This is a genomic window from Paenibacillus sp. FSL R5-0701 (assembly GCF_037973995.1).
GTDB lineage: Bacteria > Bacillota > Bacilli > Paenibacillales > Paenibacillaceae > Paenibacillus.
On the sequence record NZ_CP150230.1, the window covers coordinates 5303550 to 5361220 of the forward strand.

The window sequence follows — 57671 nt, forward strand, 5'->3', positions numbered from 1 at the left end:
CCACTCTACATCAATGATATGAAATAATGTTTCTAATATGTTGCCTACTCCGCCTGTGCGAGGCCGAAGCAATTCTTCAAGCGATACATCTTCACACCACGCATACCATTGCTCACGTACCATCCAGTTATAACGAAAGAATGTTTCCATTGGTATATTCCCCTTTATCGGCTATGTTTTTCAGAGAGCTTTGATCAATTCTGTATTGGCAAAGGTTTCATCAGAATGTTCAAGATCACCATAAATTCCGCTGACCTGATTGAATCCGGATTTGATCCAAAAACGTAAAGCATGCCAATTTTTGAGCGCTACGTTGATTCGAATTTCCTTGTAACCAAGTTTGGAAAATTGACGCGTCAACGCCTGAATTAATTCTTGTCCATATCCCTGCTTCTGGATCTCGCTATGGATATATAAAAATTCGAGATAGATCGAATCCTCGGAGGGATACCCATGGTACACACTTAACAAACCAATATAGCGGTCATCCTCATTCGTGCGAATGGATTGAATTCGATAATTCTCCAGCCTGCCTCCTGGCGGAAGGTGGCCTTCTTCAAAACATTCTTTCACATAGTTCCGATCATGCTCTTGTCCATCCCATTGATGCAAGTACCGACTGGTCTCATATATGGACTCAAGTTCAGGAATATCAGATTCTTCCACATTCGAGACAATAAGTCGGTCTGACTTCCATTCTACTGGAAGTTGTTTCATCGTAATCACTCCATCTTTATATTCTATATAAAGTTGCACTATTGAATATTTACACTTACCACTCCGATGACAGAACAACCTTCCGATCGCTGTTATCCCCAGATTTTTTTGATTCCTTTTATAAAGTTAAAATCCGGGGATAAAGGCGAACACTCCGCTTCTTCAGGTCCTTTCTGTCCTCTCCGTTTTGTGTAAATATTCAGTTCAATTTATTTAGTTAATTTCTTTTTTATATACAAGATTACATGAATTCCTGCATAAATAAACAGGACATTGAACAAATATAGAAGTACATTTAAATAGATGCCAGATATAAACCAGATTGTTCCCTCAGAATTAGCATAATGATAATCCGTAAAGAATCGGATCGGGAAACCATACTCTGTTCGGAGCGGTCCATCTTCAGTATGTAAAGTTCCAGGAATACATAGGATGGCTAATACAGCAAGCCAGGCTGATAGATTCATTATTCTTTTGTTAATCGTCAATACCTCTCCTCCTTATTCAACACTAACGGTATCTTCACCAAAATACGTCCCTTCCAACTTTTGATCCATAAAGTCTCTTAAGTCCTTTTGATCAAGTTTATATTTCGTATCTCTATTAAATCTGCTTTTTGTGGATACTATAATCTGTTTCCGATTGTATTGAATTGTAACTTCAGCGTTATGTTTTAATTTTAAAGCAATTCCTGCACTCATGCTTCCTGTGACATCATCTACTGGTATTTTGGCTGATTCCGGGGCTGCATTCAGCCAGCCGACTATACGGCTAATGTCTTCTTTACTTAACGTAACATTGTCAATGCTAACGTGTGCTCCACCGTCGCCTGTCCTGGTGTACACAACTATGCTCATCTCTGTGCTTATCACTTGATTTCTCGAAATCGGCTTATTTGGATCTGGATTACTCGTGATTAGAAAATACAGAAACATAATTGCCGCACCTATGAAAAACCAGAATCGCCTACGTATTCCTAGCATTACAGCGCATTCTCCGTATCCACCACGTTGGCAAACAGTCTCAGTACCGTATTGTGATGTGCAATAATCTGCTCTGCTTGAAGCGTCTTTGAATTCCATGTGCTGTGCGCATCTTGAACCAGATTGACCGTGTATCCCAGACTGTAGGCTCTGCGGCAAGTCGTGTCTACACATACCTCGGTCTGCATTCCCGCGAGTATCAACTCCGTCACGCCGTTTTCTTGCAATTTCAGATGCAGATTGGTTTCGTGAAATGAATCCGGTTTCTCTTTTTCGATCACGAGGTCACCAGCACTAGGTGTAATGGACGGATGAATGACCCATCCCGGAGTTCCTCGTTCCAGTGGACTGCCTGCCCCTTCGCAGTGCTGGATATATATGATGGAATGCCCTGCTTCACGGGCCCTGGCAATTAACACCTGGATCTTCTGAAGCAATCGTTCCCCCTGATATACGGGATCTGCTTCATCAAACATCGCTACCTGTACGTCAATGATGAGAAGTGCACAATGCGTTGTCATTTTGCTTTCCTCCTGACAAATCAATTTAATTCAACTCTTTTTTCTTCGTACCTTTAACAAAACTTCCAATCCCATATCAATCAGTACAAATAGGATAGCGGCAAGAACGCCAAATAAGGTCAGAACTAACGTCTCTTTGAAATCCAAGATTGCTTCTCCTGCGCCCATGACCAGATAATAGATGTACATGCCTAAAACTCCAGCACATGCATAGCCTAATATCCTCGTACTTAGATACAACACATGATTAGAGAATTGTATTCGGCTGAGCAGGTAGTCCAGCAATATCGATAAAGGTAGCCCGATCAACAGGATCAAGGGAGTCGCGTATACCAGATAAATAAGAATATAAAAATCAAAACTGTAGGATTCATTCATCGATATGAGACTTGCAGCCAAAGTAAAACAAATGATGGTTAGAACGGTTGTCATCAGCTTTCTTCCCATGTTCATCTCATCACTCCAATACAGTTATCTCTATTCATTGGATGTGCTCATGCGTCAGATTTTGCCGGTTGCCATCCGATATCTTGAGACCAACGATGCGCTCTCTGTAATATGCTCCACACCATTGGTCCTTTTCCTTCAACATATTTGGGACGCTGATCTTTATACAGTGACATAAGTCTGTGCTTTTCTTCTGCATAGTTCAAACAATCTTCTGGATGCTCCCTTAAATAGTCTCTGAACAGCAAGGTCATCTGCTCGGAGAAACTACCTGCCTGTCTAACGTGTATATGTATCCTTCTGCTTCCGGGCACTTCCCGAAAGTAACGTTTAGTCTTATCTGGATTTTCTGCTCTGAATACAAATCCGACGGTTTCGATCTCACGTTTGTAGTCCAACAAATTTTCATACTGCGAAACAGATAGTTGTATATCTATGATGGGTTTGGCGTCTATTCCCACAATTGAAGTGGACCCAACATGATCAATCCGCACGGCCTTTTCTCCTAACGCTTCTCTTAATTTCGAACCCGTTTCGAGAAACAAATTACGCCATGCCGGATCATACTTTGCAATTCTCCATTGATCCTCCATACAACTCCTCCTTGGTTATCCAATCAAGCTTTATAATTAAATAACACGTTCTTTTAACCTTTTGTTACATGTAGATTATTTAGTGATGCCATATTGATATCATGCAAAATCATCATTGTTTATCCCTAGTTCTATTTGTTTTTTGGATTCAATCATGTATTCGTACACATCATCAATTTCTGTTATCCCTTTAATTTTCTCTTTTAACAGTTCAATAATTAATTGATTTTCACTCTCTCGCATCTTTATATCTTTCAAATAGTTATCGTTATAGTCATTCATAAAATCTAATTTGTTCTTATAAAATCGAAATCTCTCCAAAACATATACTTCCTTAAGATTAATAAATAATGCTACAAAATCCTTAAAGTTTCTGGCAACTAAAGTTACTTGATTACCAAACGCCGTAGGTTGGATAAAGATAACCGGAGCTTCTTCCAAATCACTAATGGATCTGTTAAACGTGAAAAAAGCAAAATGGTCACCATCTGCCCCTGTTCTTCCAAATATAATGGCATCATCTGGCGTACAATAGTATCGATCATCATCATTGTTAAAACTAATATAAAACCCCACATAATCATGAAGGGTCGCATCATGTTGTTTACGTAATTCCTTATCTATTCGAACGATGCCTTCTAATGATTCCGGCATTTTATAATGTACTTCCACGTTTGCATACCTCTCTTCTATTGGCATTGATTAATATATCTATATTTTGACACAAATTAAAAAAAAGAGAAGGACCCTTAGGCCCTCCCCTTAACTTCTTAATGATAATCACACTTGAAATTTGTAAACTCAGCTGAAGTATCTTGCCCGCTCGCGTATAACCCAATAAGTACGCCCGTAAAACCTCCTGCCACCTCCGAGGATAGGTATCTCGTCTGTGCCGTGCCCAGCAGAACCTCTTCACCATCTGCTGCTTGAAACAGGAAACTGTAGCGTTCTTGGCTTGATCGGATCACCAGCGTTGCATACTGTTTATTTCCCAGATCCACTTCATGTTCTATCGATTTGATATCACCGATATTTAGACGCTCGACCACCTTATAACCGTTCTGCTGCCCACGAATAGCCACTTCATAATGATGATTCTCATCCATGTAGATCGTGATCCCGGCTTCTCCAATTGTCAGACTAATATCAACTGAAATTGTTGCATTAAAGTCTTTTTGACGTAGCCCGATGAACGTCGGGGATGCCGGAACGTCCAGCGTTACATCGGTTCCTGTTAGCGTAAGCTTGTCTGATTCGAGCTGGTAATGCTCTGTATTTGGATGACGAAGGTAACACCAGTCGAGGTTCCAGTCTGTATTTTCAAACGTATAATTCTTCTTATCCTGCTGGATCACCGTATCCGGGATACGATTGGTCTCAAAACTCGTCAGTGTTGTGCCTTCATGCCCGGCTGTAAACCATCCGTCTTCACCAAACGTAATTGGAGTCAGAAATACTTCTCGGCCCAGATGATGGTACGTAGCCCATCTGCCAATCTGTCGGAATCCCAGGTGAAAGAGCCACCAGTTCCCCCGATCATCCTGAACCACATCACCATGCCCTACTCCCTGGAGCTCATATCCGCCCAGATTACGGTTGGTTAGAACTGGATTTTTCGCATAGGCCTCGAACGGTCCTGAAGACGAAGTTCCCCGGGCATACGTTACCATGTGACCATACTCGGTGCCGCCTTCGGCTGCAAGCAGGTAATAATAACCGTTCATTTTATAGAGATGCGGACTTTCCAGATATCGTCCACCTGTTCCGTTCCATATCGAACGACTCGGGGTCAGTTTGCGGCCAGTTTCAATTTCAAGCTCACACTGAACAATTCCGCCAATGCCTTCATCATCCACCCCGTTACTCATAAACAAGGTTTTTCCATCTTCAAAATACAAATCGGGATCAATCCCGCCTTGATCCACATAAATAGGCTCAGACCATTCTCCGTAGATATCGTCCGTCCAGACATAGAAATTCTGATGCGTCGTATCATTCGTTGTGACCATATAAAAACGCCCGTTATTGTGCCTGATGGTTGGGGCAAATACACCCCCGGAGCTATTCACCGTCTCGAGCTGAATTTGGCTTTTACGAGTCAGGCAGTGACCAATCTGCTTCCAATTCAGCAAATCCTTGCTTTCAAAGAGCGGTACGCCCGGAAAATATTGAAAAGAACTACACACCATATAGTAGGTATCGTACACCTTAATCACACTAGGGTCTGGATAAAAACCTTTCACAACAGGGTTATTGTATTTCATTACTCCACTCCATCTCTTATTATAAAATTCACATATATAAGAATTCAACTTGGTAACAACTACAAAAATTAAACACCATCGGGCATTAACTTGCAATGAATCTGGATTGCATCTTGGAGTTAATTTCATTAAATTAATATATATGTGATTTTAGAAGATTGAGGGTAGGGAGTTGTAGAGATGATCAAAGCAAATGGGGAGCCCCAGTTCCTTCCTTTATATGAGGCGCTGGCAAGCGAAGTCAGATGGAGAATCATGGATATGATTGCAGATCGCGAAATGAATGTGAAGGATATTGCGGCAGCCCTAGAGCTTAGCCCCTCCATTGTCACGATGCATATTCGCAAACTGGAGGATGCGGGTCTAATTGGGAGCAGACGAGTTCGGATAAACGGAGGGACGCACAAATTATGTTACCTCAAGCAAAATCAGATTGAGATCGAGCTGCCATCCCCAAGCCAAACTTCACGAACCAGAGAACAGACGATAGCCGTGGGACACTACACTGCTTTTGATATTCACCCTACCTGTGGGCTAGGAACACTTGAGAAAGAAATCGGCGTATGGGACGATCCACGTTACTTCCTTGATCCTGAACGTGTTCACGCCGCTATCTTGTGGTTTGGGAAGGGCTATGTTGAATATAAAACACCTAACTTTGTACTACCGGATCAGACAACTGATGCTATTGAAATTTCGATGGAACTGGCGTCTGAAGCTCCGGGATTGCGAGATCATTGGCCTTCGGATATTCGTTTCACCTTCAATGGCATTTCACTTGGAACGTGGACAAGCCCTGCCGACTTTGGCAGAGCAGCACGCGGCAAATATACGCCGGAATGGTGGCATCGCAATGTGAATCAGTATGGATTATTGAAGACCATCCGCATTGATGCCTCCGGTACGTATATGGATGGTGAGCGGATGTCAGACGTTACTCTCGCGGATATTAAGCTTAGCGAACCGTTCTGGACGCTTCGCTTCACAGTTGACGAGGAAAGCCCCAACGTAGGGGGATTAACGATCTATGGTGCCGGTTTTGGTAACCATGATCAGGATATTGTTATTCGTGTACTTCAGATCTGAAGTAACCACTGAGGGGAGGTGGTGATATCATCAGATCTGGCATTAGAAAAATAACCTGTCTATGTGTTAGCAATCATTTTGTGTCTGGAACCACTTTCTTAGCTGATTCATATGAGCTTGATGATAACGGTTATGGTCAGCCATATGCCATAATCCCCAACGTACCGTAGCTTGCTTTTCGTTCTGATGTCCAAAAGTAACTACTCGATTTAGGTCAGCATCTGCTACTTGTGTGCAGGTTTTTTTCAGAAGGGTTAATATACCCTCATATTGAGAGATAAGTATGTCACGTGACACACCTTGAACCAGCGGAAGTCTATTATTTTCATCAATCATGGGACCATATTCCTCTATTAATGGCTGCGGAAGGGCAACTCCCTTTATTCTATAAACCCAATTCATATCAACAAACGTAATATGTCGTATTAATTGAGCTGTACTATTAAACTGGTTCTGTTCCCCTTTGTAATCTACCTCTTCTTGCGACATCCCCTCAGTAATCGATTTAAGTCGCTCACTATTCTCTCTTACTGCCGAAAATAACATTCCAACAATAGGTTCCATATTTGCTTCACCTTGTAAATCGTAAATCATAGCATCCCTCCTCGCTTGAATACATGTCTATTTCGCTGACTCTCTGTTCAGTCTTTGATTTAATTCCCAGATTGCTACTCTATTACTATCCCATTTAAGTATTTCACGAGCTTCTTCATAAGCCACCCATTTATATTCTGAGTGCTCATTGGATAAAGACAGATCCATTTCATCCAGTTCTACTCCAAAGCAATACTCAGGAATAACAAATGTATCAGGTCCCCACATAAAATAACCAACCACATCTACCACGGAGTGAGTCGATCTTGAATTAAGACTCCTGTATTTACTATTTAAAGGGATACCCGCCTCTTCAAATGCTTCTCTCATAGCTGCTTCTAATGGTTTTTCTTCATCTTCCCCTCCCCCAGCTATGCCCTGCCAGTAACCTTCTCTTGATCTTCGAAAGATAGCGTATGCATAGTCATTTGAATCTTTCAACCTGGTATAAGGAAAAACTAATATTTGAAATGGTGCTCGAGACACAAGTACATCCCTCCTCTTTACCCTCGTTCTTTTAACAGGTCCTTAATCTCCCTTAACTCTGATAATATTTCTTTGGTGTGCTGGCTATTTTTTGAGTTATCTATTCCAACTTTCACAACATAAATACCGAGGAACAGATACACCACCAACATAATGATCATTCCCATGTATATCTCTCCTTTCCAAAGTAGCAGCACATTGCTACGAACGTTTACTATCCTCTCTCTCCAACTGATTGCCATGGAATGCCTTCAAAATAAAAGCCCGATCTGGAACGTTCAACCGTTCATACGATTTCAGATACTCCCTGTTGTCATATGGAACGCCAATGAATTTCACATCCACTTTGCCCTCTTGGAGATCCACGATCCCATATCTGGCAATGGCAAGGTCGTTACAGCCTAAAGCTCCCGGATTCAGATATACTCTTTGATCTGTCTTATAATAATGAAGAATATGATAATGACCAAAACAAACCAAATCAAGGGCCGTCCCCTGATATCTTGCATCCAATTTGGTTCCGGATGGTTCTTTATCGATGACATCCAACTTGTCGTTGTTCATATGATAGTGAGTTAAAAGGAACCGATGTCCTTCTACCTCTTTTTCAACGAATTTCGGTAGAGCTTGAATTTTCTTGATCGATTCTGCACTCAAATGCCGACCAATCCATTCGTGATGCTCGGTCATGCCTTTGTGCCCTTCTAATGGACCCTTATTTTGAAGCAAACTCAATACGGCCTCTTCGTGATTTCCCGAAATCGCTATCATATTTTCGCGGCTGTACAACATCTCGATCACTTCATTGGAGTAAGGGCCAATACCGATCATATCCCCCAAACAAAACGTATGCTCAATGTCTTCTCTGGAATCAATATCAGCCAATACCGCTTGAAGCGCAGGAACATTCCCATGAATATCGGTTAAAATGGCAACCTTCATTGTGATTCCTCCTCAGGAATATACATCGTCTGAATCTCCTGTACGCCGGGAATAAAGCCCAGATTCAGATACACGGACTCCGCATCATTTCCTTGCATCACATACAATCGTAGAACGGGATACTTACCCTTAAGTTCATTTAATGCTCTCTGTAACATCAGTGTAGCAAGCCCTCTTCCTCTATAGGCCGGCCGAACCCCTATGCTGTATACGGCAGCCTGATTATCCTGCAGACAAAGACGACAGTTGGCAATAAGCTGCCCCGTTTCCTTATCGTATAAAAGTGTAGATGCCTGAGTTAGAATCTCATTCGTATAATTAGGGTCATCATTTGGAATAAAATCTGCGTACGTGGTATGTTTTCTTCGTGTAGCTTCAAGACTTCCTGCAAAACTCTCCAGGTCACATTGAGCAATCTCATCTTCATTCGCATATTTTCTATTTCCGGTTTCACTTTCAATAATCTCTGGACTAATCACGGTTACCCTGCTGTCCCATTCGATTTCAAAATGATCTGTCGGCCGCTGCATCCAGCGACATCTGAACTCCACTGGCCAGAATCCAGCTCTTGCATATAGATCAACTTGGTCTGGAAGAATCTCAAAGGTCAGAATACGTTTGGTGCGATCCGACCACTGTAATAATTTATGCTTCAGAAGCTTCAATACCTCAAAGCACTGCTGGAATGGCGGGACAAAAAATAAATGATACATCCGGTTAGGCTCCATTCTCACGCCACCTATTTTGCTTTCACCTTTGTAAATCCAGTACGCACTGATCTTGGAAGAACTGAACTCTTCTTCTCTGAAAAATCCGACATAACGCATATCATAATAAACCGTGCAATATAATCCCCATTCGGCAAAATCAGCTTTGCGAATCGAATATTCATCCGACAGATCATATTGAAGAATATCTGTAGACCACTCAGTTAACCCCATACGTCATTCCTCCTTAATTCTAATTAAATGAAAAACAATCAAATCATTTTTCTATACGCCACCCCGTGAACATGAATTAACACCTGCTGTGCTTCCATACGTTCGAAGAAATCCAACATGTCCTTAAACGGATTCTCGAAATACGAAGACTACCAAGGAAAACCTCTAATGTCTGCCCTGTTTCTGTATTCTTGAACATACAGTGCTCGCCGTGAACATCAAAATACCAATTTCCCGTTAATTCTTCTTCTCCGTGGATTACATCCGCATTGGTCAGCAGATGGTACGCACCTGCGAGGATTTCCGCCCGATCAGGCTGATCGGTTTCCAGTATCAGTTGGTCGATCAATTGCCGCGCGATTTTTTTGGTACATATCCATCACAGCCAACAATTCTTCCGTAATTTCCTGCGTTATCGCCTTCATAATTTCAGATCCTTTGCCCTTTCCAATGAAGATGAACTGCCAGACCTTGCGGTTAGCAAGGATATAATAACGTATCCAAAAAGTTGAACCGTAAATACAATGACAACAAACTCAACCATCATGCTGTTCGCTGCATTAAAATCATTCACAAGATCCACGAAAATCTTCCCAGGCCGGGATAATACATCCCACGAATTCCACCGATTAAATCTACCAATGTATACGCCTATACTGCTCAATAGCAAAATAACACCGACAACCATCATACTAATGTACTTATTTATTAATTTGTTTAACATTTCGTGGATCTGAATGATCGAACAAGTCGAGAGCAGCAATCCGATGATCGCTACGGCAAACGTCAGGGTGAGTCCATACCAAAAATCAATATTAACCCAAAATCTAACTTCCCCTTGAGCATCAAAATATCTGAATGAATGCAGAATCTCCGTAAAAAGGTAGGCCGCATTGGGCAGAAAAAAGAGCCATACTCCACACATCAGCCCCATACATATCATGCTCGTTGTGGTTAATTTCTTATTAAATATGTATCTAATGCAGGATGAGATGATGAATGGTACCCATGCCAGGAACATATCCCAACTTAAAAATCGATACATATTCGTATCTGATTGGGCACGTAAATACATCACAACACCTAGACAACAAAGAGTAGCCACGAGCAAAGTAACGATGAGTCGGAGGTCTTGAACCGGATGTTTGTTATCTTTCATTTCTTTGCTTCTACTTCCTTTTCGTTGATGAATGTTATAAGTTATAAATACTTTTTAAATGCCTTGCTGGATTCTCCGTTGTACCCCAATTTTGTATAAAAGTGATGTGCTTCGTTTCTGGATGATCCGCTGGTTAGAAACACCTTCACACAATTTTTCTGCACACATACATGCTCTATATGTTTCATCAATTCTGATCCGTATCCCTTGCTCTGCACATGTTCTGTAATGATAACCCGCTCAACTACGCCGAATGGTCTATTTTCCACCAAAGCATCCAGACAAATATGTAAATGAGCCGTGCCGATCACCTGATCACCCATTTCATAAACGAACAAGAAACTGTCTGGATTATTACGAACTTCTTCAATACGCTCTGCAAGCACCTTCGTGTTTAAGTTGTTCGGCAGTAATTCTTTATACAACCTTTCAATAACTGCTGCATCTCTAGCTTCCGCTTCTCTTATCATCAAACTCCCCCTCCTTGAGGTCTATCCACTAGATTTTCTTGATCAATATAATCTCCAAAGGTTGTGTATCCAGCAACAGAGCCCCTGCATCAACATACCCCAGCTTTCGATAGAAATGTTGGGCATGTTCGTCTGATTGCGTTGAAGTCATCACCGTATCGAAGCCTTGTTTCTTCATTAAACTTTCCCAGTGATGCACCACTTTTTTGCCATATCCGCCGTTTCGATAGGGTTCATCAATCCAGATCATATTCATGAAGGGAAGGTTGTCCCAAAAGTACCCGTACCTCATCCATCCAACTCTTGATCCCTCGTCCTCGTCCCATAGGATGAATACTTCTTTCTCACTAATCTTCATTTTCACAAGTGGCTGATGGATATGCCGATCTCTTTCAATGATATAGTCGTAGTCGGCTTCCGTTGCATATTCAATCTTCATTGGAACTGCCCCCTTCATTAACTACGTCCATCATAACCCAAAATGTGGTATATGCGAACAGTTCCTTCCTCTTTTTCTCCCACACAAAAAAGCCACGGTTTCCCATGGCTCCAGCCGCTCTATTTTCCTCAATCCGATGTCGATCCGCTGACCAATTGCCCCTTGTACCATACGGCCTGCCGCGCAGATCGCCGTGCAACGGCTTCCGCCGAACAACTTGCATGCACCAATACAAAACTCGCGGTGTCGCCTACCTTCGGCCAGACTTGTTCCCCTTGTGAATCCAGCGGTGTAATACCACCTGTTACCCATGCCAAAGATTGAGACAAGGACAATTCGTCACAATATCCGTACAGTTCTGCGAAGCGTCCTGCTTTCTCTAACAGATCTCCATTGCCAAAAGGAGACCAATGATCCGTCAGGCTGTCTGTTGCCAGCTTCACGTTCACGCCCATACGGTGGAGCATGGGAAGAGGCATCATCGTTCTGCCCATGGGCACCGTGGAAGCAATGCTCATCCCGAGCGAAGCCATTCGCTGCGCCATATCTTCTGCTTCCTGCTGCTCTGCGCGGGCGAACCAGAACGCATGACTCACGGTAACTTTACCCTGAAGCCCTGCTGCTTCGGTCAGATTAGCCAGTTCCAGCAGCGTTTGTGTGCCGGCCTGCCCTCCATCATGCAGATGTATGTCTATACCCGCCTGGTGCTGAACAGCCAGTTCAACCATGGCGTTCAATGATTTCTCAATCTGTTCATCCACCGTATGAGGATCAAGACCGCCCACATGCGTTGCACCTTCCTGCATAGCTTGGGCCATAAGCTCCACTAAATTCGAGCGAAGCAGTCCATGTTGCGGAAAAGCCACGATCTCCGAAGAGATTTTACCCGAAAATGATTCCAGAGCCTGCCTTGTCGCTTCCAGTCTTTTCAATCCACTGACGGGTTCTATATTACAATGACTACGTACATGAGTGGAGCCGTATCCCTGGATCAAGGTCAGAATACTCTCCGCTTGACGCTGGGCATCTGGTAGCAGCTTGGGCAACAGAACCTTCTCTTCTTCAATACGTTCGAAAATACTGGAGATACGTTTAACGGCTGTCCACGGCCCATCGTAGTAGGTTTTATCCAGATGAATATGTGCCTCCTCGAACGAAGGTAACAGCAGAAGTCCCTTGGCATCTACTTGTGGTAGATCGCTAGACAGCGGGTTGTTTCCTTCCACAATATCCGCAATCACTCCATCTTCAATCCGCAGATGAGCGGGGCTTGTCCGTGTCCCCGTCACCTGTTGCCCTTCCCGAATATAACTCCGCTCCACAGTCACGTTTGTTAACCAATAAGCCTGCTTCATCATGTCGTCCCTCTTTCCTTACCCGGCATTACGTCCCCCGGATACCAATTGATCTATGATCCATGGTACCATACGGTTTCACCGGGCAAAAATACGTAAAAGGTTGGTGTTCTATATGCGGAACGTTTGCATTACGCTACCTTACATACATGCAAAAAACAGGCACAATATGTGCCTGCCCTCTATAATCGCCTTAATCTTCTTGATTACGCGAGTCTATTAGAAATGAAACCTCGCATGCCCTCCATCGGTCACGCCTTCAATCTGTTCGATATCCAGCAGTCTGCGCTTCATCTCCAGGCCTCCCCGGAACCCGGTCAGCTTGCGATTAGCCCCAATAATGCGGTGGCACGGTAGCAGAACCGGAATTGGATTGGCTCCATTTGCAGCACCAACCGCTCGCACAGCCGAAGGTCTTCCAATCGCAGCGGCAATGTCACCATAGGTCCGAATTTCACCGTAAGGCACACGCCCTAACTCTCTCCATACCTCCTGCTGGAAGTTCGTTCCGATCAAGTCCAGTGGGATCGCTTCTGTATAAGTCATGGGCTCTCCTGCAAAATAGGACTGCAACCAGTTCATCATACCTGTTTGTTTCAGAGCATCCTCGTTCTCTTCCAGTTCCACGCCAGGTGCAACTTTCTGTATCCAGCCGTTCCAATCTTCCAATGTTTCGTTGGGCATAACCACTCGGCACAATCCCTGTTCCGTAGCGAGCAGCACCCATGGACGACCGTCCAACTGCATCGTGGTGTACATCAACTTATTTCTCATTCGTTTATCGCCCTCTCCCCGGTGGAATGCTTCAAGTTAGGACTAAGAGGTAACCTGCCTCTTCACCTTACGTTTCATACTGCGGATGATCTGCTTGCTCTCCGGATCAACGCGATAAGATTCCGTTATTTTCTGAAGTGCCTTATTATACGTAAAATCGTCCAGGCTATTATGGTTCAGATAACGCATAGTCACCTCAGGTTGTTTCACATAAGCCATTGAGATGGCCCAAGCAACTGCCATTTTGACATAATACGCCTCGTGCCTAATCTGATCCAATGCGGATAGAACCTGATCGATATATCGCTCATTCAGATAAAAATTCAACAGCATTACCACACCAAACCGGATTTCATATTCCTGATCTGATCTCAGATAGGGCTGCAAGAACGCCCACATGGGCTCCGAATGAACCTTCGTATATTTCAGTCCCGCACAGAAGCTGTCACACACCGACCAGTTGTCAATCTTGGGTACAAATGTTTCAATAGCCTTTAACAGTTCGTCCAGATCAGCCTGTACATGTCCAATGACCATCGCTTGCAACATCACTTCTTCAAAATATTCATCCTCTGCCGTTTCCAGATACGTGCGCCAGTCCCCGGCGGCAAGTTGCTTGGCAATTTTTCGTAAGGCTGGCAACCTGACACCTAGTACATTCGTGATGTTGGGAATAAGTGCAGCCGAGAATTTCTGATACTCCGGCTCAACCATGCTGAGCAATTGTGTTCTGATATCTACTTCCACTAGCGCATGTCCTCCTCGTCTGTTGCTGTACAACAAGTATATCCTTGCAGCGGCTGTTTGTAAGCCCATATCGAATGTTTGAGCAAGATTACAATATCCATTTTGGATATTCTCTTTTTCTCGATTTTGTTTAACCGCCAACCCATTTCGTTTAAAAATATGAAGCTGACCGTTTAGAAAGGAGTGTCGATATGAACGGACCTCATACCAAGAAAGATTTCTCCGTGGAGGAGATCACCGAACAACTCGTGCAACATGTACAATCCCGGAACCTTCCCGATTTCTATAAATTGGTGAAAGAACTGCATCCCTACGACCTCTCACTTGTATATAAAAAGTTCCCTGAAGAAGAAACCAATCGGTTTCTGCTCCTGTTCAAACCCGATGCTCTGGCGGATCTCGCCGAGACCTTGAAGCTGCACGAACAGATTCAACTGTTTGAACGACTTGGGCCGGAACGAACACTTGAAGTCATGCAGCAGATGGACAAAAGTGATCTGATTCGGTTCATGCACGATTTACCCGCCAAACGCAGAGAAGAATTGCTGTCCAACATGAATCTGGATCACTCTGCCATTATCCGATCCGTGCTTAATTACCCGCCGGAGACGGCAGGACGCATCATGACAGATCGGTACCGGACCCTGCTCTCCCACGAGACAGCAAAGGAAGCCCTACGGCAATCGCAAGGCACCATGCATATCTCCCCCTCCAGTTACCTCTATGTGACCGATAATGAAGGCAAACTGGTCGGTGTTGTGAGTTATCGATCTCTTGCCTTGGCTGACGATAAGACCCAGGTTGAAGAACTGATGACCCGGCGGGTGATCCATGCAACGGTAGATATGGACCAGGAAGAAGCAGCACAGCTTCTACAGCGTTATGAGTTTATTGCACTTCCGGTGGTGGATGAAAATCACAGGTTATGCGGTATCATTCAGATGGATGATGTCATCGATATTATTATGGATGAAGCCAGTGAAGATTTGGCCAAGATGGGGGGCGGCAGCAAGGATATCGACTTTGATACCAAACCACTTGTGGCCGTCAGACGCAGGCTTCCCTGGCTCATATTGCTTCTCTTGATTGGATTAATCTCGGGAAGTATCGTGGATTTTTTCGAAGATACACTCAATCAGGTTGTGGCATTGGCATTCTTCATGCCGATGATCGCAGGTATGACCGGTAACACAGGAACGCAGTCTCTGGCTGTTGTGGTACGCGGACTGATCGGACGCAAACTCGACAAAGCCACCGTACTCGCACTGATTGGTCGGGAGATCAAGGTAGGCATAATGATTGGCTTGGTATGTGGATTGCTGATTACTGTCATCGCTTATTTCTGGCAAGGGGACTGGCTGCTGGGCGCCATTATTGGGGTATCTCTGTTCCTCACTCTTGTCATTGGTACACTGACCGGTACATGCATCCCGCTTCTGCTTAGCCGTTTCAAAGTCGACCCGGCTGTTGCCTCTGGCCCGTTAATCACCACATTGAATGATATCTTGTCCCTGTTTATCTATTTTGGAATCGCCACACGTTTCCTCGATGCCTTGATGTAACTAAGTTGGGCATACAGCAAAACAGACCTGATCCTGAGATCAAGGTCTGTTTTTTCATTTTACCAAGTGTTACGCTGATCTTTTATTTTTATTATAGATATCAAACGCTACAGCGAGCAGTAGTACCAATCCCTTAATTCCCTGTTGCCAGTCAATACCGAGACCAATCAAGGACATCCCGTTATTCAGCACACCCATAACCAAACCACCGATGATGGCACCAAATACCGTACCTATGCCCCCTGAAGCGGAAGCACCACCGATGAAGCAGGCCGCAATGGCATCCAGCTCGAAGTTGGTACCCGCTCTTGGCGTAGCTGCATTCAGACGTGCGGCGAAGATCAACCCGGATACCGCCGCAAGTGTACCCATGTTTACGAAAACCCAGAAGGTTACCTTTTTTGTTTTGACCCCGGACAGCCCTGCGGCCTTCTCATTACCTCCAAGCGCATACACATGCCGTCCCATGACAGTTCGATTCATTACGAAGGAGTACACAACGATCAAGACAAACAGCAGGACCAGGATATTCGGAATACCTGCATAACTTGCGAGTACAAACGTAAACAGATTTGTCACAACAGCCACCACAATCAACTTGAGCAAAAACAGTCCCTGTGACACGACCTCAAATCCATATTTTCGCTGGGAGCGGCGTTCCCGCAGTTCATTAACGATGTACCAGACGGTGAGCACAAGACCCACAATAATGGATACCAGACCGAAACCTGAGAATTGAATGTCTGCCAGGAAGCCCGAGCTTATTTTCTGGAATCCACCCGGAAAAGGAGAGATGGACTGCCCCTCCAGCACGATCATCGTCAAGCCGCGGAACAGCAACATCCCTGCCAGCGTCACGATAAATGCCGGAATTCGCACATAGGCGATCCAGAAGCCTTGCCATGCACCGATCAAAGCGCCAACCAGCAAGGAAGCGATGACCGCAAGCCAAGCCGGAAGCTGCCAATCAACCATCATAATCGCGGAAACGGCACCAACAAAGGCTGCAATGGAACCAACAGACAGGTCAATATGCCCGGTAATAATGACCAGCACCATTCCGATCGCCAGCACCAAAATGTAACTGTTCTGCAAAATCAAATTTGTAATATTAATCGGCTTGAGCAACAGCCCGCCTGTAAGTACCTCGAACAAAAGCATAATCACTACCAAGGCAATAATCATGCCGTATTGACGGATATTATTTTTGAACAGTTTTGTTATCATTTCCATGCTTGCCGCCTCCAGACTTGGTCATATATCTCATCAACGTTTCCTGCGATGCTTGCTCCCGGCTGACTTCACCGGTGATTCGTCCGGCATTCATCACATAGATCCGGTCACACAGGCCAAGAACCTCCGGAAGCTCGGATGAGATTACCAGTACACCCTTGCCTTCAGCAGCAAGCCGATGAATGATCGTATAGATTTCGAATTTTGCTCCCACATCAATACCGCGGGTAGGTTCATCCAGGATAAGAATATCTGGTCCGGCAAAAATCCATTTGCTGAGCACCACTTTTTGCTGGTTGCCTCCACTCAGATTACCGGTCTTCTGCAAAATACTTGGTGCTTTGATGTTCATGCTTTTCTTCATCTTTTCTGCTACCAGTACTTCTTCACGCTCGTTCACTACTGCGTTTCGCGTCAGCTTGCTCAGACCCGTCAAGGAAATATTGCGCTTGATGTCATCCATCAGAATGAGTCCGTATTCCTTGCGGTCTTCTGTCACATAAGCAAAACCGTTCTGAATAGCCTCTGTGACAGTATTGTTGTGGATCGGTTTACCATTCTTAATGAGTTGACCCGAAATATTCCGGCCATAGGATTTGCCAAAGATACTCATGGCAAGCTCGGTACGCCCAGCGCCCATCAGCCCGGCAATACCTACAATCTCACCACGTCTGATATTCATATGGATCTGATCCAGTACTTTCCGCTCGGCATGATGTTCGTGATATACCGTCCAGTCCTTTACCTCAAGGATAACTTCACCTATGGTGGCATGACGCTCCGGATAACGGCTGGTGAGATCACGTCCTACCATTCCGCTAATAATCCGGTCCTCCGTCACTTTTTCCTTCTTCATATCCAACGTCTCAATCGTCTTGCCATCCCGTAAAATGGTCACGGAATCGGATACCTTGGATACCTCATTCAGCTTGTGTGAGATCAGGATACAGGCGATGCCCTGTTTCTTGAATTCCAGCATCAATTGCAGCAGGTTTTCACTGTCGTCCTCGTTCAACGCAGCGGTTGGCTCATCCAGAATAAGCAGCCGCACCTTTTTGGAGAGCGCTTTCGCAATTTCGACCAGTTGCTGCTTGCCTACCCCGATGCTGGATACCAGCGTGTTTGGATTTTCGCTCAGTCCCACCTTCGAGAGCAGTTCCCGTGTACCTACAAAAGTTTCCTTCCAGTTGACAATTCCTCTGCTCGCACGCTCATTGCCCAGATATATATTTTCCGCAATCGAAAGGTAGGGAATCAGGGCCAACTCCTGATGGATAATGACGATCCCCAGATCCTCGCTCTGCTTAATATCCTTGAACTCACACTTTTTGCCCTGAAATAAAATGTCGCCTTCATACGTGCCATGTGGATATACACCACTCAGTACCTTCATCAACGTAGATTTACCTGCACCATTTTCACCGCATATGGAATGAATTTCGCCTTCACGGACTTTCAGATTGACATTTTCCAGCGCTTTGACGCCAGGAAAGGTTTTGGTGATGTTTTTCATTTCCAGAATGATTCCGGCCATGGGATGTGCTCCTTTCATTTATTATTTCAGTCCGATTTCTTCCTTCGTGTAATACTGTGTACCAACGATATCCTGCTCCACATTTGTACGGTCCACCGAGATGGGATCCAAGAGATACGCCGGAACAACTTCAATTCCGTTGTTATATGATGTTGTATCATTAACTTCCGCCTGTTTTCCTTGCAGAATACTATTAGCCATCTCTACCGTCTTCTCCGCTAGCTTCCGTGTATCCTTGAACACCGTCTGCGTCTGTTCCCCGGCCACAATGGACTTGATCGAGGCAAGTTCGGCATCCTGTCCTGTAATAACGGGCAGCGGTTTGTTCGAAGTACCGTAACCAATCCCTTTCAAGGATGAGATGATACCAATACTGATTCCATCATAAGGAGATAATACTGCATCCAGATTATCACCCGAGTAATACGCACTCAGCAGGTTATCCATCCGTGACTGGGCCAGTGCCCCGTCCCAGCGCAAGGTCGCAATCTGGGCCATCGTCATCTGCTTGCTGCGTACCACCAGTTTGCCGGAATCGATGTACGGCTTCAGCACAGATATCGCACCATCGAAGAAGAAATAGGCATTATTATCATCCGGAGAGCCCCCAAACAGCTCAATGTTATATGGTCCCTTTCCTTCCTTGAGCCCGAGCTTTTGTTTAATGTAGGAAGCTTGAAGCACACCCACCTTAAAGTTGTCGAACGTGGCGTAATAGGTCAAGTAAGGCGTATTGCGAATGAGCCGATCATACGAGATCACTTGTATCCCTTCATCATGCGCCTTCTGGATTACATCCGTTAGTGTGTTGCCATCCACGGACGCAATCACCATCACATCCACACCTTTGGTGATCATGTTTTCAATCTGTGAAATCTGATTCTCGACCACATCCTCAGCATACTGAAGATCGGTCTTATACCCCTGCTCTTGAAACAGACGGACCATGTTCTCCCCGTCTCCCACCCATCGTTCTGATGATTTGGTTGGCATCGATATACCGACATATCCCTTGTCTTTGCTGCCTGGACCACTCTCTGCCAGATTGCAGGCCGAGAGCATCAAGGTCATCACCAGAAGCCAGATGAGCATTGCTCCTTTTTTCATATGAAGTTCCCCTTTCCTCACGTCATACGGTTCTGAATGAGTTATAAGATAACGCTTACAATACATGTAGTGCATCCTGTTGCTTGCTGTTCCTGTCTGAGACTAATGGTAGCATTCGAGATGCCGCAAGGTCTTTGCACGTTTTGAACCTTTTTTATAAAAATTCAACTTTTGATGGAAACGCTTAAAATACAAGTGTGACCCATGAGAAACCATACCAGAATCAAAAAAAGACATGCTCCACTTCGCTTCACACGAAGTAGAACATATCCATCTCATTTATCACACGTCTGAATGAACAACTGTAATGCGATATTTAATTCGCGGAAGGATGATAAGCTGTCCCCCCGTTCTTTCGATACTGCACTGGTGAAATGCCCATTGTTTTCTTAAACGCAGTGCTGAAATAATGCTGGGTATCATAACCTACACGCTCAGCTATGGTGTGGATCGGCAGTGTTGTTGAGTCCAACAGCTGTATAGCCTTGCGAATGCGAGCATGCGTGACAAGCGTGACAAAGGAATCATTCAGCTCTTTCTTCAGCACACGACTAAGATATACAGCAGATACTTGTAGACGGGAAGCGAGCGATTCCAGCGTCAGTTCCCGATCGGCATACTCTTCGTGAATAAGTTGTCTTGCCCTGCGCACCAGAGGCGACAACTGCACTTCCCCGTAAACCCGTTCACGGCAATGACGGTACGTATCAGGCGTTTCTTCCAGTGTCCCTGCATGTGTCGCCACATGAGCATGAATGGCAATATTCAGGCAAGAACTGATCTGTTGTTCCAATAGAGACTCTATTTCTTCAGGAGCTTCCTGCCACAGACACATGCCGATCAAGCCGCTTACGTCCCGAAACAGGACATGTGGCACGTCCCCCAGCAGTTCACTAATTATATTTTCCACTGCAAACAGAAACAACTGACGATCATTCTCTCTCAGTATCGTCTGACGAGCTTCAGCGGCAGGCCAGCGTACGACCCCGATCTGCACAGGTGGGACGGCGGGCAGCCGTAAAAACACAAGCTGCTCCGTCAGATCCCTTCCTTCAGCCTGCCCCTCCAGCCACTCCAGCATAAATCGCTGGCGAAGCAACGGGATATTACGTTCAATCTGATGAGCTGCCTGTTGTACATATGCCGTCCTCTGGTGCTCTTCAGTAAGTCGCTGATGCAATCGCTCAAGTGCAGCATATAATTGTTCTGCTTGCACAGGCTTCAAGATGTAATCCTCTACGCCAAGACGAACCGCCTCCTGCGCATATGCAAATTCATCATGTCCCGAGATGATCAGGTAACGACAGCCCGGGCACTTCTGCTGAAGGGCACGGATTAGTTCGATACCGTTCAGGAATGGCATATTCATATCAACGAGAACAATATCCACACCCAAGTCAGCCGCCCGTTCCAGCGCTTCCTCGCCATCTTCCGCTTCACCAACAACCTCCATCCCAAGCGTTGCCCAGTCAATGGCATCTCGAATCCCCTCACGAATGATCGGTTCATCATCAGCGATGAGCACGCGGTATTTCTTCGCCACATCGCTATCCTGCGTAATCTCCATTACCGTGGCTGAAGCGGGTGTCTCATCTGTTTCAGTGGAAGTTGTCACGGTCGACTTCATGAATTTTCCCATTCACTCTCCTGCCTCTCTTCGTTATTGATTTGCTTGGTTGGTGGGAGCTCCCGCATCAACGGATGAATGATGGTCACACTCGTTCCTTCACCTTCCTGGCTCTCCAGCACAATACCGTACTCGTCACCAAAGGACAGCCGGAGACGGGCCTGCACATTCAACATTCCATAACTTTTGCCTGTCATCCCAGGCGAAGACGCTTCCAAACTGGCCAAAGGAGCTTCGAGCAGCTGTTGCATCTCGGCAAGCCGTTCGTTGGACATTCCTGCTCCATTATCCTGAACGGTCAGCAGCAGTCTGTTATGTTCCAATCTGGCCTCCACCCGAATGTGTCCCGGCCCACGTCTGCCCTTGATTCCATGATAGATTGCATTCTCTATTAGGGGCTGAAGCAGCAGCTTTAACACAAAAAGGTTCCGCAGATCCTCTGGAATATTCAATGTATACTGAAGACGATCGCGGTATCGTGTCTGCTGAATTTGCAGATAGCTGGTCATATGCTCAATCTCGGAATGCAGCGGAATGTAATCCTGTCCTTTACTAAGCCCTATGCGAAATAATCGAGATAACGCGCCTACCATGCCGGATACATCTTCTGCACCCTCTTTGCGTGCCATCCAATGAATCGTATCCAGGGTATTGTACAAAAAGTGTGGTTTGATATGCTCCTGCAAACTTCGCATCTCAGCGTCACGCTTCTGCCGCTCCCGCAATTCATTAAGTGATATCAGTTCTCGAATCTGTGCCAGCATTCGGTTATAACTGTTGCCAAGCATGCCAATCTCGTCAGCGCGATCACTCCAGCGGCCTGGTCTGAGATTGCCGGTCTCCGCCCTGCGCATGTAGGACATGAGCCGAAAAATGGGCTGAGCAATGGAACGGGAGAACCATAAAGAGGCGCTCAGGCCAAACAAACACACCACAAATACAAAGCTAACCACGTAAAACTGGATTTGGCGTACTTCGGATATCGAGTCTCTTGTGGGAAATACCCCTACCGTTCTCCAACCCGTAAAGGTAGACGACTGATACATGAATAATAACGTTCCACCTTCTGTATCGGCGGTAAATGTTCCACTCTCACCGGAGGGGAACCAGTCTGTGGGAATGTGTTCTATTAGCGGGTGCTCCGGCTTGTATACACTTTGACCTTCTGCATCCGTCACCATCACATAACCGGATTTCCCCAAGGTTACATTACGGGCAGCCTGAGAGACGGACCTTAGTTTAAGATCAATCATAATAACGCCCCGCACACGTCCTGACGCTTCATCCGTTATGGAGCGTGCAACCGATACAATCTCATCATCCTTGTACCGTACATGTGTCGTGAGATTACGGTCTTTCGGCTGACCCAATACCATGAAGATGCCCGGATTGGCCGAAGCTTTTTGGTACCAATTTTCCTGGATCAGGCTCTGTTCCGCTCGGGGATACATCTCGTTGCTAATATAGTCACCACTTGCATTGACGAGAACGATCCCGGCGATTTCAGGATACAATGTTGTGAACCCCTGCAAGGTTTGTTTGATGCCATATAACCGATTTTGCTGTGTTTCGGTAATTGTGTCCATGTCCATCGATTCGATGCCTGCATCATCATTCGGTGGCATTTTGTCGTTCATAAAACCATCAATATCCGGGTCAAATGCAATCAGATAGGTCATATTTTGCAAATTCTCCATTTTGCTGTTCAGAGCTTCATTCACTTTGCCAATCAGTTGCATGGTATGCCCTTCAACCTGTCGCTCAACTACCCGCTCCACCGTCCAGTTCACAAGCAACCCAAGTCCTACGGAAGGTACAATGGCGAATAGCAGAAAAAGCAGCATCAGCTGGTAGCGAAGGGGCATATTACGCAAGCGTAAACGCCGAATCCCGTTCCTGAAAGTTGAGAGAATCGCTCTCCTGCTCCAATGCCCTGGACTCTTAAAATCCTCCTTGTTATTTGGCATAGTAATCATCCACATCCGAGCGTGTCACCACAGAGATGCCTGTGTCCACCATCACGGGAAGCGGTGCATTTTCACCGGATGAAGATGGGGCAGGAACCGTTAACTGGTGATGTAGATGGAACAGATATTGGAGTGACCAATATCCCATATTCCAGGTTCCCTGTGCAATTGTAGCTGAGATCGTACCGTTCTTGATCATATCCAATGTAGCCTTATTTGTATCAAACGAAATAATCTGCAACGGATGTCTGTCCCCGGCAGTTTGAACGGCTTCCCCCGCTCCTGCCCCTCCGGTAGCTTCAGTCACAAAAATACCCGCCAGCTCGGGATGTTCCTTCATCATTCTCTGTGTTTCGTCTCTGGATACCATCGCATCGCCGTGTCCGTCTGCAACTTCAACAATCTGCATGGAAGGGTATCTCTCCTTGATCGTATCGCGGAAGCCCTTCGTGCGCTCTTCATGATTTTGTTGTCCGGGCAAGGTTAATACCGCGACCTCTCCCTCACGACCCAGCAGTTCAGCCATTTTATCGGCAGCCATTACACCCGACTTGTAATTATCTGTCCCAAGAAAAGAATAGGCCTGGCTATCGGGTGCATCCGCGTCAAATAATACAACAGGGATATCTGCGTCGATTGCCTTGTTAATCGCTGGAACTAACGATTGAGGATCGATTGCAGATATAGCAATGCCTGCGGGTTTACGAGCGATAGCCTGCTCGATTACCATGGTCTGCTCCTTCGCATCATACCGGGTAGCCCCGCGATATTCTACGGTCACGCCAAGCGCATCCGCGGCATCCTCGAAGCCTTTGAGCGGGCTCTTCCAATACTCCAGCCCGGACTGGAATGTAATCATGATATACGTCTCTCCGATATCACCGCGCAGCCCCCGGTCCTCCCAAGAACTGTTTACCTGACTGGTGTATTCGAATCTCAACACATACAACGCAAATGCTGAGATTAGCAAAATGTAAACAAGCAACATTTTTTTCATTCCGTTCACTTCCTCAAGTTGTCTGATCACCTTGTACTTCGTTTAAATTGTAAACGCAATCATTCAAAAAGAAAACTCCCCCTTATCTTTTAAAAGGAAGCTCCTGTTGCTAACGGTGTACCTGCTGCAATAATGTACTATATGGTTTCTCCCTCTAGACGTATGATCATGGAACTAAACTACAACCTGAGGAGAGCATCATCACTATGAATCTTGCATCTTTTTTAATCTACTGCATCGTCGTTACATTCACCCCCGGCCCCAGCAATATCGTAATTCTTTCTTCCGTACAACATGTTGGGGCACGTCAAACGATGCAATATGTGTGGGGAGCTACGCTGGCATTTGGTCTGCTGCTTACCGCTTCAGCTTTTCTTAATCAGCTTCTTGCGGGAGTGTTGCCCGGAATTCTGAAGGTGATGCAGATTGTCGGCGGCCTGTACATGGTGTATCTGGCGTACCAGATCTACAAGATGGGTACCACGGAGGATGCACCAAAACAAGTTACCGGATTTTGGAACGGTTTCATCATGCAATTTGTGAATCCAAAGGTAGTCTTGTTTACTTTCACTGTCATTCCAAGTTATGTATTGCCCTTTTATCAAAGTTCATTTTCTTCGTTCCTGTTCGTGGTGTTAATTACCTTCATTGGATTCCTGGCCTATTCCAGTTGGGTTGTTTTTGGCACGGTTTTCAAAACGTTGCTGAATCGCCACCAGAAAATACTAAGTATTCTCATGGCCCTTTTTTTGTTATACTCAGCCATTATAGTATCCGGATTAATCTAAAGCTTGGGAGGTGTGCTGCATGGAACGGTTTAACTATAAAAAGTCGCAAGACGTGCTGGCACTATCCGCCAGCTTTACTGATTTTGCATACAAAAAACATTGCCATGAAGAGTATGCGGTTGGCGTAACCCTGCGTGGCATTCAACAATACAACCTGGACGGACAATATCAGGCGTCTCACCAAAATGGTGTCATGTTGTTCAACCGTGAACAGTCCCATGATGGAAGTTCCTATGATAAGGCTGGCATTGACTATGTGATGCTGTATTTGAAGCCGGATTTGGTAGAGGAGATTATAGGCAAAAAGGAATTGCGTTTTGGAAGTCCCATCGTCTATGATCCCGAGCTTGCACGTAAGATCCTGATGCTGAACGACGCCGTTCAACTCAGACAGGACGAAGCCGAGTGCAGCGAACGGGTCTTCGATCTGGTTCACCTGCTGGCTCAGAAGGAGATGGACACCAAGCTCTGGTTGCCTCAGGACAATCTGGTCCGCAAAGCCAAGGAAATCATGTTTTGCAGCACTGAAGATGTGCTCAAGCTGGACAACCTAAGCTCCGAATTTGGCATGTCCAAGTTTCAAATTATCCGTGAATTCAAGGCACATGCAGGCATATCCCCCTACCAGTTTTTCTTAAACTGCAAAGTAGAGCGTGCCCGTCAATCCATCGAAACACACAAGGACGTCTATGCTGCTGTTGCCGATTGCGGATTCGTTGATCTGACCCATCTGAACCGACATTTCAAACGGGTATTTGGTGTCACAGCTTATGAATACATGTTGCAGCTGAACTATAAAAAATGAACTAAAGAATATACATTGACCACTCCGATGACAGAATAACCTTCTGATCGCTGTTATCCCCAGATTTTTTTGATCCCTTTTTATAAAGGGAAAATCCGGGGATAGCGTATGCTTCCGATGCAGCTTTCTTTCAGAAAGCTTTTAGGCGAACGCTACGCTTCTTCTGGTTCTTTCTGTCCTCTCCGTTTTGTGTAAATGTTTAGTTTAATTTATATCAGACCTGCAATCAGATTCTTTTCTTTCGTCTCCAGGTCCACACTACTGCCAAAGCTTCCAATACAATGACTCCGCCATATAAGATGAGATAGAGAGGCCCACTTCGCCCACCACCATCATTGGTTTCTCCAAAATCTTCTTTACTTACAAGCTTTCCCGCACCCAGCAATTTCAGATCGTCTCCCGCTTGTTCAATTGGAACATTGCGACTGCACAGATTCGTATGTAGCTTATGATCCACTTCATATTGATAAGCATAGATCAGGTAGGATTGATTCTTTTCAAATTGAATGCCACAGGAGTCAGACCCTCCGTCACTCGCGAGGATTTTCATCTTTTTGGCATTAACCCCCTTCCATGCAGTATCTACATCAAAGGTATACTCTCTTAATAAACCATCATGCTTCGATTGCTGAGAATCGCCTTTCTTCACTACTTTTCCTGTAAATACCGTGGTATACGTTTCCAATCTCTCTTGAGCATCACTCTCGACACAACTGCAAGCATACACTTTCTCTCCGGGAAATAGAGCTAACCCTGACATAACCAACAGTAAGACCAACATGCACATCACCAACCGTCGTTTCATTCCGCCCACTCCCATATTAGATTCTCTGCTCAAACAACCGTGTTAAGGTTACATATTTTTATTGCTGCAATAATTATTGTAAAATTATAGCACAATACCAATATGGCTATGATCGCATTCTCAGACACAACCTACAAAAATCAAACATCACGGAGGAACTCAACATTTGATGCACAACTGGAAAAAGAATATCTCATTCCCGCTGCTCGTTGCAGCGTTATGCATGATCGCCTTTATAAGCATCGCCCTGTCCATCAGCGACAACCAAATTCATCGATTTGATGATACCTTAATCGGATGGATTCAGGGGTTGGAATCCCCTGGTATGACACAATTCATGCACCTTTTCACCTGGATCGGCGGCGGGAAGCCCGTGGTCTTCATTACCATCATCGCCATGATTGTGTTATACATTTTCCTGCGACACAAACGCGAACTGCTCTTCCTGGCTTGTGTGCTCCTAGGTTCAACCCTGTTAAATGCATTGCTCAAGCTGGTATTCCAGCGTGCCAGACCTACCATTAACCGGATTATCGAAGTGAGCGGCTATAGCTTCCCCAGTGGGCATTCTATGGCAGCATTTAGCCTGTACGGTGGACTGGCCTTTCTAATCTGGAAACATGTACCCACCGTCACCGGACGTGTGCTGATGATTGTTGCCAGCGCCGTATTTATACTTACCATTGGGATAAGTCGTATCTACTTGGGGGTGCATTATCCAAGTGATATCGTAGGCGGATACTTCTTAAGTGGTTGCTGGCTCTCCACATGCATATGGTTTTATCGGCGGCATTTGGAGCGCATGTCCCAATTGCATTCCAGAAGACTGGCATAGCCGCCACCAGTTCATGCACAAAAAAATACCCGGCTTTCCTTAACTGAAGGATCGCCGGGTATTTTTTATATTCATATATAGCAGTCCTGAACTCGTTCAGGACCACATGGACCGCTTGTCCCATTTAAGGGAACAGGCGGATCTGGTTTTTTTACGCCAAATTATAATTCTTCACCATTGGATTCAATGACTTTTTTGTACCAGTGGAAACTCTTCTTCGGTGTTCTGCTCAAGTCTCCGTTACCATCATTGTCCTTGTTAACATGAATGAAGCCATAACGCTTCTTCATCTCTCCAGTGGATGCACTAACCAGGTCGATACATCCCCACATGGTGTAGGCAATCAGATCTACGCCGTCAGCTACCGCTTCTTTCATCTGCTCAATGTGACCTTTCAAATAATCAATGCGATAGTCATCTTGAATGGTGCCATCTTCCTCTACCACATCGACAGCGCCCAGACCGTTCTCAACCACCATCAGTGGAATCTGATAACGATCATACAGATGATTCAGCGTGTAACGCAGTCCTTTTGGATCAATCTGCCAACCCCAGTCGGAGGCTTCGAGATATGGATTTTTGATACCGCCAAGCAGATTACCTTCTGCTCTCTCGAGGGACTCGTCTGCACTTTCAACCAAAGACATGTAATAACTGAAGGAGTAGAAGTCTACGCAGCCGTCACGCAGGGTCTGTTCATCATCTGGTTGCATCTCGATCTGGATGCCTTCTTCGGCGAAGAAACGTTTGGCGAATCCAGGATACGCTCCACGAACCTGAACATCACCGCAGATCATGTTGGAGATTTGGTCTTTCTTCTGTGCGAGCAACATGTCGTCCGGGTTACATGTGTTTGGATAGGTTGTCATGAAAGCGACCATACAGCCGATCTGAAAATCAGGGTTGATTTCATGTCCCAGCTTCACCGCTTTGGCACTGGCAATGAATTGATGATGTAATGCCTGGAAACGAGTCTGTGGATCATCCACTCCGTCGACCAGTGTCTCTTTACCTTCAAACAGAATACCTGCAGCCATATAAGCACCCATCGGCATCGTCAGACAGTTGATTTCGTTGAACGTTAGCCAGTATTTGACCTGATCCTTGTATCGATTAAAGAGGGTTGTACAATAGCGGATATAACAGTCGATGACTTCACGGGAAGCCCAGCCATTATACTTCTGTGTCAGACCAAATGGCGTTTCATAATGGGAGATTGTTACGAGCGGCTCAATATTGTATTTTTTCAACTCGGCAAAGACGTTATCGTAGAACTGCAATCCCTCTTCGTTTGGCTCCAGATCGTAACCGTTCGGATAGATCCGGGACCAGTTGATGGACATGCGGAACATTTTGAAGCCCATCTCTGCCATCATGGCAATATCTTCTTTGTAATGTCCGTAAAAATCAACCGCTTCATGGCTCGGATAATACGTGCCCTCTTCCAATACAGGCGTAATCCGGCGTGGAATCGTGTGAGTTCCCCCTGTCATCATGTCCGACGTGCTTGGCCCTTTGCCACCCTGGTTCCATCCACCCTCGAATTGATTGGCAGCCGTTGCGCCACCCCAGTAAAATCCTTCTTTCATTGTCATGACCAGTTCCTCCTTCATATTTAACTCATTTCGATATAAAGTGCTTGATATTATGCGAGTAGCCGTTCCGGTCACGAATCGTTCTTCTGATCGCTGTTATCCTCGGATTTCTTTTATTCCCATTTCTAAATGGAAAAATCCCATGATAAATGCGAACACTTCGTTTCTTCAGAATCGATATCGTCCCCTTCACTACTTCGCAATAAATGAAGAACAAATTATAAGACTGAGTCAAAATGTCTTGGTAAGACTTTTACACCAGTGTACCACCCATACCCTGACACCTATTGTCATGGTATAATCAGAGCATGGAAAATAACCGACTATTTCGAATGTTGCTTTTGTTATTGGAGAAAAAGAAAGCCACCGCACCCGAACTCGCCCGTATGTTCGAGATTTCTGTACGCACGGTGTATCGTGATATCGATCGGTTGAGTGCTGCGGGCATTCCCGTCTATACAACGACCGGCAAGCATGGCGGTATCCATCTGATGGACAACTATGTCATGGACAAGTCCCTGTTGTCAGAAGAAGACCAGAATGAAATTTTGATGGGACTATACAGCATCAGTGCGATCCCCCATCTTAACAGTGCCCATATGCTCCAACGGTTAACCGCCCTTTTTGATCACAAGCTGGATTGGATCGAATTCAATTTCTCACCATGGGGCAGCATCCCTCTGCAGGAGAGAGAACTGTTCAATCAGGTGAAGCAGGCTATATTAACGAATCAACTGATTACGTTTCATTATGTTAATTCGGATGGTGAGAAGAGCATTCCGACCGTGGAGCCACAGAAACTTATATTCAAAAACAGTACATGGTACTTCAAAGGCTATATTCATGATGATCCTGAGCGGAAAGAATTCGAGACATTCAAAATGAAACGGATCACCCAATTGAGTTTTCTAACGAGAAAACACGATCACTCTGTTACTGCCGGATCAAACGACCCTGAATCAGAAGCAGCTCCTGTCCTGACTCCTCTTACACTCTCGTTCTCCAGCAATATTGCATACCGAGTGTATGATTTTTTCGAACCCTCCCTCATTAAAAAAGAGCCTGATGGCAGGCTCCGTGTTTCTCTCGAACTGAATGTAGGGGAATGGCTCTACTCCTTCCTGCTGTCATTTGGTTCCGAGCTGACCGTAATTGAGCCTGTTCATGTTGGACAGGAATTGCTCAGACGTCATATCAAAGCCGTTGAACATTTGCAGAACGTCATGAACAAACTTCCCAACCATGAATGATATAATATAGGCCTATACAACTTTTGATCACAGCTGACTCTCCGTCATCCATCTGACCGAAGGAGGTTTATTCATGCAAGACATTAGACGCAACAATGTGGAACGTTTCAAAGGTTTTGGTACGTTATACGATCAGAACCGACCAGCTGCTCCCACTGAAGTGGTGGATATTCTAACGACATATCTTGGCAGCACACCGCGTATGGTCGCAGATATTGGTTGTGGCACCGGCTTATCCTCGTGGATCTGGCTTAATGAAGCTGAACGTATCATCGGCTTTGAACCCAGCGATGACATGAGGTCTGTAGCTGAATCCAAGTGGGAATCTGCCGGGAAGCCGGATAACCTGCGGTTTGTGTCCGGCTTGTCTCACGACCTTGGACTACCAGATGGCAGTGTGGATGTGCTGACCTGCTCGCAATCGTTTCACTGGATGGAGCCGCAACCCACACTACGCGAGTTTGCACGTGTACTTCGTACAGGGGGCATATTTGCAGCCTACGATTGTGACTGGCCGCCAATGTTAGACTGGCAGTTAGAACAAGCCTATCTGCAGCTGAATAAGGAAGCAGATCAACGAGCAGCCAGTCTGGCTCCCCAGGATAGTCAGGCACACAAATGGAGCAAGGATGGGCATTTGCAGCAGATTCAGCAGTCCGGGCTGTTCCGATATGTTCGGGAAATCGTATTTCATCACCACGAGACATTCACAGCCGATCGATATGTCAATCTCGCCCTGAGCCAAGGCGGCCTGCAAACGGCGTTGAAGCTCGGAGCGGATGATCTATTAACAGCTGCTGACGAGTTCAGAGCGCTGGCTAATCGTGTATTTGATGGAGAATCCAGAAAAGTACTCTTTTCTTATCGCATGCGCCTTGGTATTGTTTGAAAACCGTCCGTTCCTTGTATCTCTATACATACCAAATGAAAAAGGAGGTCCTACACGTCATAAACATGATCTGTAGGACCTCCTTTTGTCTACATCCTCAGGAAGAGAATAAGTCACTTAATTGTCGCTCCTGTACATTCAATGCCAACACCAATTTTGTTGGATCTTGTCTTGAATAAATGACGTTAATGATATGACCTTGCTGCACCTGGGGCAGCGCAGATGATAAAATTTCTTTTTGCGTTGTCACAATGAAGGTTTCACCGTTCGTTTTCGTTATGCTGAGTTTGAGCTGAAGCTTGATCTTATTAGTGCCTCCACTCCCAAGTGGAGTGACATCAAGGATCTTGGCCATCGCTTTTTCCCCTGTTCTTGCAATATCCATCATTTCAGGTGATACCCCTTGCTGTACCATCTTTTCATCCAGCAATTGCTGCATATCCTCCTGTGATAATTGCCCCTTCATATCAAGCCCTACCTTGCGCTCATCCTTTACGGAGACAACTAACGGAATAAAACTGCCCGGCTGAAACTGTGCCATGGAGGTCAGTGGAATGACGCTTTTCATCTCGGTATCGTATTTCTCTCGCCCTTTACGCGACACCGTCAGACCCAATCGAACCTCAGGTTGTTCATTAATATACGTCCCCGTCAGTTGTATTGTCTTAATGACTCCCACTGCTGGTAAACCTGTCCTTACTCGACCTACGCCAAAAATATTGCTCAAAATCGCAGGAACAAAGATCAGTGCAAACCCGGCAAAGATCGCCGGAGTGTACCACCATGCCTGCATAATCATAAACGGATCATTCCACAGCTGCTGTGCCAGAAATGGGGAGAACCCCACCCCGAATACAGTTAATACGCCAATGAATCTCAGAAATCCCACCATATGATCCACCCTCTCTTAATCCTTTTCTTAATATCTCTATTCAACGTTGTTATAAGCATTATCTAAATAGATTATGACGTCTTATAACCAAATACCTTCTAGCTGGACAATAGCCCCATGTAGATCAGCTCGGACGGATTTGCTGGATTCTGACCTAATCCCACCCGATCGCCTACTCGTGGAATCTGCATTTTGGACACCAGTGTCTCCAATGTCCGCTGATACTGGTTACCATTCGTTTCGGTCACATCCAATACAAGCACAACAATCGGATCAAAGTTGATCAGTTTGCCTGTATCGGTGATTGTCACCACCGTTGCTGTTGCCGTTAAAGGCAGAGAACCACTCGCAGCCAACTGTGCCTGCTTTGCCGAATCCAGACTTTGGTTGATCGCCTCCCGATGTTCCTTTGATACAAAACCTTTCATCATCATGCCAGTGAGTCCTTTATTCATCATTTTATCCGCTTTAGCAATCGCATCTTCCTGTTTGTTCTTTTTACCGAACCATCCCATATTAAACACCTCATTTGTTTTATTTGTTTTTATTTATAGAAGTTGTTCAAAAAGTCCACTTTTGATTACGAATCATGCCTAGCGGCATCATCAGCATCGAATATGAAATTCAGCCGAAATGTCCGTTGCTCACGTAGGTCTCCTACGCTCCGCTACTCCATTTCTATCTTCATTCCATCTTCTCGGTACTGAAAACCAGACTTTTTGAACACGTATTTATAGTTAAATTATAAACACCGTGACTCGTCCTTGAATACCCTTCTGGCGGCATACAAAAAAAACGAAAAATCCGGTCATTGAATGACGGGATGATCGCCTCTTTAGTAAGGAATGATGCTAATTTCACAAAAAAAGATCTACTGATCCGATCTTCATTTCACGATTGGTAGCCATATTTTGTGCCAAATCCATCGGCAATGCACAAAATCATGCCAAAAACATAACTTTAAGCTTTCCCGAACCTCCAGACGGACTAGTGGTAGCCTTAATGCAACCTGCCACTTACTCCATTAATCTCCTTTTATTTCATTGTCGTTCGGTATTAATTCATACAAGGTACGAACATCACAACCGATGGAATCGGCGATCGATATGGCAATTTTGAGTGGCATCACTCTTTTGTTTTCAATAAAGTCGTAAACTCGTTCCGGTTTAAAAAGTAAGTCTTTTGCCAACCATTCTGCTGACTTTCCGGATTCCATCAATCGTTCACTCAGTAAGCAACGTCCTAGTTCAAATTTCAAGAAGCGATGACCTCCCGCATAAGATAATATTTAACCTTAAGCGTGGTCCATTGCCAGCATGAATATACTCTTATGGGTAAATCCAAGCTGATTTCCGCTCTATTTTTTGCGTAACAGGTAGACCAGCTTCCGATAATACATCGCCGCTTCCTTGTATTTCCGCTGATCCTCCGATACTACGGCCATCCCCTCATATAACGGCTCAAGCCGCATGACATGCTGCGCGGACTCAAAATAAGGCAGACACGCAAGCGCACGTTCCATGAAAACATCCCGATCTCCATGCGCAAGAGCCAGATGGCTCTGGTAGAAGGTTGCGCTCATCTGCTGGTCCTGTGTTGTTGCACATTTCAAGAGTTGATCTACACTCTGCGCGAGCACGCCCCAGTTCTTCCGTGCCAGAGCCACTTCGCATCGATACACACTGACGAGCGGCTGCATGGCGATCTGTGTTTCTTCCGTTTCCTGCTGCAATAACGATTCAAATCGTTCAATCTCCGCCTGTGCCTGATCCAGTTCACCTGTCATCGTCAGCATGACAATCCGATTGTTGGCAATCGCCGTCACCAGATCTCCCTGGTTGCCAGCATACACGAGGTTTGCCTCCGCCATGGTTAATGCCGAGAGTGCCTCCTGAACCAGCCCCATTGCGAAGCAATAACCACTATATGCCACATATAACCCAGACAACCGATGGAACATCCGCTGATCATAGACATGACGCATCGTAAGCTCGAATACCTGTTTTGCCTCTTCATACTGTTTGACCTGAATGTAGGCTTCCATCTTGATATTTTGCACAGACAACCAGAATTCACTGCCAGGAAGCGCCAGCTTACTGAGCCTGGTTGCATGAGTTAGTACATCCACAAAAGCCATTTTGGAACGATAATATTGTATTTTATAGAATAAAAGTGCCTTGACTAACGGACGCGGCAGATCAATATCGTCTGGACGACCGTATTTCTCCAGGTGAAAATTGAGGTAAGACGTATGTATATACTCATGAGCCGTTGCATCGTTTAATTGCTGATAATAAACCGCCTTCATCAAGGCCGTTGTCAGCTCAACGGTCAACGTGTCATCCCGATCTGCCAGTGCATGCACCGTATCTTCGGATATCGCCGACGCTGGAACAGACATTTGTTCGAAAACGACCTCTGCCCGTTCAATTGTTTCCTCGTCCTGAGCCGCAGCTTTTAGAATATAGGAAGGGGATACCCCAAGACGCCCAGCGATGGCTTCTGCCAAGTCCTCAGGTAGAGGATAACGATCCGCCAGGATATTGGCAAAGTGGGCCTGCGTGACCAGACCTTCCACAAGGTCTTTACGGGAGATTTGTTTTCTTTTGCTTAGCAGTTCAATGCGTTCCTTCAGCATGGTATCCCTGTCCTTTCTATCCTAACAAGCGAGTACATTCTATTCACATCATCGCAAAATTAGAGATATCACGCCACCCTTCCAGCGAAATCAAACGAAACGGTTTCCGTTTCCGAGGTAATTGTTTTACAATAAGAAAGTATGTGTAAGAGCATTTTATCGAAATGCTGAAACATGAGCTGAATATGAAAGGATGCAAATAAATGATTATTAAACCAAGAACACGTGGTTTTATTTGTACCACTTCCCATCCTGTAGGTTGCGCTGCGCAAGTGCAGGAACAGATTGATTATGTGAAATCCCAGCCTGAGCTGAAAGGACCGCGTAATGTGCTCGTGATCGGTGCTTCCACCGGATACGGTCTCGCGTCACGTGTTGTTTCTGCCTTTGGAGCTGGAGCGAATACAGTCGGCATTTATCGTCCAAGCAGTTCCACAGAGAAACGTACGGCTTCTGCAGGCTGGTACAACTCCGCTGCATTCGAAAAAGCCGCTGAAGAAGCAGGCCTGAAATCGTACAGCGTTACAGGTGATGCATTTGCAAACGAAACACGAGACAAAGCCGTTGAACTGATTCGCAGTGAACTCGGTCAAGTCGATCTGGTCGTATACAGCGTAGCCTCGGCACGCCGTACCGATCCGAACACGGGTGAAGTATTCAACTCTGTGCTGAAGCCTATCGGACAATCCTACACGAACAAAACGGTGAACTTCCACACAGGCGAAATTAGCTCCGTTACCCTTGAACCGGCAAACGAAGAGGAAATTCGTCAGACGGTAACCGTTATGGGCGGAGACGATTGGGAACTATGGATGGATGCCCTGCAACAAGGCGGCGTGCTTGCTGACGATGCAACAACGATCGCTTTCTCTTACATCGGTCCTGAACTTACCCATGCTATTTATCGTGATGGTTCCATCGGTCAAGCCAAGAATCATCTGGAAGCGACTGCACACAAGCTGAATGATCGTTTAAGTGAAAAAGGTGGACGTGCGTACTTAACTGTAGCCAAGGCGCTGGTGACTCAATCCAGTTCGGCAATTCCAGTCGTGCCGCTGTACATCTCAGCATTGTACAAAGTCATGAAAGAAAAAGGCTTGCATGAAGGATGCATCGAGCAATTGCAACGTCTGTTCGCTGATCGCCTGTATGCGGGAGGAGAAGTTCCAACCGATGCAGAAGGTCGCATTCGCATTGACGATTGGGAGATGAGAGCTGACGTTCAGGAAGAAGTGGCGAAGCTCTGGAATGAGTTGACCACAGAGAACATCTACGATCTGTCCGATTTGGAAGGTTACCGTCGTGAATTCTTCCAGCTGTTTGGTTTTGAAACCGATGGTGTGGATTATGAAGCAGACGTTGATCCAAACGTTGAAATGCCTCATCTGGTGAACTAAAGAAGTTTGGGCGTGGACGTGAGCTTAGATTTTCGTTAGCTAACTTGCGGATATCATGTTAAAGATCGGATTTTAAAATCAATGAAGGAGGAGCCATCTGGATCCTCTTTTTTTGCCCTTTTAAAATCACTCATCAATTCCAATTTCCTTATCCATACATTCTTTCGTATTTCCCCGAATCAAATCGATTTAAGCAGCTTTTTCAGCTCTTTTGGTATCGTCTTCTCGATAGTAATAGAACGTGCTCCATGCATGGACGCAAAGAATTGAAGCCCCTCCCGAAAATCCGTGATCCATTCCTCCACAGGTGGAGCAGTCTCTTCCATCGATAACAAACGAACGGTAAGTACTCCCGTTTTGCGATCAAGTCTTGGGTCCATACGTCCAATCAACCGATCACCGTGAAGAATAGGCATGGCATAATAACCGTAGGTTCTTTTCACCTCTGGCGTATAAATCTCCCATTTATAATGAAAATCGAATAAATCCACAATACGCTCTCTTCTCCATAACAGGTTGTCCAGCGGCGGCAAGAAACGGACCGGACCGGACGGATCATAGTGTGGCTCTTCCCTTTCCATGTGCAGCAGCAATTCCTCATCTTCAGCACGAATATAATAAGGCGTGGCCACGTCCTCCACCTTAAGCGGGATCATTCGCCCATCTGACACACGGGCAGCAATATCGGCGCGTCGTTCAGCCGCTGTAGATTTTAACCAACCCAGACGGGGATCACGGGCATCTACGACACGATACGCATAAATGTATTTATCCAGCAGAGCCTGTCTCTGGGCCAACACATCGATGTCTTCTTTCATCGTAAGTCCCTGTTGCTGCAATCCGGATTCGGTAATATGAAAATAACGTTCATTCCCCTGCCTCGCCACCACACGAATGACAGCGGAGTCCAACAGTAAATTCAGAGCAAGTGTGGTATCCTTTGTCTTTGGCACATCTGCACTGTCCCAATAACCACTTACCCTTTCAACAGCACGGAAGGCTCTGGAAGGTAAAGGTCCTTCTTCCTTCAAACGCTGTAACACATGCTGCACTGTTTTCTCTAAACCTTGCAAGGAGGGAGCCAGACGCTCCTTTAATCGAGCACGCACAGGTTCAAAGAGAGCATAGTCCTCGATTGGAATGACACAGGCAGCATTTGCAAAATATTCAAACACCTTGTGATCACTCAGCAGTGTATTTAAGCTGTCAGCAGTATAACCAGGGTCACGAGCCCCCAACACCAAATGCTGGTTTCCGGTTACAGCAGCCACAGGATCGATCTGCACGCAACCAAGGGAGCGAATCATACTCAAAACTTGGTCCGGTCCTGAAGGTAAGGAAACTGCGGGCCAACGTCCCAGTAAAGCTTGCGTTTGCAGCAAAAAACGCCGAACGATTTTTTTATTCATGCGCAGCGCTGTTGTCATATGTATAGGTTCTTCCCTTCATTCATATATACAAGGCTTTATAGTCCAATTTATCAAGATACATTGATTTTAACAGTCCACATGATTACTTTCCAACCAAAGAAAGAATTCAATGTCTTACTTATCCAGCAATCCGTTCCTTATGGACAAAATAAAAAGAAGCACCACCATCCTGGATGATCTGCTTCTTGTGTTTGACCTTTTGCAATTTTTCCTGCTTCGTAGGCATGAGCCGTACATGCTGGGATAACGCACCATAATCTCCGTTAACTCTTCGGCTCTGTTCCAAGCACCATTGACCTGACCGCTCTGCTTTGCGTAATGCTTTTTGTGTTTGTGTACGTGCCATAATGGATCACACACTCCTTTGGTTGATATACACTCAATATATCATGTGCAGCTACACAAGTGAAGGTGCTTCCTACTGGAATGGGCATATACATAATTAAGAAGGCTTCCACCGAGTACCTTAGCGGGATTGTCGCTTTCGCCGGGACTGCCACGTCTCGATTGGCTCATGATCATCTTCTTCGATCAGTTCCAATGCTTCGTCTACTCTTCTGGCTTTGAACAACAAAATTAACTCTATCAGTTCTTCCCGGTCCAGCAGCTTCACTCCATTAACCGCTGCAAGCGTACGACAGGCTTCGGTGTAACGGGCGGACGTTAATACAATCGACCGGTCGGCTTCATAATAACGCATCGATGTATATATCTCCTGCACAGCACTCAACCCTACGGCATGGTTCGCACCATATCGCTTCGCTTGTATAACACTTCGTCTGCCAAGTCTATCAACAAACACCAGATCTGCCCCGAAATCCCGGCTGCTCGTTGTCTTATGTACCTCATCGTACCCGAGCTCTTCGAATAAATGATAGAGATATAATTCAAATTCCGAACCATCCTCCATCTTGTCGATGTCCTTTATTGTAATCTTCCGAGGATTGGCTTCACTTCGGATCCGCTGCCCGCGCCCGATAACTCGCCGAATAATCCAGGCCAGCAGCAACAATAGGATGATACATCCAATGACCCATAGGGTCACATTTTCACTCCAGTTCATAAATTCTTCTCCTTGTGTCATTTCCTATATTCTATCCAACGTCTTACGCAGATACGGCTTGTCACCGCACTAAATATATCAGACTTCCACCTTCATCGAAAGAAGATGAATTCCCTGTAACCCTTATACTTCACGAAACATAGTGATTTCGACAAACCAATGATAAAAGGTTACAGTACGTTCGGTTGAATTCAGCTTGACTTTAATGGTAAAATTCAACAATCGGTTCTATTTGAACCGAAGAAGAAAGGTGGTTTATCACTTGCATACATTGACCAAACACAAGTCCAAAACATGGGCTGCCCTCATTCTGAGTGGCATGCTCCTCTTCACCATGAATACAACTGGTTACGCCGCTGCGTCAACCGAATCCATGCCGAAACCTGCGTGGACGTCATCTTCCCTGATGTTATCTGAGGCTAATACAGAGAAAGATGTCATGATCAAGGGAATCCATGCCGTGCCATCCAAAAATCTTGTATATGTGCATGCCTCGCAGCCCGTGACCAAAACAAGCAGCAAAACAACACTCGACTGGCAACTGGACTCTCTCCAAGCATTCGATGTTACGACTGGACAATTGAAGTGGAATACAATATTCCATGAGAAAAGTGGTCCTTATACCACCTACTCCGATTCGGTATATGCCAGCAACGGTACGGTTTATGTGTATATGGAATATTCGGACAAAACCAAAAAATTGTACTCATTCAATACATCCGGTAAAACCAACTGGATCAAAACGGTGAATTCACCTGCAAGCATATCCCTATTGGATAACGATACGCTGATGATTGCTTCAAGTCAGGGCGTACAATCGAATGGTTCAGTTCGCTCAGCCATCTCGTTATATGACAAAAAGGGCAAGCTGATTACCGAGAAGACCATTAACGGTAGCGTGCTTAAGGCTGATCATGGTCGAATTGTGGTGGATGCCAGTAAACAAACCAAGGTAGGCAACTTCTGGCAGCAAGCTGCAAATCCCAAAGTGGAGATCTATGATCGTACGTTGAATCGTCTGTCCTTCTACCAATTCCCTGCCAATGCAAATACATTAGGAGATGGCGGCGGTGAATCCCTGGCCATTCTGGATGATGGTTCCATCATTATGCGCGCCAATTTGGAGAACACAGGTAACCGACTGATGGGCTTTGGCGTCGATGGCAAGCTTGCTTGGGGACGTGCCATTGCTGGTGATGCCTACATTCAGACGGCTGGCAACGGTTATACAGTCTTTACAGGGCAGAAGCTGGAATTGTACACGATGAAAGGCAAAGTGACTGAGCGTACATTCAAGGACGCACAGCCTGCACTTATGCGTGTGGACCAGACGCAGGATGGACAGTACCAGCTTGATTTTGCCAAAACAGGATACATTCTTGATCCACAGAAGCTGGAAGACGTGCATATCTACACTACCAGTGCCTCGGTTCCTTCATTAGAAGGTGTCTCTACCTATGTCGATGATGTCATCTATTCCATGAACAATGAGACATTGTCCAAATATGTATTAAAGGCTGCTGCAAAATAATGAACAGAGCGCTTCTGTATGACCGCCTAAACGGTTGACAGGGCGCTCTTTTATTTCAAATTCCCCTGGCTCCCCTTACTTGTCATTTCTTCTCATCCTGTTATACTATTAACGTTCTCTTGCTTCACCCTAATCTTGATAGGCAAAGGAGCTTAACCTTCCTATGATTATTCAGTTCATTCGATACAGATAACTTGGGGCATAGCCATAAACCTCTTTTTTTGAATTTCGTGCAGAGGTTTATTTGTTGTGCCCTTTTCTTCAGTTATCCAAATCTGAATGAATGGGGTGTTATTCCATGTCAGTCCATCGCAGAGAACGCAGCGCTGCGCTTATTAATCCATACATCCATATGTTGAACTGTCCCATCTGTCATAGCCCTATGGCAACCATTAACTCAGGGAGCATTCAATGTGTGTCCAGGCATAGCTTTGATTTTGCAAGACAAGGCTATATCAATTTCATGACACGTTTTTTCAAGGGCAACTATGACAAACGTTTATTTACAGCCAAAAGGAATATCTTATCGGAAACCGGTATTTATGCTCCTCTGACCGAAGTACTACGCAGGTGGATCGCACGTTATTCCGTTGACATCAACTATCCCGTGCATATTCTGGATGCAGGCACAGGAGAGGGAACATTTCTCCAGCAGATTACGCAGAATACTCCAGCCGTTGGCTGGGGCATCGACATTGCCAAAGAAGGCATTGCCATGGCTTCCTCTGCCTACAACCAGCAAATTTGGTTTGTCGGCGATCTGGCATGCAGTCCGTTTGCAGAAGGTCAACTGGACATCATCCTGAATATATTTTCTCCTTCCAACTATGAAGAATTTGGACGAATTCTGAAGGATGGGGGATGGATCATCAAAGTCATCCCCCGTGAACGATATTTAATTGAACTGAGAGAAATGCTGTTCATGAATCGACCTGATCGAGCAGACGGCCGGGAACTTACGCTGGACCGATTCCGCAAACATCATCATCTCATCGCCAGCATTCCACTGACCTACACGCTGCCCGTCACCGCAAGCATGCTGGATTCACTCGTCCATATGACACCACTTTCCTGGCATCGGTCGGGATCATCCCTGGTGAGCATTCAAGCTTCCTTGTCGAAGATTACCATTGACGTAGAAATACTGGTGGGAACGAACAATTAGATAACCGTTATGGCTGATTTCAGCCGCCATACAGCCAAAAAGCCGGGAAAGTTCCAACTGGAACTTTCCCGGCTTTTCATGTGATCTGATGCATTATCTCCAATTCTCGTCTATAAATTCGTCCCGTCCGGATAAAGCACGGTCTTCCTTATAATGTTTTTCGTTTTTCTTGTGGTAATCCTGATGATAGTCTTCAGCCGGATAGAAAATAGCTGCATCCCGAATTTCCGTAACAATCGGTTGAGTGAATCGTCCGCTGGCTGCCAGTTCCTGTTTGGACTGTTCAGCAAGCTCACGTTGACGTTCATTATGCACAAAGATTGCCGTACGGTACTGTGTCCCCCGATCCTGGAACTGGCCTCCGTCATCCGTGGGATCAATCTGCGGCCAATATAGCTCCAGCAGTCGTTCATAAGGGAATACATCTGGATCAAATGTAATTTCAACCACTTCGACATGACCGGTCTCCCCGGTTTTGACCTGCTCATATGTTGGATTCTCGACGTGGCCGCCAGCATAACCTGATATAATGCCATGAATGCCCGGTTGTTCTTCAAACGGTGTAACCATACACCAGAAACATCCGCCGGCGAATGTAGCTTTTTCCATTCCGTTCATCCCCTCTTATCTAAACTACCTTTTACACGTACCACTCCGATGACAGAACAACTTTCTGATCGCTGTTATCCCCAGATTTTTTATATTTGGCTTTACAAGGAGAAAATCTGGTGATAAAGGCGAGTGTATGCTTTCGAAGCAGCTTTCTTACAGAAAGCTTTTAGCTCCGCTTCTTCAGGTTATTTCTGTCCTCTACGTTCTCGTGTAAATGTTTAGTCCAATTTATATAGATAGCTATCACGCATATCTTTATATATTTTAAAACAACAAGAGGTTGATTGAAAGCCATGGTTATGGCTCTTAATCAACCTCTTCATTGGCAATGCATTTAGCTGACAACTAGTTCAAGAAATTATCTTGATTAAGTTACCCGCGACTACGTCCCATCGAACGGAAGATCAAGCTTACGATGGCTACAAGAACGATCGCACCAATCAATGCAGGTACAATGTAAAATCCGCCCATCTCAGGACCCATATCTCCCAAGATTACTCCACCTAACCATCCACCGATGAAACCAGCAATGATGTTACCAATAACACCACCTGGAATGTCACGACCAACGATCAAACCTGCCAACCATCCAATGATACCACCGATAATTAATGACCATAACCAACCCATATCATTCACCTCTAATTAAAGTTTTTGTTGTTGTCTGTCTACTATTAACCGCTACAGAAGCATTTAAACAATTGGCATAAAAATTTTTGCATATTACCTTTTGTCCCCATGCATCTTCCTCTGCAAAACGAACCTTGGTCAGGTATGGAAACAGATCGCATTACTTTCCGGCATCTCACCAGCTCAGGGCTGCGTTATGTACCTCCCGAAAGTCATTGTATGTTAGAGCAGACAAGGTTAGTATCACCAATTGAGGTAGGATTATTTATAAAAGTGCGTCATATTATAGGATGGATGGGTTAGTTCTGATCAATAAAAGCCTGCACGGCCCTTACCTGGCTGCGCCAGCCAAGTATGTTTATGACTCTTGTCCAGCTCTCCACGCATCGACTGAATGACTTTCACTATGTCTGTCTGTCCATTCTGATGCCATTCCAGCGCAGCGCTCACATACAACTCACCTAGCTGTGCAAGAGAAAACGTGTCGGTCAGGCGGGCTGCTTCTATCGTGCCTTCTTCACCCGCAAATACGGTGAAGCCTCGTTGGCGCAAATATTGCAGGCGCAGCGCTTCATCTGGCAACGGAATTTCATAAGCCCGGTCGAACCGTCCAGCACGGTTCATGAGACCAGGATCTATTTTCTCCGGATAATTCGTTGTCCCAATCAGGAAAATGCCTTCTTTCGACGTAGCACCATCCAGTGTATTCAGGAAAAAGGAACGGACTTCATCCGGCATCGAATCGATGTCCTCAATGATCAGTACCATCGGTGCCAACCGCTTGGCAGCCTCGAACACTTCACGCACCGATTCACTGTTGGTATACTCCGTAATCTGCCAATACGCAGCCGGGCCCGGGATACTTCCCGCAATGGATTTTACCAATGTGGTCTTGCCATTCCCCGGATGCCCATACAATAGAATGCCTCTTTTGTACGGGATATCATAATCCCTGTAAAAAGAACGATCCGCTTCGAAAAATTGATCCAGCGAGCGGAAAATATCCTGCTTGATCTGTGCCGAGAGAACAACATCCTCTCGTCCCACGGAACGAGTGATGGATTCCACATGACGATCGCTGCCATTCCGGGCATCGGTGTAGACCGTTACTTTTTTCATATTTTGCTGACGTTCCCGTTCCCGGACACTTCCCAGAAATTGCTTCATCTCCTCATCACCGATGGCAAAGACAAAGTCTTCACTGTAGATCCCGTTATCTCGGAAAAATGGCACCCGCACAAGTGCTACGCCCCATTTCGGATAAGCAAATACGTTATTGCGAATGGAGTAATGAACACCATAAGTGGGTATATCTCCATCATCGTCGTAATGCAACGTCTGAAGCTCCAGATCCTCGAATATACGGGCTACCAATTCCACTTCGTCACTGCCATTTTGCAAGTCTTCCCGGAGTAACTCCCAGTATTCATTGTTCGGGTCAGAACTGGCATAAAGCTTGTACTCAACTCCATAGCGCTTATGGAGCGCCTCACTGATTCCACGAATCAGCCTTGAATAGATGGCGTATCCTTCCACTCGAATTCGGGTATCATGTTGTTCGTCATAGGTATAGATCGCTTGAGTTGGATCTGTTTGTTTTTCGCTTATTGTCATTATTTCGCTCCCTTTACCGCTACAAGCGGTTTGCATTTGGCTACAACTTGAGCCAGGCCTGCGCCGGTAACACTGTCTATAATTTCATCTACATTTTTATAAGCCTGAGGTGATTCATCAATAATGGATTCAAGTGAGCGTTGGTTTACCACGATCTCATCTTCTGTACCCACACCCAGTGCCGTAGCAAAATCTTCCACGCTAATCAATCGTTTTGTTGCCGTCCGTGAACGGATTCGACCCGCACCGTGACATATTGAATAATAATTATCAGCACCCTGCGGCTGACCTACCATGATATATGAAGCAGTTCCCATGGAACCGGGAATAAGCGCGGGATGCCCTGTTGCCAGATAAGGCTTTGGATTGTCCGGGTGACCTGCCGGCAACGCACGTGTCGCCCCTTTGCGATGTACAAAAACGGAACCTTGGTCTGCGTGAGATTCCTCCCAGGCATAGTTGTGCATCAGATCGTATAACGTACGAAATTCACATTTGGAGCCAAACACATCCCGGAATGCTTCGCGAATAGCATACGCAATCAGATGACGATTGACAACAGCGTAATTCAATGCAGAATACATCATGTTCACATAATGACGACCTTCCGCATGCTCAAGTGGGGCAAATACCAGTCTGGGATCGGATGTACCCAGGTTAAGCCGCTGCATGACTTTGGCAATCGCTGAAGAACTCGTCTGGCTTACATAACCACCCCATGCACGAGAGCCGGAATGAATCATGACCACGACCTGTCCATCATACAATCCCCAAGCTTCGGCGATTTCACGATTCTCTTCAGCGATCTCAATTGCCTGGATCTCGGCAAAATGATTCCCCCCACCCAGTGTTCCGAGCTGACGATGCGAACGATGCCATGTCATGTCAGGAACGTGGTTTAACACATCCTCATCGTAACTGAACTTGCTGCTTTCCACATGTGTCATCGCTGTTGATTTTTTCGGTGTATAGCTGTCTGGAATATACTTTTTGGGTAAACCATGCAGTCCTTTACGAACAATATGCTCCAATCTGATATCCGATTAATGACCTCGCTGGTTCGCCTCCATCGGCAAAACTTTCTCAATGGCCTTGACGAGTTTGCGACGGAGCTTGATGTCTTTCAATTCGTCCTTGTGCAAGTTTGTCATATGCACTCGCATGCCACAGCCGATGTCACTGCCCACGATGGAGGGAGAGACGTATCCGCTGTGCGCATCCCACACGGCTGTCGTTCCGATGCATGTACCTACACCGACGTGTACGTCTGGCGTGTAACTCATATAAGAGATTCCCGGAATCTGCAGATTATTGTTTGCCATCTCGAATACCTTGTAATCGAGCGAGGAGAAGAGCTGTTGCGCCGCATATACGGTTAGGTCGCCTGCAGGCAATTTTACTTCATGCCGGTAGCCGCCTGCGATTTCATCTGGATTAGTAAATAAATTAAATTCTGTATTCATAAAAGTGTATTATTCCTTCCTGTACGTTCAGCAAATTCGGTTTGCTGACTCATCTGTAAAATAAAAATAAAAAAAGCCATAGGCTAATCGCCCATGACTTCTACTGAATGACAATAACGGAGAACAGAACAGCATAAACATGTTGTGTGTCTGTCATCCATCGCTATAATATAAGCGAAGAACGCATATCGATTATAAACCTGTTAAACGATATGCCTATCCCCTATGTCGACCGTATGAGGCCAATGAAACGATGAGCCGGATATGCTATTGTGTCTACGTTGCGCCCTGTTTGAATCAAATCATAACCAAGCATCATGTCTCTCGGCCTCCCTTCGTTAATGTTAGTCTTATATTAAGGGGACTAGAATTCATGTGTCAACCCTTTTCTTGGAAATTGGACCCGGTTGCATTTTTCATATGTATACAAAAACAGGAGATTGTCCTAGGACAATCTCCTGTTTTCCAAATAATAATGATGTTGTTAGCGTAACATGATTATTATAGACCTGCTTGTTTTTCCAACTCTTCAACCGGATTCTCGTCTTCTTTTTCAGGAACTTTGGAAGACAGGAACCAACCACATACCGCAATGGTGATCAGTACAATATAGAATCCGAATTTCCAAATTTTATTTTCCGGGAAATGCTCATCCAGAACACCCAATGAAGGGTGTGCGAGTGTAATAACTGCCAGCTTAACCCCTACCCAACCTACGATCACAAAGGCAGCAACTTCAAGCCCTGGACGGGAATGAAGCAATTTCACAAAGTATGAAGCTGCAAAACGCATGATCACAAGCCCGATGAATCCACCGAGGAAGATAACGATAAACTGTCCACCGTCAAGTCCGCCAATTGCAGGCAATCCACTTGGTGGCAACGCCACGGCCAAAGCAACAGCAGCCAGAATGGAATCAACTGCAAATGCGATATCCGCTACTTCGACCTTGAAAACGGTCATCCAGAAACCGGATTGTTTTTTCGGTTTCTTAGGCGTGGAATCAGCTGCTTCATCTGTTTTATTGCGACTACCCAGTATCTTTTTAACGATATGGTTAATCGAAATATACAGGAGATACAGGGCACCGATCGCTTGTACCTGCCATACATCGACGAGGAAAGAGATCAGGAACAACGAACCTAAACGGAAAACAAATGCACCCATCAGACCATAGAACAACGCTTTTTTGCGCTTATCTTCAGGCAAGTGTTTAACCATGATTGCGAGTACCAATGCATTATCCGCTGCGAGTAATCCTTCAAGGACCACTAAGACAGCAAGCACCCACCCATATTCTAATAATAATGAAACATCCAACATTGACTCCTCCTTAATATTCTTATGATGTACAAAAAAAAGGACCTTTACCATCACTGGTAAGGTCCTTTTATATCCACAAAAAGAGACCTTTACCGAGCATGAAAACTTGGTAAAGGTCTCGCTAACAACAAAATTGCTGCCAATAAAGCCGGGGATATGATCCCGAACTGACGACTTTACTGTAAAAGCTACTCCCCTTTAACAGGAATATGTAGTTTTAGTTGGAACGGGTTGTTTAACCTGTACTCATCATATTTCATAACGTTAAATAAAGTCAAGCTTTATTTAGTTGACGATACAGCTTACGGAATACGACAACATCGTAAATCATATTTCCCAGTGGAATGAAAGAAACAAAAAACAGAGCAATTGGACGGCGCAGACGCCATTTCTGTGAGGTGTACATACTCACCATAAATAACAAGTACATTAAAAATAAAAAACCGTATAGATTTCCAAACCATGTGACAGCCTGCGGCATAACCCCGGCATCTCTCAATGGAAAAGCAACAAACAGTAACAACACGTACGAAATGCCCTGCAACCACAACAACAGCCGGAAGCGCCCCAGCGTAGAATGTAACATTATTTTCCTCCTGCTTTTATACATGTAACGAATTCAATTGTTCCCGTACAGTATATCACAAAAGCTGAATATCTCGCTTAAATGCCATGCAGCAGATTATTCCTGCACGCTTTATAGGTGGTTCACCTACCATTTCGCAGGAGCCAAATGCTTTAACTTCTCATAAGATATATGACGAAGATTGTTACAGATGTCGGACAAGGAGGAGCCGGATCATGAAAATAGCTATGGTTGCACCCGAGAAATTGCCTTTGCCCGGTAATGGTTCCGTGGAAATCTGTATCCTGGGCATCGCTCGTGAACTAGCCCATCGCCATCAGGTGACCATTATAAGTCGTCAAATGCAAGGTCTCGCCGCCACAGAACAGATCGATGGGATCACCATTCAACGTGTCCCTGCAACGAGCCCTGTCATGTACACCAAAGCAGTCATACGTCTGTTATCCCAACAACCCTTTGATGTAATTCAAGTGGATAACAGGCCACGAAGTATGGCTACCATCAAACGAGCTTTTCCAACCACACCTGTTGTACTCTATCTTCACTCGTTAACGTTTGCTCAGCCTGGGCCTTCCAAACTCACATTGATGAAAAAAGCTGATTGGATTGCCGTCAACAGTCATTCCCTGAGACAAAGGTTAAGCCGCAGATTTCCCTTGGTAAAACACCGGATGAGTGTTGTTCCATTGGGTGCAGATCTAAGCCGCTTCAGACCTGTTGAATCCAGCGAAGAACAGATTCATCTGCGTACACAATATGGAGTAAATAAACCATTCTCTATTCTCTATGTCGGCAGACTGATCCCTGGAAAAGGGGTAGACGTATTAATTCGTGCAACTGCCCTCCTTCAGCAACAGATGCCTGTTCAACTGGTTGTTGCAGGCAAAGGACCTCCGTATTACATGCGTAAACTTCGCGAACTTGCTCAAAAACAAAAAGTCCATGTTTCCTTCCGTGGTCAGATAAACCATGAGCATATCGATCAGTTGTATCGGGCAGTCGATTGTCTGGTCTGTCCGTCTCAAGAACATGAAGCTTTTGGCCTGGTTAATGTTGAGGCGATGGCTTCAGGATTACCCGTCATTGCTTCGGATAACGGAGGTATTCGTGAAATTATTGAATCAGGTATCAATGGATACCTTGTCACCGCTTATAAGCGTCCCCAACGTTTCGCCTCTTACCTGTACACACTTGCAAGCAATCCCACTTTTGCGGAGAAGTTAGGGAAGGCTGGCCGAGACAGCGCAAGGGCACATTTCAGTTGGGCAAGAACAGCCATGCATCTGGAAGCGACCTATACCAGGCTCATCCGTAAATGAGCCTTCTTCTGTTGCGATGATCAAGCTTTCTCACGAAATTGCCATCCCTTAATCAAAGAATCCATCTGCGGAACAGGAATGTGACTCATCTCAATTAACTCCATAATAACCATATCTCTCATCATGAATCGTACTTTAGCACACGTTAGTTGATGAAATACATCGTAGAATGCAGTCCCGGTCCAACATCCATGTGGTACGACCAGCGGATCATTAACGATATAACCTACGGCTCCAATCGGGGGAATAACAACCTTAATCGCTTGATGATCCAACCGATTATCTGGATCTTTGACGAGATACACGGTATCCCCCACATGTAAAGCTTGTACGCCATGGTAGTGGTCCATCCCATACATAGCTGCGAATAATTTGGTGCTCATATTACCTGCTCCTTTTCCTGTATTTCTCCATGATTGAAATTTTCACAAAGATACATCGGTTTCATAATGTTCCAACCACTCGACAAGTTGCCTGCGTATCTCTCTACGAAACTCACGAGGTTCAAGTACCTCTGCCTCGGGCCCAAATTGATACAACCATTTCAAAAATTCTCTGCTGCTATTCAGTGTCACTTCAAATAACAATCCCCCATCCGACATATTCGTCATTCGCGGGCGAACAAACATCTCTTCTTCTTTTATGTAGGGGGCCACTTTCTCAGAGAATCTTACCTTGAAATGGATATTTTCGTCGCCACGGTCAATAGACCATGTGTTCTTCATGTACTGCGTTATGTTGAAATCACCCTTGTCGAAACCGGCATTTGTTCGTGTCACATCCAAAAAACGACTAATTCGAAACAATCGAACTTTTTGCAGCAAATGGCAGTATCCAATCAAATAAAAACGTTGATCACGTGGAATGAGATAATAGGGATCGATATCCCGGACTGTAATCTCATTTCTTGTCAGCGTATGATATTGAGTACGAATGGTTTGCTGGCTTAGAATAGATTCGATAATGGGAATCAGCAAATTAGGGTCTTTTCCTTCCTCACGATAAGCTGGCGTGCCCATCCGAATAATTCCCGCAATATTCTCTACAATATCACTGTTTCTTGATTTTAATTTGGTATGAGCCGACATGACCTTGTCAAAAGCTGAATCGAACTCAGCAGGTAACTTGGAGGTATCAACTACGGACGGCAGCAAGGAGAAGACCATTGCTTCCTGTTCAGTAAAATCTAATGGATACATCGCAAACTCACCAATAAATCGGTAACCTTTGCCGTATCCTTCATTCATAATCGGGGCGACCCTATCCAAAATCCGGAGATCACGATAAATCGTGCGTACAGTCGTACCGCATTTCAGCGCCAATTCCTTGGCCGAAATTCCAGGATTTGCTTGTATAGCCTGAAGTATACGCAGCAGACGAATTAATTTCTCTGTCATGTAGTTTCTCCCCTTCGATATTTTATCGGCAAGGAAAACTAGTTCCTTTAGTACAGGACTAAATCTTTAGTCCCAATTTTATTTTCGCAATTTCACCATTTTTGTATAGTCCAATTGCACTTTTACCCCCTTTTAATATACATTCTCTTACTTGCTTGCGTAAAACATGAACCCGAAAGACCTTAAACCTAAGTCTGAAAGCCTATACAATTTTCTAAAAATAATACAAAAAAAGCCCTGATCTGGTATTATCCCCTTTAAGTAGACACTTGAAAAAGCCTTCATGTTATCATGAGGGTTCAAGTGACACTTGGAGGGGATATTTTTATGGCAAAAAAAGGACAAACATTTCAGACGTATACCGAAGAATTTAAATTGAATGCGGTTAGATCCTATGTCGAAGGGTCTTCAAGTTATAAAGTGGTAGCTGAACGCGAAGGAATTCGAAACTGTTCACAACTGAAGGTGTGGGTGAAAAAGTGGAAAAACGGGGAATCGTTCGATGAGCGAAAAAACAATGTTCCGAATCCAATGAAAGGACGTCCCCGTACTGCCTTTAGCAGTGTAGAAGAAGAACGTGACTACCTTCAAGCACAGGTGGATTATTTAAAAAAGCGGTATCCAAATCTAGTAAAGGAGAAGCGCTGAGCCAACGGGAGAACTACGATATCATAGACGAATTGCGCTGCTCGCATAGCATTACACGCCTATTATCGATTACAGGAATACCCCGTTCCAGTTATTACAAATGGCGAGCAACACAGCCGCAGCGAGACGCAAGACAAGACCGTGATCGTGAGATCAAAGAACACATGATGGCTATTCATTTTGCAAACCGAGAGTTTGGTTATCCTCGCATGACAACGGCGCTCTGGGAGGCTGGTCTGAACGTTAATCACAAGAAAGTATGGCGAATCATGCGGGAACTATCGATCCAATCGGTCATTCGTAAGAAGCGGAAGAAGTCCAGCTATACGCCATCTGTGATTTATCCGAATCGCCTGAAGCGCAAATTTCATGCCACAGCCCCCCAGCAAAAAATGGTGACGGATATTACTTATATTTCGGATGGAAACACATTCGTTTATCTGTCTGTCATTCAAGACTTGTTCAACAACGAAATTGTAGCTTGGCAATTATCTAAACGGAACGATGTTCAGCTCGTATTGGATACGGTGGAACAATGGACACAAAAAAGAGACGTTTCGGAAGCCGTGCTCCATTCGGATCAAGGCTTCCAATACACATCTCAGGCGTACAACACACGATTAGAAGCATTCGGCGTGAAGGGCAGCCACTCTCGCAAAGCAACCTGCCTGGATAACGCATGCATCGAATCCTTCTTTTCGCATCTCAAGACAGAGAAGCTGTACCTTAACCAGTGTAATTCAGAAGCAGAGATTCGACAAGCCGTGGAAGATTATATGTACCATTACAACTACCGACGATTTCAAGCCAAACTCAAACAGCGCGCACCGATTGAATATCGATGCGCACTGGCAGCATAGCTTTTTTCCATCTGTCTACTTGACAGGGGTAAGACCAGATCCCTATAAAGAGACAAGGCTTTTCTCGAAATTACTGGTTATGCAACTGTAATAATTGATCCATCACATTTTCCATATGCTCACAGAGTTCAGCAATGTCTCCCATCTGGTCTTCATTCACACTGCGGTCAAAATAAACGTGAGCCGTGACGTTATACATGATTGGCTGTTCATCAAAAATATACCGGATGTTCTGGCACATCCTCTGCTCAGGCCAGCTCTTCTGTAATATTGGACGAATAACCGGGCACTGCTTCTCAGGCTCCTTCACAACCATGCTAAACCGTAGTTCCAAACGGCAACCCGGATTCGCACCAGGCGTCTCCAGGATCTCCGCTGCAAGCTCCTCAAGGGAGCTGCTTAATACAACTTCCCCTGTTACTTCCGGGCGATCCCTGAGACAGAATTGTAATGTGAACTCTCTGGACATCACTGCCATCTCCAGCCGATCTTTACGCCCCGTAATCTGAATACGTTCATCCAGGTTATCCATATCATAGAGATAATTCTCAAACCCGACTTTCAGATTGTCATACACCGTTGGATCAAACATTGAAATAAACCTACTTTCTAACCCTTTAACATGTATTGTAGTACATTCTCAATTTTCATGCGACTAGCCCAATCTCTTGTCCTGAAAGTATAAAAAGCCCAGTCACCAGGACTGGGCTTCGGCTAAACATGCGATCTGATAAGATCCCTGAGCTTTGCTTATTCTTCTGTAGCTTTTTCTTCAGCTGCCGGTTCAGCTTCCTCAGCAGAAGCCGTTGGCTCTTCCTCAGCGGCTTGTGGCGGCATGACGGAAGCGATGATGGACTCAGGTGATGTTATGAGTGTCAAACCTTTGTCCAGCTTGATATCCGCAGCAGTCAAGCGATCACCAATATCCAATCCGCTAACATCCACTTCAATGGACGTTGGCAGATCCGCAGGCAATCCTTCTACTTCCAGCTGTGTCTCCTGTGTCTGGAATACACCGCCAGCTTTCGAGCCGGCCGCTGTACCCTGGAAGTCGATCGATACACTTACACTGATCGGCTTGTTCTTGGAAATTTGCAAAAAGTCTACGTGCAGCAAACGTCCGTTACGCTCTTGCTGATCCTTGATCAGCACCGGAACCGTATTACCGCCTTCAACATTCAGGTTGAACATTTCGGAGCGGCCTGTGCGTGCCACTTTCAGCATTTCTTTTTCATCTACATGTATTGAAGCACCTTCAAGTCCCGGGCCGTAAACGACTGCAGGAACTCGTCCGCCTTGTCTTAACAGGCGCAATGCTGCACCTTTCTTTTCCGTTCTTGGCGTTGCTGTAAGTTGAGCCATTTTTCCGTTGGATTTCATGATTGAACATCCTCCTTCAAGGGATCACTACATTATATTTGTTGGAAAGCGCTGAGGCTTATCTCATAGACCATGATGGTCTTTTTCCTTTGGCCGAATCGTGGGCCATATCTATATTTACCCCAATGATAGAGGATCTCAAACACAAAAGAGGACAATTAATTATTTTTTGGCAAGTTATGCGGCTTATAATCAGACCAAAAAAGCAGTCGGAGTCTCTTCCAACTGCTGGTTTAACAAGGTTTTGACGAATTACATTCGACGTTATAAATAAAGAAACTATGCGCTATTACGATCCTCTGTTTTTTCGCTTTCACGAATGATCTGCATCTCGTCTGATCCGCTACGGACAATAATGTGCACATCCCCGTCTTCAGGTACAATGTCGACGTAACGGTCTCCGCACGTATCTTTAGCTTCCCATTCGTTCAATCGAATGATCAATCCCAGGTGATGCAGACCCGGAGCAACGCGGAAGCGGGCTTCGGCGGCATTTCCGACTTGTTCCAGCCGTACTGCTCCGTCCTCCATACCTGTGCCCCATACCCAGACATCCCAACCTTCATAGTGCTGGTCTTCCCGTTCGTATCGAAGCGTGACGGTTCGCGAAATTTGTTTATGAATCGTTACGCCAAGCGTTGCCCGGATTCCTCCGGCTTCAGCAATAATATGGGTTACTCCAGGTGTCATCGCACGTACGATCCCTGCTGCACTCACCGCTGCAAGTTCTGGGTGAGAAGAGCTCCAGCGTATATTCGAATCCTGAAGCGGCTGACCAAATTGATCCAGAACCAAGGCACGGAAGCGACTGATTCGAGTCATATACATGACAGGTTCGCCCACAATTTCGATTCGTTCAGCATGACGATAATCCACTTGTAACATACAGCTTGCCGTTATGTTCCCACAATGGACTGTAATCGAAGCTTCCCCTCGTTCCAGTGCATGGATTGTTCCATCAGGCTGGATCTGAATGATATCCGGATCAGAAGAAGTCCAGGTGGCTGGAGCTTTTTCTACCACATTGCCAATGCTGTCCCGTACGATCGCTCGCAGTTGAGTGGTCTCCTTCGGACTATATACCTGGCGAGGAAAACTAATCTCCACTGTTGATGGTTCAGTGCCTCCAGCATGCTCTGTGTCATACAGTACCATTAAGGACCATCGTTCTACCTGAACAGTACCACGAACAGTCTCGATCACGTCTGTGCCTGCCTGATGATCATTGACTACAACATGCCAGCCTCCTTCTCCTAGGTCGACATGCTGCTCATGTTCCGTTCCGTTATAGATGACCAGAATCTGATTCCAGGTGTCCTGATTCGCACCATACTGAAGTATAAAGGCAACTACGTTGCCATCCGCACGAATAACACGAAGGTGAGTTCGTACCTGTTCAGCATCAATCATACGAAAAGCGGGATGGGTTCGCCGCATATGAATAAGACCACGATAGTAGTCGAACACCGGTCTGAAGCGTGATTTGTTGGCCCATGTGATGGCGTTCACCGCATCCCCGCTCCGATAACTGTTATGATCACCGGCTTTGGATCTGAGCATCTCGTCCCCTGAATGCAGAAACGGAATTCCTTGAGAAGTCAGCAGAATGCCCGAAGACAGCAAAGAGCGACGAACCATCTCATGATTCAAAACATCATCTGCATCCACATACCGATAAGGATCTGCTGCTTTTACAGCGGACTCAGCACTCCCACCACCCACGGGCTGTCCGTCCTTCCATACGGGAAATCCTAATTCATGTCTAAGGTTCATTGTTGTCGCAATTTTATCCCACAGATTGAGATTGTCATGAGCAGTCACATAATTGACAACTTCCACAGGTGAAGATGTGAAATCATCCAGTGCTCCCGCTAATCCCCTGATAAGCTCATATTCCTGCCCTCCGGCACCCGTGACAAACCCTCTGCCACTGCCATCACTATCGCCCTTGATTGCACTGCGAAAATGATCATTAAATACAGCAAATCCCTGACCTCGCTGGGTTCCTTTTAATGTTTTGCGGTCCAAAGGTGAATCTCCACCCATCCAGGGTTCCCCATAGATCAGAAACGCCGGATCGACCTGTTCCTTCAATTCGCGTGTCAATTCATTCATCGTTTCCGTATCAATCAGGGCCATAAGGTCAAATCGAAATCCGTCCACATGATATTCTTCTGCCCAGTATCGGAGAGAATCCAAAATATACTTTCGCACCATTGGGCGTTCTGTCGCCAATTCATTGCCTACACCAGAACCATTACTGAGGGTGCCATCCTCCCGATAACGGTAATAATAGCCTGGTACAATCCGTTCAAAAGGCCCCTCTTCCACGCTATACGTGTGATTATAGACAACATCAAGTACAACGCGAATGCCTTGTCTGTGCAGCGATTGAACGAGTGATTTGAGCTCCCGAATTCGAACTGCAGGATCACGAGGATCTGTCGCATACGAACCTTCGGGAACGTTATAATGCTGGGGATCATACCCCCAGTTGTATGGTGCTCTGATGTTTGAACCCACATCTGCTGTAGCGAGTTCATTCACCGTCTGATAATCCGCCACAGGCAGAAGATGTACATGAGTGACTCCCAGTTCGGCAAGATGATCTACGCCAATACTATTGCCTGCTCTATCCGTCAGACCGGATGCCGTGAATGCCAGATATTTTCCCTTATACGGAATATCTGCATGTGGGTCTGAGGAGAAATCACGGACATGTAACTCATATATCACGGCATCAACAGGATGCAGAAAAGCAGGTTTGACATCCAGGTCCCAATCGACCGGATTGGTGGTCTCCGGATCTATAATAGCCGTTCGTTGCCCATTAGCCGTTACCGCTCTGGCATAAGGATCAACAACGACTTCAATCCGCTGATCATCATGGATAATTCGGTACATATAATAATGTCCTGCCCAATCGCCGCTGAGCTTCAGACTCCATATTCCGTCCGCATCACGTGTCAGAGTATGTTCCTGCCCATTTTCATGATCTTGTACTTTACCACTATCGTTGTAATGCCCTTCATCGTCAAAAATCAATATATAAACCTGTTGTGCCGTAGGTGCCCACAATTTAAAAGTACTTGCTGCACGAGTATATGTTAAGCCAAGATCGTTGCCTTCGTAACAAAAAGAAGTCCATTCCGGCATCGTTCCCACCGCCTTTATATCCATTGATTTCGTGTTGTCCCGATGTTACGGAGCGGGACGTTGTTTGTCAACCCGGGGTTGTCTGTACTCATCATATCGGTCCAATTTGCGTATTCAATTAGCAATCGCTTTCAAAATATAGGATATGAAAACAAGCGCCATAGATTGACAGCATTTGTACCTGTCCCGACAAAAAAAAATTTGGAATATACAAGAATAAATTGCAGGATGTCATTTGGTTGAGATTAAAATGCACCAACAGGTGCACAGCATAAAGAAGGTCAGACATGACAAGGTATAGCCTTGCGACCAAGGCAATGGTTTCTGACGCATCAACAAATCCCCCTTTCATACAGAAAAGGGGGATTTGTTTTATCTCAATTTATTTGATTAGATTGGATGGGATATCTAGAACGTGGCCTTAGTAGCGATTTTACTAATGGTTTGTTGGTACCCTTCAATTCTTGGCAAGCATTGCGTTCATTAGGAATTCGAATACATCACCGTTAGGGATATCGCATTCACATGTACCTGTCCGTCCTGTAGGGTGCGTATCGTATTAACGCCTGCTTGTCCTTTCTCTACAATCACATTCCATATCCCTGTGGGAATAGCGATGTCACGGTTTTCTTTTGCCGCGTTATAGATAACAGCAATGCGTTCCCATGAATCGCTGGCTGCTGTACCGTTCAGTTCATAGGCTAGCAGCCCATTGCCTTTTTCTATTAGACGAACATACTTCTCGATCTCTTCCCGTGTACGAAGCCGAAAGGCTGGATGTTCTCGCCGAAGACGGATCAGCCCACGATAATAATCAAATACCGGCTTGAACAGCTGCTTTTGCTCCCAATGTATGGCATTGACCACGTCTCCACTCTGGTGGCTGTTGGCGTCCCCATATTTACTTCGAAGCAGCTCATCTCCAGCCGCGATCAGGGGTACACCCTGGGAGGTTAGAACGATACCATTGGCAAGCAAACTACGCCTAACGGTCTCATTCTCCAGAATGTGTTCCGGATCAATCTGCAGGTAAGGCTTAGCCTTCTCTACAGCCT

Annotated in this window: 57 protein-coding genes and 2 pseudogenes (2 of these 59 cut by a window edge); 12 read left to right on the forward strand and 47 right to left on the reverse strand. The window is 45.4% G+C overall.

Annotated elements, in window-relative coordinates; translation table 11 throughout:
• The 9 genes from MKZ13_RS23415 to MKZ13_RS23455 form a co-directional block, all read right to left on the reverse strand.
• Positions 1–150 carry the beginning of a DinB family protein gene (locus MKZ13_RS23415; protein WP_339178625.1) on the reverse strand. Its footprint begins 330 nt before the window's first position, so the window shows 150 of its 480 coding nt (coding positions 1–150); its start codon is at positions 148–150; its stop codon lies beyond the left edge, outside the window.
• 30 nt (positions 151–180) lie between these two features.
• A complete protein-coding gene (locus tag MKZ13_RS23420) occupies positions 181–717 on the reverse strand; it encodes a GNAT family N-acetyltransferase (RefSeq protein WP_339178627.1) in 537 nt (178 codons plus the stop codon).
• Positions 718–926: 209 nt separating this feature from the next.
• Complete coding sequence (locus MKZ13_RS23425) at positions 927–1205, reverse strand: hypothetical protein (protein ID WP_339178628.1); 279 nt, start codon at positions 1203–1205, stop codon at positions 927–929.
• A gap of 12 nt (positions 1206–1217) precedes the next feature.
• A complete protein-coding gene (locus MKZ13_RS23430; protein WP_339178631.1) occupies positions 1218–1652 on the reverse strand; it encodes a hypothetical protein in 435 nt (144 codons plus the stop codon).
• A gap of 47 nt (positions 1653–1699) precedes the next feature.
• Positions 1700–2221, reverse strand: coding sequence for a cysteine hydrolase family protein (locus MKZ13_RS23435; RefSeq protein WP_339178635.1), 522 nt, complete (start codon positions 2219–2221; stop codon positions 1700–1702).
• A 30-nt stretch (positions 2222–2251) separates the two neighbouring features.
• The gene (locus tag MKZ13_RS23440; protein ID WP_339178638.1) at positions 2252–2674 is read right to left on the reverse strand and encodes a hypothetical protein; all 423 of its coding nucleotides are present in this window, start codon (positions 2672–2674) and stop codon (positions 2252–2254) included.
• A 41-nt stretch (positions 2675–2715) separates the two neighbouring features.
• Entirely contained in the window at positions 2716–3261 is a 546-nt protein-coding gene (locus tag MKZ13_RS23445) for a GrpB family protein (protein ID WP_339178640.1), read from the reverse strand.
• A 99-nt stretch (positions 3262–3360) separates the two neighbouring features.
• Positions 3361–3933, reverse strand: coding sequence for a hypothetical protein (locus tag MKZ13_RS23450; protein WP_091020301.1), 573 nt, complete (start codon positions 3931–3933; stop codon positions 3361–3363).
• Positions 3934–4031: 98 nt separating this feature from the next.
• Positions 4032–5525 (reverse strand): glycoside hydrolase family 43 protein, encoded by a 1494-nt coding sequence (locus MKZ13_RS23455; RefSeq protein ID WP_339178643.1) that lies wholly within the window; start codon positions 5523–5525, stop codon positions 4032–4034.
• 180 nt (positions 5526–5705) lie between these two features.
• Here MKZ13_RS23455 and MKZ13_RS23460 point away from each other — a divergent pair, with 180 nt between their 5' ends.
• Positions 5706–6611 (forward strand): ArsR family transcriptional regulator, encoded by a 906-nt coding sequence (locus MKZ13_RS23460; RefSeq protein WP_339178645.1) that lies wholly within the window; start codon positions 5706–5708, stop codon positions 6609–6611.
• Between the two features lie 66 nt (positions 6612–6677).
• On the opposite strand, the gene MKZ13_RS23465 is transcribed toward MKZ13_RS23460, so the two are convergent.
• The 11 genes from MKZ13_RS23465 to MKZ13_RS23515 all read right to left on the reverse strand — a co-directional run bounded on the left by MKZ13_RS23465 (position 6678) and on the right by MKZ13_RS23515 (position 14518).
• Positions 6678–7205 carry a DinB family protein gene (locus MKZ13_RS23465; RefSeq protein WP_339178647.1) on the reverse strand — a complete coding sequence of 176 codons (528 nt, stop codon included), beginning with the start codon at positions 7203–7205 and terminating at the stop codon, positions 6678–6680.
• Positions 7206–7232: 27 nt separating this feature from the next.
• Positions 7233–7691 (reverse strand): NUDIX pyrophosphatase, encoded by a 459-nt coding sequence (locus MKZ13_RS23470; protein WP_339178649.1) that lies wholly within the window; start codon positions 7689–7691, stop codon positions 7233–7235.
• 17 nt (positions 7692–7708) lie between these two features.
• Complete coding sequence (locus tag MKZ13_RS23475; RefSeq protein ID WP_165790026.1) at positions 7709–7858, reverse strand: hypothetical protein; 150 nt, start codon at positions 7856–7858, stop codon at positions 7709–7711.
• A 34-nt stretch (positions 7859–7892) separates the two neighbouring features.
• Complete coding sequence (locus MKZ13_RS23480) at positions 7893–8633, reverse strand: metallophosphoesterase family protein (protein ID WP_339178651.1); 741 nt, start codon at positions 8631–8633, stop codon at positions 7893–7895.
• Positions 8630–9574, reverse strand: a complete 945-nt coding sequence (locus tag MKZ13_RS23485) for a GNAT family N-acetyltransferase (RefSeq protein ID WP_339178654.1) — start codon at positions 9572–9574, stop codon at positions 8630–8632. Before MKZ13_RS23485 ends, MKZ13_RS23480 begins: the two co-directional genes overlap by 4 nt.
• A 421-nt stretch (positions 9575–9995) precedes the next feature.
• Positions 9996–10733 (reverse strand): DUF1361 domain-containing protein, encoded by a 738-nt coding sequence (locus tag MKZ13_RS23490; protein ID WP_339178656.1) that lies wholly within the window; start codon positions 10731–10733, stop codon positions 9996–9998.
• A 41-nt stretch (positions 10734–10774) separates the two neighbouring features.
• Positions 10775–11203 (reverse strand): GNAT family N-acetyltransferase, encoded by a 429-nt coding sequence (locus MKZ13_RS23495; RefSeq protein WP_339178658.1) that lies wholly within the window; start codon positions 11201–11203, stop codon positions 10775–10777.
• Positions 11204–11231: 28 nt separating this feature from the next.
• Positions 11232–11642 carry a GNAT family N-acetyltransferase gene (locus MKZ13_RS23500; protein ID WP_339178660.1) on the reverse strand — a complete coding sequence of 137 codons (411 nt, stop codon included), beginning with the start codon at positions 11640–11642 and terminating at the stop codon, positions 11232–11234.
• A 128-nt stretch (positions 11643–11770) separates the two neighbouring features.
• Positions 11771–12997 carry an amidohydrolase gene (locus MKZ13_RS23505; RefSeq protein ID WP_339185440.1) on the reverse strand — a complete coding sequence of 409 codons (1227 nt, stop codon included), beginning with the start codon at positions 12995–12997 and terminating at the stop codon, positions 11771–11773.
• A gap of 219 nt (positions 12998–13216) precedes the next feature.
• Positions 13217–13771 (reverse strand): methylated-DNA--[protein]-cysteine S-methyltransferase, encoded by a 555-nt coding sequence (locus tag MKZ13_RS23510; protein WP_221824667.1) that lies wholly within the window; start codon positions 13769–13771, stop codon positions 13217–13219.
• A 42-nt stretch (positions 13772–13813) separates the two neighbouring features.
• Positions 13814–14518 carry a DNA alkylation repair protein gene (locus MKZ13_RS23515; protein WP_339185441.1) on the reverse strand — a complete coding sequence of 235 codons (705 nt, stop codon included), beginning with the start codon at positions 14516–14518 and terminating at the stop codon, positions 13814–13816.
• 191 nt (positions 14519–14709) lie between these two features.
• On the opposite strand from MKZ13_RS23515, the gene mgtE reads away from it, so the two are divergent.
• The gene (gene mgtE / locus MKZ13_RS23520) at positions 14710–16080 is read left to right on the forward strand and encodes a magnesium transporter (protein WP_339178663.1); all 1371 of its coding nucleotides are present in this window, start codon (positions 14710–14712) and stop codon (positions 16078–16080) included.
• Between the two features lie 69 nt (positions 16081–16149).
• Here mgtE and mmsB read toward each other — a convergent pair whose 3' ends face one another.
• From mmsB to MKZ13_RS23550, 6 genes are all read right to left on the reverse strand, one after another.
• Positions 16150–17313 (reverse strand): multiple monosaccharide ABC transporter permease, encoded by a 1164-nt coding sequence (gene mmsB / locus MKZ13_RS23525; protein WP_339178666.1) that lies wholly within the window; start codon positions 17311–17313, stop codon positions 16150–16152.
• Positions 17282–18847 carry a multiple monosaccharide ABC transporter ATP-binding protein gene (mmsA, locus tag MKZ13_RS23530; protein WP_133385831.1) on the reverse strand — a complete coding sequence of 522 codons (1566 nt, stop codon included), beginning with the start codon at positions 18845–18847 and terminating at the stop codon, positions 17282–17284. The genes mmsB and mmsA overlap by 32 nt, the downstream gene beginning before the upstream one ends.
• A gap of 21 nt (positions 18848–18868) precedes the next feature.
• A complete protein-coding gene (gene chvE, locus MKZ13_RS23535; protein ID WP_339178668.1) occupies positions 18869–19954 on the reverse strand; it encodes a multiple monosaccharide ABC transporter substrate-binding protein in 1086 nt (361 codons plus the stop codon).
• A gap of 316 nt (positions 19955–20270) precedes the next feature.
• The gene (locus MKZ13_RS23540; RefSeq protein ID WP_339185442.1) at positions 20271–21521 is read right to left on the reverse strand and encodes a response regulator; all 1251 of its coding nucleotides are present in this window, start codon (positions 21519–21521) and stop codon (positions 20271–20273) included.
• Positions 21522–21577: 56 nt separating this feature from the next.
• The gene (locus MKZ13_RS23545) at positions 21578–23446 is read right to left on the reverse strand and encodes a sensor histidine kinase (protein WP_339178670.1); all 1869 of its coding nucleotides are present in this window, start codon (positions 23444–23446) and stop codon (positions 21578–21580) included.
• A 91-nt stretch (positions 23447–23537) separates the two neighbouring features.
• Positions 23538–24545 (reverse strand): substrate-binding domain-containing protein, encoded by a 1008-nt coding sequence (locus tag MKZ13_RS23550; RefSeq protein ID WP_124116413.1) that lies wholly within the window; start codon positions 24543–24545, stop codon positions 23538–23540.
• A gap of 206 nt (positions 24546–24751) precedes the next feature.
• Here MKZ13_RS23550 and MKZ13_RS23555 point away from each other — a divergent pair, with 206 nt between their 5' ends.
• Positions 24752–25333 (forward strand): LysE family transporter, encoded by a 582-nt coding sequence (locus MKZ13_RS23555; RefSeq protein WP_221824677.1) that lies wholly within the window; start codon positions 24752–24754, stop codon positions 25331–25333.
• A gap of 19 nt (positions 25334–25352) precedes the next feature.
• Positions 25353–26138, forward strand: coding sequence for an AraC family transcriptional regulator (locus tag MKZ13_RS23560; RefSeq protein ID WP_339178673.1), 786 nt, complete (start codon positions 25353–25355; stop codon positions 26136–26138).
• Positions 26139–26364: 226 nt separating this feature from the next.
• On the opposite strand, the gene MKZ13_RS23565 is transcribed toward MKZ13_RS23560, so the two are convergent.
• Positions 26365–26943 (reverse strand): hypothetical protein, encoded by a 579-nt coding sequence (locus MKZ13_RS23565; protein ID WP_339178675.1) that lies wholly within the window; start codon positions 26941–26943, stop codon positions 26365–26367.
• Positions 26944–27112: 169 nt separating this feature from the next.
• Here MKZ13_RS23565 and MKZ13_RS23570 point away from each other — a divergent pair, with 169 nt between their 5' ends.
• Positions 27113–27778, forward strand: coding sequence for a phosphatase PAP2 family protein (locus MKZ13_RS23570; RefSeq protein WP_339185443.1), 666 nt, complete (start codon positions 27113–27115; stop codon positions 27776–27778).
• A gap of 161 nt (positions 27779–27939) precedes the next feature.
• On the opposite strand, the gene MKZ13_RS23575 is transcribed toward MKZ13_RS23570, so the two are convergent.
• On the reverse strand, positions 27940–29373 hold the full coding sequence (locus MKZ13_RS23575; RefSeq protein WP_339178678.1) for a glycoside hydrolase family 1 protein: 1434 nt from the start codon (positions 29371–29373) through the stop codon (positions 27940–27942).
• A gap of 332 nt (positions 29374–29705) precedes the next feature.
• Between MKZ13_RS23575 and MKZ13_RS23580 the strand changes: the two genes are divergently transcribed.
• Both MKZ13_RS23580 and MKZ13_RS23585 read left to right on the forward strand, forming a co-directional pair.
• Entirely contained in the window at positions 29706–30623 is a 918-nt protein-coding gene (locus MKZ13_RS23580; RefSeq protein ID WP_339178680.1) for a YafY family protein, read from the forward strand.
• Between the two features lie 73 nt (positions 30624–30696).
• Positions 30697–31512, forward strand: coding sequence for a class I SAM-dependent methyltransferase (locus tag MKZ13_RS23585; protein WP_036674482.1), 816 nt, complete (start codon positions 30697–30699; stop codon positions 31510–31512).
• Positions 31513–31609: 97 nt separating this feature from the next.
• On the opposite strand, the gene MKZ13_RS23590 is transcribed toward MKZ13_RS23585, so the two are convergent.
• The 4 genes from MKZ13_RS23590 to MKZ13_RS23605 form a co-directional block, all read right to left on the reverse strand.
• Entirely contained in the window at positions 31610–32404 is a 795-nt protein-coding gene (locus MKZ13_RS23590; protein WP_339185444.1) for a hypothetical protein, read from the reverse strand.
• A gap of 98 nt (positions 32405–32502) precedes the next feature.
• Positions 32503–32919, reverse strand: coding sequence for a hypothetical protein (locus MKZ13_RS23595; protein WP_221824681.1), 417 nt, complete (start codon positions 32917–32919; stop codon positions 32503–32505).
• Between the two features lie 509 nt (positions 32920–33428).
• The gene (locus MKZ13_RS23600; RefSeq protein ID WP_076329132.1) at positions 33429–33662 is read right to left on the reverse strand and encodes a transcriptional regulator; all 234 of its coding nucleotides are present in this window, start codon (positions 33660–33662) and stop codon (positions 33429–33431) included.
• A gap of 99 nt (positions 33663–33761) precedes the next feature.
• Positions 33762–35042, reverse strand: a complete 1281-nt coding sequence (locus tag MKZ13_RS23605) for an XRE family transcriptional regulator (protein WP_339178685.1) — start codon at positions 35040–35042, stop codon at positions 33762–33764.
• A 203-nt stretch (positions 35043–35245) separates the two neighbouring features.
• On the opposite strand from MKZ13_RS23605, the gene fabV reads away from it, so the two are divergent.
• Entirely contained in the window at positions 35246–36439 is a 1194-nt protein-coding gene (fabV, locus tag MKZ13_RS23610; RefSeq protein ID WP_339178688.1) for an enoyl-ACP reductase FabV, read from the forward strand.
• A gap of 179 nt (positions 36440–36618) precedes the next feature.
• Here fabV and MKZ13_RS23615 read toward each other — a convergent pair whose 3' ends face one another.
• The 3 genes from MKZ13_RS23615 to MKZ13_RS23625 all read right to left on the reverse strand — a co-directional run bounded on the left by MKZ13_RS23615 (position 36619) and on the right by MKZ13_RS23625 (position 38932).
• Positions 36619–37848, reverse strand: coding sequence for a crosslink repair DNA glycosylase YcaQ family protein (locus MKZ13_RS23615; protein ID WP_339178689.1), 1230 nt, complete (start codon positions 37846–37848; stop codon positions 36619–36621).
• A gap of 139 nt (positions 37849–37987) precedes the next feature.
• A complete protein-coding gene (locus MKZ13_RS23620) occupies positions 37988–38215 on the reverse strand; it encodes a hypothetical protein (RefSeq protein ID WP_339178692.1) in 228 nt (75 codons plus the stop codon).
• Between the two features lie 120 nt (positions 38216–38335).
• Entirely contained in the window at positions 38336–38932 is a 597-nt protein-coding gene (locus MKZ13_RS23625; RefSeq protein WP_339178694.1) for a restriction endonuclease, read from the reverse strand.
• Positions 38933–39203: 271 nt separating this feature from the next.
• Here MKZ13_RS23625 and MKZ13_RS23630 point away from each other — a divergent pair, with 271 nt between their 5' ends.
• The gene (locus MKZ13_RS23630) at positions 39204–40463 is read left to right on the forward strand and encodes a hypothetical protein (RefSeq protein ID WP_339178697.1); all 1260 of its coding nucleotides are present in this window, start codon (positions 39204–39206) and stop codon (positions 40461–40463) included.
• Between the two features lie 352 nt (positions 40464–40815).
• Positions 40816–41628: a putative RNA methyltransferase gene (locus tag MKZ13_RS23635; protein ID WP_339185445.1), complete on the forward strand. Its 813-nt coding sequence runs from the start codon at positions 40816–40818 to the stop codon at positions 41626–41628.
• Between the two features lie 93 nt (positions 41629–41721).
• Here the strand turns inward: MKZ13_RS23635 and msrA are convergent, their stop codons facing one another.
• The 6 genes and pseudogenes from msrA to MKZ13_RS23665 all read right to left on the reverse strand — a co-directional run bounded on the left by msrA (position 41722) and on the right by MKZ13_RS23665 (position 47856).
• A complete protein-coding gene (gene msrA, locus MKZ13_RS23640; protein WP_221824692.1) occupies positions 41722–42237 on the reverse strand; it encodes a peptide-methionine (S)-S-oxide reductase MsrA in 516 nt (171 codons plus the stop codon).
• Positions 42238–42612: 375 nt separating this feature from the next.
• Positions 42613–42870 (reverse strand): GlsB/YeaQ/YmgE family stress response membrane protein, encoded by a 258-nt coding sequence (locus MKZ13_RS23645; RefSeq protein WP_017686880.1) that lies wholly within the window; start codon positions 42868–42870, stop codon positions 42613–42615.
• A 309-nt stretch (positions 42871–43179) separates the two neighbouring features.
• Entirely contained in the window at positions 43180–44484 is a 1305-nt protein-coding gene (locus MKZ13_RS23650) for an AAA family ATPase (RefSeq protein WP_221824693.1), read from the reverse strand.
• Positions 44484–45947: pseudogene (locus MKZ13_RS23655) on the reverse strand (RtcB family protein). Before MKZ13_RS23655 ends, MKZ13_RS23650 begins: the two are co-directional and overlap by 1 nt.
• Positions 45948–46448: 501 nt before the next feature.
• Positions 46449–47267: a TerC family protein gene (locus MKZ13_RS23660; RefSeq protein WP_076212577.1), complete on the reverse strand. Its 819-nt coding sequence runs from the start codon at positions 47265–47267 to the stop codon at positions 46449–46451.
• 277 nt (positions 47268–47544) lie between these two features.
• Positions 47545–47856, reverse strand: coding sequence for a DUF3817 domain-containing protein (locus MKZ13_RS23665; protein WP_339178700.1), 312 nt, complete (start codon positions 47854–47856; stop codon positions 47545–47547).
• Between the two features lie 215 nt (positions 47857–48071).
• Here MKZ13_RS23665 and MKZ13_RS23670 point away from each other — a divergent pair, with 215 nt between their 5' ends.
• The gene (locus MKZ13_RS23670) at positions 48072–49175 is read left to right on the forward strand and encodes a glycosyltransferase family 4 protein (RefSeq protein WP_339178702.1); all 1104 of its coding nucleotides are present in this window, start codon (positions 48072–48074) and stop codon (positions 49173–49175) included.
• A gap of 20 nt (positions 49176–49195) precedes the next feature.
• Here the strand turns inward: MKZ13_RS23670 and MKZ13_RS23675 are convergent, their stop codons facing one another.
• Together MKZ13_RS23675 and MKZ13_RS23680 are read right to left on the reverse strand one after the other, a co-directional pair.
• The gene (locus MKZ13_RS23675; RefSeq protein ID WP_237176987.1) at positions 49196–49558 is read right to left on the reverse strand and encodes an HIRAN domain-containing protein; all 363 of its coding nucleotides are present in this window, start codon (positions 49556–49558) and stop codon (positions 49196–49198) included.
• 42 nt (positions 49559–49600) lie between these two features.
• The gene (locus MKZ13_RS23680) at positions 49601–50572 is read right to left on the reverse strand and encodes a transcriptional regulator (RefSeq protein WP_076212352.1); all 972 of its coding nucleotides are present in this window, start codon (positions 50570–50572) and stop codon (positions 49601–49603) included.
• Between the two features lie 327 nt (positions 50573–50899).
• On the opposite strand from MKZ13_RS23680, the pseudogene MKZ13_RS23685 reads away from it, so the two are divergent.
• Positions 50900–52080, forward strand: a pseudogene (locus MKZ13_RS23685) (IS3 family transposase).
• Positions 52081–52150: 70 nt separating this feature from the next.
• Here MKZ13_RS23685 and MKZ13_RS23690 read toward each other — a convergent pair.
• The 4 genes from MKZ13_RS23690 to pulA (MKZ13_RS23705) form a co-directional block, all read right to left on the reverse strand.
• Positions 52151–52672 carry a hypothetical protein gene (locus MKZ13_RS23690; RefSeq protein ID WP_339178707.1) on the reverse strand — a complete coding sequence of 174 codons (522 nt, stop codon included), beginning with the start codon at positions 52670–52672 and terminating at the stop codon, positions 52151–52153.
• Between the two features lie 158 nt (positions 52673–52830).
• Positions 52831–53460 (reverse strand): 50S ribosomal protein L25, encoded by a 630-nt coding sequence (locus MKZ13_RS23695; protein WP_339178710.1) that lies wholly within the window; start codon positions 53458–53460, stop codon positions 52831–52833.
• 279 nt (positions 53461–53739) lie between these two features.
• The gene (pulA, locus tag MKZ13_RS23700; RefSeq protein WP_339178713.1) at positions 53740–56616 is read right to left on the reverse strand and encodes a type I pullulanase; all 2877 of its coding nucleotides are present in this window, start codon (positions 56614–56616) and stop codon (positions 53740–53742) included.
• A gap of 483 nt (positions 56617–57099) precedes the next feature.
• Positions 57100–57671, reverse strand: the 3' end of a protein-coding gene (pulA, locus tag MKZ13_RS23705; RefSeq protein ID WP_339178715.1) for a type I pullulanase. The gene runs 1477 nt beyond the window's last position; the window shows 572 of its 2049 coding nt (coding positions 1478–2049); the start codon falls outside the window, past its right edge — the gene reads right to left on this strand; its stop codon occupies positions 57100–57102.

Bases quoted from the DNA above. Each gene is read 5' to 3' on its own strand.
- MKZ13_RS23505 (WP_339185440.1), bottom strand. From the start codon at position 12,997: ATGAAGCAGGCTTATTGGTTAACAAACGTGACTGTGGAGCGGAGTTAT.
- MKZ13_RS23495 (WP_339178658.1), bottom strand. From the start codon at position 11,203: ATGATAAGAGAAGCGGAAGCTAGAGATGCAGCAGTTATTGAAAGGTTG.
- MKZ13_RS23665 (WP_339178700.1), bottom strand. From the start codon at position 47,856: ATGTTACATTCTACGCTGGGGCGCTTCCGGCTGTTGTTGTGGTTGCAG.
- MKZ13_RS23590 (WP_339185444.1), bottom strand. From the start codon at position 32,404: ATGGTGGGATTTCTGAGATTCATTGGCGTATTAACTGTATTCGGGGTG.
- MKZ13_RS23475 (WP_165790026.1), bottom strand. From the start codon at position 7,858: ATGGGAATGATCATTATGTTGGTGGTGTATCTGTTCCTCGGTATTTAT.
- MKZ13_RS23550 (WP_124116413.1), bottom strand. From the start codon at position 24,545: ATGAAAAAAATGTTGCTTGTTTACATTTTGCTAATCTCAGCATTTGCG.
- MKZ13_RS23540 (WP_339185442.1), bottom strand. From the start codon at position 21,521: ATGGAGATTACGCAGGATAGCGATGTGGCGAAGAAATACCGCGTGCTC.
- MKZ13_RS23545 (WP_339178670.1), bottom strand. From the start codon at position 23,446: ATGCCCCTTCGCTACCAGCTGATGCTGCTTTTTCTGCTATTCGCCATT.
- MKZ13_RS23625 (WP_339178694.1), bottom strand. From the start codon at position 38,932: ATGAACTGGAGTGAAAATGTGACCCTATGGGTCATTGGATGTATCATC.
- msrA (WP_221824692.1), bottom strand. From the start codon at position 42,237: ATGGAAAAAGCTACATTCGCCGGCGGATGTTTCTGGTGTATGGTTACA.
- MKZ13_RS23675 (WP_237176987.1), bottom strand. From the start codon at position 49,558: ATGAGCACCAAATTATTCGCAGCTATGTATGGGATGGACCACTACCAT.
- pulA (WP_339178713.1), bottom strand. From the start codon at position 56,616: ATGCCGGAATGGACTTCTTTTTGTTACGAAGGCAACGATCTTGGCTTA.
- MKZ13_RS23695 (WP_339178710.1), bottom strand. From the start codon at position 53,460: ATGAAATCCAACGGAAAAATGGCTCAACTTACAGCAACGCCAAGAACG.
- MKZ13_RS23485 (WP_339178654.1), bottom strand. From the start codon at position 9,574: ATGGGGTTAACTGAGTGGTCTACAGATATTCTTCAATATGATCTGTCG.
- MKZ13_RS23420 (WP_339178627.1), bottom strand. From the start codon at position 717: ATGAAACAACTTCCAGTAGAATGGAAGTCAGACCGACTTATTGTCTCG.
- chvE (WP_339178668.1), bottom strand. From the start codon at position 19,954: ATGAAAAAAGGAGCAATGCTCATCTGGCTTCTGGTGATGACCTTGATG.
- MKZ13_RS23480 (WP_339178651.1), bottom strand. From the start codon at position 8,633: ATGAAGGTTGCCATTTTAACCGATATTCATGGGAATGTTCCTGCGCTT.
- MKZ13_RS23620 (WP_339178692.1), bottom strand. From the start codon at position 38,215: ATGGCACGTACACAAACACAAAAAGCATTACGCAAAGCAGAGCGGTCA.
- MKZ13_RS23465 (WP_339178647.1), bottom strand. From the start codon at position 7,205: ATGATTTACGATTTACAAGGTGAAGCAAATATGGAACCTATTGTTGGA.
- MKZ13_RS23430 (WP_339178631.1), bottom strand. From the start codon at position 1,652: ATGTTTCTGTATTTTCTAATCACGAGTAATCCAGATCCAAATAAGCCG.
- MKZ13_RS23645 (WP_017686880.1), bottom strand. From the start codon at position 42,870: ATGGGTTGGTTATGGTCATTAATTATCGGTGGTATCATTGGATGGTTG.
- mmsA (WP_133385831.1), bottom strand. From the start codon at position 18,847: ATGGCCGGAATCATTCTGGAAATGAAAAACATCACCAAAACCTTTCCT.
- MKZ13_RS23500 (WP_339178660.1), bottom strand. From the start codon at position 11,642: ATGAAGATTGAATATGCAACGGAAGCCGACTACGACTATATCATTGAA.
- mgtE (WP_339178663.1), top strand. From the start codon at position 14,710: ATGAACGGACCTCATACCAAGAAAGATTTCTCCGTGGAGGAGATCACC.
- MKZ13_RS23690 (WP_339178707.1), bottom strand. From the start codon at position 52,672: ATGTTTGATCCAACGGTGTATGACAATCTGAAAGTCGGGTTTGAGAAT.
- MKZ13_RS23510 (WP_221824667.1), bottom strand. From the start codon at position 13,771: ATGAGAAATAAGTTGATGTACACCACGATGCAGTTGGACGGTCGTCCA.
- MKZ13_RS23435 (WP_339178635.1), bottom strand. From the start codon at position 2,221: ATGACAACGCATTGTGCACTTCTCATCATTGACGTACAGGTAGCGATG.
- MKZ13_RS23460 (WP_339178645.1), top strand. From the start codon at position 5,706: ATGATCAAAGCAAATGGGGAGCCCCAGTTCCTTCCTTTATATGAGGCG.
- MKZ13_RS23580 (WP_339178680.1), top strand. From the start codon at position 29,706: ATGTTGCTTTTGTTATTGGAGAAAAAGAAAGCCACCGCACCCGAACTC.
- MKZ13_RS23615 (WP_339178689.1), bottom strand. From the start codon at position 37,848: ATGAATAAAAAAATCGTTCGGCGTTTTTTGCTGCAAACGCAAGCTTTA.
- MKZ13_RS23445 (WP_339178640.1), bottom strand. From the start codon at position 3,261: ATGGAGGATCAATGGAGAATTGCAAAGTATGATCCGGCATGGCGTAAT.
- MKZ13_RS23570 (WP_339185443.1), top strand. From the start codon at position 27,113: ATGCACAACTGGAAAAAGAATATCTCATTCCCGCTGCTCGTTGCAGCG.
- MKZ13_RS23440 (WP_339178638.1), bottom strand. From the start codon at position 2,674: ATGAACATGGGAAGAAAGCTGATGACAACCGTTCTAACCATCATTTGT.
- MKZ13_RS23490 (WP_339178656.1), bottom strand. From the start codon at position 10,733: ATGAAAGATAACAAACATCCGGTTCAAGACCTCCGACTCATCGTTACT.
- MKZ13_RS23595 (WP_221824681.1), bottom strand. From the start codon at position 32,919: ATGGGATGGTTCGGTAAAAAGAACAAACAGGAAGATGCGATTGCTAAA.
- MKZ13_RS23605 (WP_339178685.1), bottom strand. From the start codon at position 35,042: ATGCTGAAGGAACGCATTGAACTGCTAAGCAAAAGAAAACAAATCTCC.
- MKZ13_RS23455 (WP_339178643.1), bottom strand. From the start codon at position 5,525: ATGAAATACAATAACCCTGTTGTGAAAGGTTTTTATCCAGACCCTAGT.
- fabV (WP_339178688.1), top strand. From the start codon at position 35,246: ATGATTATTAAACCAAGAACACGTGGTTTTATTTGTACCACTTCCCAT.
- MKZ13_RS23555 (WP_221824677.1), top strand. From the start codon at position 24,752: ATGAATCTTGCATCTTTTTTAATCTACTGCATCGTCGTTACATTCACC.
- MKZ13_RS23670 (WP_339178702.1), top strand. From the start codon at position 48,072: ATGAAAATAGCTATGGTTGCACCCGAGAAATTGCCTTTGCCCGGTAAT.
- MKZ13_RS23635 (WP_339185445.1), top strand. From the start codon at position 40,816: ATGTTGAACTGTCCCATCTGTCATAGCCCTATGGCAACCATTAACTCA.
- MKZ13_RS23565 (WP_339178675.1), bottom strand. From the start codon at position 26,943: ATGAAACGACGGTTGGTGATGTGCATGTTGGTCTTACTGTTGGTTATG.
- MKZ13_RS23575 (WP_339178678.1), bottom strand. From the start codon at position 29,373: ATGACAATGAAAGAAGGATTTTACTGGGGTGGCGCAACGGCTGCCAAT.
- mmsB (WP_339178666.1), bottom strand. From the start codon at position 17,313: ATGGAAATGATAACAAAACTGTTCAAAAATAATATCCGTCAATACGGC.
- MKZ13_RS23585 (WP_036674482.1), top strand. From the start codon at position 30,697: ATGCAAGACATTAGACGCAACAATGTGGAACGTTTCAAAGGTTTTGGT.
- MKZ13_RS23680 (WP_076212352.1), bottom strand. From the start codon at position 50,572: ATGACAGAGAAATTAATTCGTCTGCTGCGTATACTTCAGGCTATACAA.
- MKZ13_RS23650 (WP_221824693.1), bottom strand. From the start codon at position 44,484: ATGACAATAAGCGAAAAACAAACAGATCCAACTCAAGCGATCTATACC.
- MKZ13_RS23560 (WP_339178673.1), top strand. From the start codon at position 25,353: ATGGAACGGTTTAACTATAAAAAGTCGCAAGACGTGCTGGCACTATCC.